The organism is Paenibacillus sp. WC2504, assembly GCF_052682475.1.
In genome coordinates, this window is the sequence record NZ_JBQZFH010000001.1 from 7,447,501 (window position 1) to 7,505,171 (window position 57,671).

The following is a 57,671-nucleotide window of genomic DNA, read 5'->3' on the forward strand; positions in this document are numbered from 1 at the left end:
GCAATACAATCTATCATTTTGAAGTTCATACCGACCACAAAGCCACATAACCTTTGGAGGGTTATGGGCTTTTTTTGTTGATTTTTATAATAATAATTTCTTTACTTCTCAAAAACTACCAATCCCCTTTATACTAATAGACGGGTTAATTAACCTATGTTCTATTATTATGAAGGAGGTCTTTCTATCACATGAAAAAAACATTACAAACTCGCCTTACAGCCCTCGCTCTTGTAACCGCTCTTACAAGCACTTTTACCGGCAGTATAGCTTTTGCCGACAATGCAGTACCCGCATCTACTACTACGATGAAGTCAGATATGCGTCTTGCCATTGATAACGGCGCAATCGAAGGCTACGGAGATACCGACTACCGCGGTGCAAACCCGGCGACACGTGCTGAAGTTGCAACAATGATCAACCGTGCAGCGAAATTGAAAAGCGCAGATCCCGCTTCTGTCACTTTTACTGACCTCGCAAATTGGCAGAAACAAGCTGTTGCCAATGCGGTCGCAGCGAAGCTGATCAGCGGATTTGCTGACGGAACGTTCCACCCGGATGCGCAAGTCACTCGCCAAGAGCTTGCCGAGTTGATCGTGAAAGTGGTAACGGGCGGTAAGCTGCCAAACGTAAATGAGAACGTTTTGAACTACTTCAAAGACTCCGATTCTATTGCAAAAGAGTCCCGCCCTTATGTCGCGTATGCCGTCATCAGCGGTATTTTCAGCCCGACACTGGATGGAAACTTCAATCCGACGGCAGCCGTTACGCGTGATGAAGTCGCTAAGGCGCTTAAGCCGATTTTATTTAAGGTCGTTGATATTTTAACTACAAATGATATTCACGGTAAAATTGAAGTTGGTTTCGATAAAAAACGCAACCAAGGTCAAGGTGGTATTGAAACCGTAGGCGGAATCGTCACCGATTTCCGTACGGTGAATCCGGAAGGCACTGTTGTGGTAGACGGCGGAGACGCTTGGCAGGGCACGCTTATTTCGAATACAACCAATGGTCAGTCCGTCATGGATACCATGGCTCAAGTGAAATACGATGCGGCAGCTATCGGAAACCATGAGTTCGATTTTGGCCGTGACGTTTTAATTAATAACATTAAGAATGCGAAGTTCCCTATTCTAGGCGCTAATATTATCGACACGAAAACAGGCAAGCGTGTGGATTGGACACAACCTTACGTCATCATTGAAAAAGATGGCCTAAAAATCGGTATCATCGGCTTCGCGACTCCGCAAACAACGTCAACGACCAAATCAACGAACATCGAAGGACTTTCCTTCGTGGATCCAGTTCCTTTGGCCAAAGAATTGTCGGCTGAACTGCGCGCCAAAGGCGTTGACATCATTATGGTCACTTCCCACCTGCCTGGTGAGCAAAACCAAAAATCCGCTGAAATCATCAGCGAGCTTGCAGATTTGGCCAAAGACACAGGCAACGGCACACTGGATGCAATCGTCGGTGGACACTCCCATATGCGCGTTTCCGGAATTGTGAACGGCATCCCTGTTGTAGAAGCGCAAAGCTGGTTGTATGCGGTTGGTCATATTCAATTATTTGTAGATAAAACGACTAAACAGGTCGTTTCTTCGAACGCCAGCTTACTGGAAACCTACACGAACCTGACAACGGCTGACGAGAAAATTCACCAAACGGTAGAGGACTATAAGGCGAAAATTTCAACGAAATCCAGTGAAGTTGAAGTCGTTGTCGCTGAGCCGCTTGGACGTAAATCATTCCGTTTCGATAAAAATGGCGGCGTAGATCGCGATGGCGCTTCGCAGCTGGGCAACAGCATCACGGACGCTATGCGCGCTGCTGAGAAATCCGACATCGCCTTCACGAATATTGGCGGTATCCGTGCCGATGTAGATAAAGGCGATCTAACTTATGGCGAAATGTTTGAAGTATTCCCTTTCGGCAACTACAATGTGACAGGCACAATGACGGCTGAGCAAATCAAAAAAGCCTTGGAAGTAACGGACAAGTATACGAATCTTCCGGCTATTCAATTCTCCGGTCTGAAAGTCGAGTGGGACAGCACAAAACCTCTTGGCGAGAAATATTCCAAGATTACGCTAGTAGATGGTACGCCGATCTATGTGGACGGTAAGTTCAACACAGACCGCACATTTAAAGTAACGACGAATGATTTCATGGCAACAGGCAGCGGCGATGGCTTTACGGTTTTCGGTGAAGTGAAGGATTGGAAAGATGGCGCCATCATGCTCGATGCTTGGGTCAGTTACGCGAACTCCTTGAAAGCAGCGGGTAAAGAGCTATCCGTTCAGGATGACGGGCGCGACATACGTCTGGATCTTAAATAATAAGCACTTATCCATTTATTAATCCCATTAACGAATAAAAGAAAGGTCTTTGATCCCTCACTGGAGAAATCAAAGACCTTTTTATTATGCCAGCCAAACTCGCATAAGAGACAGCAGCTGGTTTAAATTCAGCGGTTTGCTGATGTAGTCGGAGGCGCCTGCTTGCAGGCAAATATCACGGTCCTGCTTCATCGCCTTCGCCGTTATTGCAATAATAGGCAGATGCTCGTTACGCTCGTCTTTTCTAATCGTACGCATGGCCTCATAGCCATCCATCACGGGCATCATCATATCCATTAGGATGATATCAATCTGCGGCTCCTTCTGCAAAATAGCCAAGCATTCCTGCCCATCGTGCGCAATGATGACGGTCATCCCTTCGTTTTCAAAAGCGTTGCTTAGCACGAACACATTTCGCACGTCATCGTCAACGACAAGCACAACCTTCCCTCGTAGAAAGTTGGGTTCAGCCAAAGGGAGAGAAGGCTCTTCCAGTTTCGCCGGAGTGGCGTCATAAGTTGCTGCGGCTTCCTCCCATGCCGGTTGAAACTCACTGATCCCCGGCTCCAAGGATGGAAGGTAGACCGTGAAAGTGCTTCCAACCCCCTCTTCGCTGCACATGCCGATGTCCCCGCCAAGCAGTCCCGCCAGTTCGCGAGAAATGGAGAGGCCAAGGCCCGTTCCCCCGTATTTCCGATTGGTCGTGCCGTCAGCTTGCCGGAAGGGTTCGAAAATAAGTGACTGCTTGTCAAGAGGAATGCCGATCCCCGTATCCTTAACCGAAATGGCCAGGACTTGATTAGGGTCAGCAGAAGGCAGCACTTGGGTGACTTGATCTGCAGCACACCGCTTGATGTTCACATGAACACCGCCCTCATGCGTAAACTTAAATGCGTTCGACAGCAGGTTTTTCAAAATTTGACTAAGACGCTGCTCGTCCGTATAAAAGTGCTCCGGCACCGGGAGTTCCAACTCAATGTTCAAAGTCAGATTCCTCTGTTCAGCCACCTTGGCAAATTGACTTCGAATGAGCTTAGGAAGCTCTGTCACATTTAACGCCCCGATATGGATATCCAACTTGCCGGCTTCCACTTTGGATAAATCGAGAATATCGTCAATAAGCAGCAGTAGATCGGTCCCAGAGGAATGGATCACTCGGGCATATTCCTGCTCATCGCTACTTAAGTTCCCCATCTTATTTTCTTGCAGCATTTGGGATAAAATAAGCACGCTGTTAAGCGGTGTACGAAACTCATGCGACATATTGGCCAGAAACTCCGATTTGTATCGAGAGCTTAGCTGCAGCTGAACCGCATGTTCTTCGAGAGCCACCTTGATGCGTTCAAGTTCCTTGGACCTTTCATCCGCACATCGGTTATGCTCCTCTAACTGTTCATTCGTCATGTGCAGCTCTTCCTGCTGACTTTGGAGCTCTTCCGTTTGAATCTGCAGCTCTTCCGTCATAAGTTGATATTCCCGAAGCAGCCGCTCCACTTCAACACGCGATTGCACACTGTGCACGATGGTTCCGAGAACGTCGAGAATATCTTCGAGAAGCTCCATCTGTTGATGGGTAAACTTATTTAAACTGGCTAATTCCATAACGGCAATAACTTCATGATGATGTAAAATCGGCACAATCAGTACGCTTTGGGCTTTTACAGCGCCAAGTCCGGACGTTATTTTGAGATAATGATCGGGTACATTCATAAAATGAAACATCCGCTTCTCCAGTGCACATTGACCAACGAGCCCTTCCCCCAGATGGAACCGCTGAATCCCTACGTCATCCTCGTTATCCATCATCATGGCATAGGCCGCTATTTTCTCCATCGTAACCTTGCCCTTGTGGGTGGATCGGAGGTAAAACAGTCCGAATGACGCACCAAAAAGCTCAGCAGCTTTACTAATAAAGGAAGAACCTAGCGTTTCCATGTCCGATATGCCTTGAAGCATATGAACTACTTCCGCAAGCTTGCGCTGCTGCCATTCGATCTCCTCTTGATTCTCTAGAAGCATATTCGTTGCATCAGCGAGATCCTTTACCTCATCATTCATTGTGACATGGATGCGCTGTGAATAGTCTCTCTTGAATGAGCTTAATTTCAAAATACTTTTGGTAACTTGCTTGATCGTCCCAACAATCGACTGCGATATCAAAAGTGCGGCTGTTAACGAGAAAATAAGCAGCAGGGTCAGCATAACAAACAAGGATCTCGTGAACATCCTGTTCTGATTGTCCAACAGCTTGGCCCTATCTTTCGTAAGCGCTATCTCAATATTCCGGAAACGATCAAGCTGAGCGCGGATATCCTCCACATTTTGCTTGCCCAAATAAAAATCATAAGGGTTGATGGAATATGTACCTGCACCTTGATCCCTTTTCATGATTGGACCCGGTGTCCCATCAAGCTGCATGATCCAGTGTTCTATGGCCTTTTTGATCGATTGTAAACTTTGTTCCTGGACCTCATTTTCACGTGTAAGCTGACTTAGCTTCATGTAGGATTGCCGCCAGTTATTCTCTGCGTTGTGGTAGGGTTCCAGGTAGGTAGAATCTCCGGTTATCAGATATCCCCGCTGCCCGCTTTCCATGTCCATCACATATTTTTCGATGTTGTTGATTTCACTATGGACGGCAAAATCATGCTCAATGATATAATTTCTATCCGTTTGCATCGAGGTCACTTGATTAATCACTAGCGTAAATACAACACTTATACAAGCGAAAATGAATATGTAGCCAAGCATGATTTTGGATCGGATACCAAACCTCTTCTTTTTCCCCATCCGCGCAGTGTCCTCTCCTTAAACGTCGAATTACGCATCTTTACGTATTATACTACTCTCCTAAAAGTTGGGATATGGGTTTTTTTATACTTTACTACTTTACCAAGTTAATGTATTATTTAACTAAAGTAAATTTGAATCAAGGAGTGATACTTTTGAGCAATCGTACAACTGACCATATCCGTCCACGCGGCGTCCTTTCTCGCATGAAACCCTATTCTCCCGGCAAACCCATTTGGGAAGTCCAGCGGGAATTAGGTATCGACAAGGTGACCAAGCTTGCTTCCAATGAAAATCCGATTGGTCCATCACCTCTCGCCGTCCAAGCCATTCAATCCTATCTGACTGATATTCATCGCTATCCCGATGCGGACACGATTGATCTCTGCAGCGCTATTGCCGGCAAATTGGAGGTTCTGCCCGAGCAAGTGCTTGTCACCAATGGCGCCGACGAGCTCATTACACTCCTATCCGAAACGTTCTTGGAGGAAGGCGACGAGGTCATCGTGCCCTCTCCAACCTTCAGCGAGTATGAATTCGGCGCAAATCTGATGGGCGCATCCGTCGTACAGGTGCCGCTCCGTGAGGATTACCGTTATGAAATCTCGGATCTTTTGGCTGCGGTAACCGAGAAAACGAAGCTGTTATATATTTGCTCTCCAAATAATCCAACTGGCACCTATATGAAAAAACAGGACTTGCATGCGCTAATGGATAAGCTCCCTCCTCATGTGCTGGTTATTTTCGATGGGGCTTACAGTCACTTTGTAACCGCAGATGATTATTGTGACGGGCTTGAGCTGGTGCGTCAGGGATATCCCATCATCGTCACACAAACCTTTTCCAAAATTTATGGCTTAGCCGGTATCCGTGTCGGGTATGGTATCGCTTCAGCAAGCATCCTGCGCAATATTCGTCAGGTTAAAGAGCCTTTTAACGTAAACGCCTTAGCACAAGTCGGTGCTGCCGCCGCCATTCAGGATGATGCTCATCTTGAAGCGACGCGGGAAATGAATAAACTTGGCAGAGAGCAGCTTTATGCCAGCCTGCAGGAGTTGGGATTCAATTTCACGCGCAGCATGAGTAATTTCGTACTTGTAGAACTTGGCCCTGACGCGAAATCCATCTATGATCAATTGATGCGAAAAGGCGTTATCCTCCGCTATGCAGGCGCGTGGAATCTGCCTAATCATGTGAGGATTTCAATAGGAACTCCTGAAGATCATGAAACGTTCATCAGCGCCCTGCGCGAGGTGTTGCAGGAGTCCAGGGAACAGCCACTCTTAGCTGCTCAAAAGGATTAAACGATTACACGAACATCCAACTCATTGTTTGACAACGACAAAATATGCTACAATGCAAAAAATGCAGTTTGTTGGAGGTTCACTATGCTAAAGGAATTTAAAGATTTTGCTTTTAAAGGAAATATGGTCGATCTAGCGGTGGGGGTTATTATCGGGGGAGCATTCGGGAAAGTCATTACATCCATCGTCAACGATGTGATCATGCCGCCTATCGGGTTACTGCTGGGCAGAGTGAACTTTAATGAACTTTTCATATCTTTGAATGGCAAACACTACAATAACCTTGCCGATTCTGCTGCTGATAAAGCACCAGTTCTGAAATACGGAGCATTTATTTCTACGTTCTTAGACTTTTTAATTGTTGCTGCCGTCATATTTATCGTTGTTAAACAATTGTCCAAGTTCCGCAAGAAAGAAGAGCCGAAAGAAAAAGCTCCTGCGACAAAATCTTGCCCGCATTGCTTATCGGATATTCCAGCGCAAGCAACCCGCTGCAAATATTGCACCTCTGAGCTGTCATCCGGGCCATCTGTGTCAGGAAGCATTCAGTAGGCATTAGGCATTCGTGCATAAATAATAAAAGGAGTTAAGCGCTTCTCAGCTGCTTAACTCCTTTTTTGTGCGCAGATCGGCGATCTCGCCCTGCGTGAAAGCATCTCGCTGCAGCAGCTCCAGAAGCTGCGCCGCCGTTGCTTCAGGCGATTGCAGCTCGCCGTCCGCATGCAGCTTCACGAATCGCCTTAGCTGCGGGAAGTCCTCTTCAGATGCAGCGCGAATCTCCCGCTGCATACCCGTATCCACCACCCCCGGTGCGACGGAGATCACCTCCACCGGGTAGGGCTGTTCCATCTGCTCGACGCCAATGCAGCGCGTCAGCATATCGAGCCCGGCCTTGGCGGTGCAATAAGCCCCCCAGCCGGGGTAGGGCTTCTTCCCCGCGCCCGAGGAGATGTGGACGACCCGCTTCTTAATCGGCAGCGCCTGCGTCTGCCGAATGAAGCTGTTCGTCAGCAGCGTGGGCGCGACGAGATTGACCTGCAGGCTCATCTGCAGGTCACCTTGGTCAGCTCGGCCGATGAACGTCATTGGATCGAGCTGGCCCGCGTTGTTGATGAGCGTGATAGCATCCGCTCGATCAACCAGGCCAAGGATTCGCTCCATCAGCGAATCCAGGCCGTCTGTTTGCGCCAAGTCGTAAGCATGAAAGGTGTAGTCACCTTTCATGCTTAGCGCCTCTTGGCGGAGGCTTGGGCTTTCGCCGCGCGACACACAGTGGACCGCGGCGCCTTGGTGCAGGAGCTGCCTCGCAAGCTCAGCTCCGAGGCCTTTGGAACCTCCCGTGATGATATAGGCAGGCATGGTGACCGGCTCCTTTTTTATATAAATATAGAGGGTAAGTTAAGGGACTTTAACAACAAATGGGACCGTGAACACCTTGCCACCACGTTGAAATTCTCCCCATACTTTGTAAACGCCGCTTTTGGGGAATGTCGTCATAAACTGGGCTTCCGGACCTGTTGATTTCTCATCCGTCGGATGAACATGCAGGTATTGATCCGCATTCGCATCCAGAATAACAACGTGACCCACAGCCCCTAGGTACGGCTGCAAATCCTTAATAGGTGCTTTGGAAGCTGCATCCTTAAAGGTATAGGTTAGATTAAGCTCCATTCCTGCCATAAGATGATCGATTTTTAGAGTAACTTCATTGCCATCTATGGTCTTCGTCCATGCATTCTCCGGTTCAATGGCCACTGGTGGTGCGGGCTCCCCTAGTACAGTCAAGGTGTAGCTTTTGACGGTTTTCTCTTTGCCGGTAGGCAGAAAATCAGCAAAAAGCCTATAATCACCGCCCGAGGGGAACTGCGTCGATACCGTAAAAAGACCCTTTCCTTTGTACTCCGGATGCAGATGCTTGTAATAAGAAAGATCCTTGCTCACCGCGATAAGATGCATCTTTTTCTCATGATTCAGATCAAAATCATTTATCGGGTTACCGCCACTATCTTGAATCTCAATCGTCAACGTAGTATCTTCTTTCGCTTTCGCCTTCGTCTGCGGAGAAACTGCTTGAAATATTGCCTGAATCTGCTCCGCTGAACTCCCTGCTTCATGACCGCCGCTGTGTACCGAATGATCCGTAGTCTGCGACTTCCCGCACCCGCTTAGAACAAGGGCTAATGACAACACGATTAGACTCATTATTCTCATTGCACTACATCATAACCTTGCTCTTCAATTGCTTCTTTGATCGCTTCCACAGTCAGCTTGCTCTCGTCGTATACCACTTCCACTAATTTACCCGCCAAGTTTACTTTGCCTTCAGCCCCAAGCTCTTTCATGGCTTTCTCAACGGTATTCACACAGTGATTACAAGACATACCTTCTACTTTTAAAATAATGCTGGACATCGCATTCACTCCTTCATTGGGTTTAATTTTCATGATTATTTCATGAGGGTATTCATGGTTTTGAGCAGCTCATCGACAACATCCATGTCACCTTCTTGAATACGCTCGACGACACAACTTTTGAGGTGGCCGGCTAGCAGCAGCTTCCCTACACCATTAAGCGCCGATTGAATCGCGGCAATTTGATGCAGAACGTCATCGCAATACGTATCTTTCTCGATCAAACCTTTGACCCCACGAACTTGACCTTCAATGCGGTTCAAGCGTTTCGTTAAATCCGCTTTGAGTTTATCGGAATGATGACTCTTCCGCTCGTGTCCGTCCAAGCCGCAGTGTTCTACTTCCGTGTCCATTTCTTTGTTCATTGGGCCCACTCCTTTGAAGGTTGTTTACTACATATCATACCCCCATCCCGTATATTGTCAATCCTTTTGGAACGTCCCTCGTTCGCTTAAAGTTTGACTCTCTGCAGGCGAAGAGCATTCAGCACAACAGAAACAGAACTTAACGCCATAGCTGCCCCTGCCACCCAAGGCTCTAGCAAGCCAAAAGCGGCGATTGGGATACCAATCGTGTTGTAACCGAGGGCCCAGAACAGATTTTGCTTAATATTGCGCATCGTCCGCCTGCTCATTTCAATGGCATCTGCAATGGAGTTCAAATCGCCGCGCATTAAGGTGACATCCGCCGCTTCCATAGCTACATCACTTCCCGTACCCATCGCCATGCCGATATCGGCCATTGCTAAGGCTGGCGCATCGTTGATGCCATCGCCGACCATCGCGACGCGGAAACCCTGATCTTGCAGCTTTTTCACTTCCGCTGCTTTCCCTTCCGGCAAAATCTCAGCTAGAACCTGCTTGATGCCGGCTTGCTCGGCTATGGCTTTTGCGGTACGCGCATTGTCGCCTGTGATCATGATGACCCTAATGCCCATCGCTTCCAAACGGGATACGGCTTCCTGCGATGTTTCCTTTATTGTATCCGCCACAGCAACGAATCCGGCGTACACGCCGTCAAACGCTGCCAGCATAACGGTTTTGCCATCTTGCTCTAAACGTTCCATTTCCTTGAGCAGCGCTTCGCCAATATCAACACCCTTCTCGGTTAGCAGTCTTCTTGTACCGATGAGGACCTGGCTGCCTTCCACTTGAGCTTCCAGTCCAAAACCGGGGATGGCTTTAAAGCTTGTGGCTTCCGGCAAGGATGGCATGGAAGGTAGTATGCCTTGGACAATCGCCTCAGCTAACGGATGTTCCGAGCTGCGCTCCGCCGCTCCGACGAAACGGAGGAAGGTGGTTTGGTCCACATGCGTTTGAATATCTGTAAGTTGTGGTTTCCCTTTGGTTACTGTACCCGTCTTATCCAAAACTACAACATCCAGGTGATGAGCCGCTTCCAAATGCTCTCCGCCTTTGAACAAGATGCCTAATTCCGCTGCGCGTCCAGACCCCGCCATAATCGAAGTCGGCGTTGCCAAACCTAATGCGCAAGGGCAAGCGATGACGAGGATCGCGATCGTTTTTTCGAGTGCGCCTGCGAAGTTAGTCGGATCCAACCAGAAGTACCATAGAACAAAAGCGATAAGCGCAATCCCCACGACAATCGGGACAAAAATCCCCGAAATAACGTCCGCCACACGCTGAATCGGAGCTTTCGATCCCTGCGCTTCTTCGACGACTTTGATGATTTGAGACAGCACCGTGTCACGGCCAACCTTAGTCGCCTGCACCCGGAGAACGCCATTCTTATTCAGCGTTGCACCGATCACTGTATCGCCTACGCGCTTCTCAACCGGCAGGCTTTCACCTGTCAGCATCGACTCATCAATCGAGGAATGGCCTTGCATAACGGTACCATCCACCGGAATCTTCTCACCCGGTTTCACGATGACGACATCCCCTGTAACTACCTCTTCCAGCGGGATGCTGATTTCCTGCCCGTCACGGATGACCCAGGCTCTCTTAGCCTGCAAACCCATCAGGGATTTAATGGCCTCCGAGGTGCGCCCTTTGGCGAGAACTTCGAACCATTTTCCAAGAATAACGAGTGTGATGAGGATGGCGCTAGTCTCGTAATACAGCTCAGGCGCATGGTGATGCTCGCTTTGCCCTGCCCACTGGAACGTCAGATACAAGCTGTAAAAATACGCAGCTGATGTTCCCAGCGAGACGAGCACATCCATGTTCGCACTCTTGTTGCTGAGCGCTTTGTAGGCGCCAATGTAGAATTGGCGTCCGATGAGAAACTGGACCGGTGTTGCGAGAACCAGCTGCACCCACGGATTCATGAACAGCTCCGGCACCCAAATCCACGAAGTGAAGGAGAAATGACCAACCATCGCCCATAACAAAGGGAAAGATAGTATGGCTGAAATCCACAGCTTACGCTTATGCTTCTGTATCTCTTTGGCGCGATGTTCGCCGGTTTCAGCCTGTTCTGTTTTGCGCGCTGCTTCGTATCCTAACTTGGCTACTCGCGCTTGCATATCCTCCGGTGTTACCTCCGAAGGCTGATAGGAAATCCGGGCTGTTTCCATAGCCAGGTTGACGGATGCTTGTGCGACACCGGGCATCTTGCTCAGCCCTTTTTCAATTCTGGTTGCGCACGCAGCGCAGGTCATTCCTGTAATATCGAAATCAACCGTTGCAGTTGCTCCGGTAGGTTGCTGCTGCCCTGCAGATTCGGTGCTCATAGGATTGTCACCTCACAATGATTGGTATTTGTTTATATTTGTATAGTATACCCCCCTACCCTATATTGTCAAGTAATTTGAATAAATTGGGTAGCTTCCTATGGCAGGTTTCAAAAATTCATCGATAAAAAGCCTGACGGTCAGTGCCGTCAGGCTTTCGTGTTGGGCTACTCTCCAATATTCCATCACTCTACTCGCATACTGCCAACTTTCACTGCTAAATATTCCCCAATTGCTTTACGAATAGGAACTAGAGTCCTCTATTTACAGGAAAATCAATCTTCTTTCTGAGGGGAACTAGTGGCTCTTATTCAGCATCAAATCCACGTTGTTCGCGTAAAATTTGCAAAATAACGGATCATAGTTCCCCTCCAGATGAAAAAAACGTAATTTCAGGGAAATAGAGTACTATAGTTCCCTCTGAATGAGCCATAGCAAGATAAAAACATGAGGAACCGCATCAGCTCAGCAAACCCATCCCTAAACTGTGAATCTCAGCTTCCATCTCCCGCCGCAGCAACAATTTATCGCTTTCGTCCATAAACGCGGCTTCCACCCCATTCATCACAAGCCTGACGAGTTCAGGCTCCGTAAAGCCAAAACGATCGGACAACACGCGGTATTCATTCGTAATGTCCGTTCCGGAGACACTCGGATTATCCGTATTTATGGTAACCAGGAGACCTTGCTCCAAATATTCACGGATCGGGTAATTTTCCCAGCCGGAAACAGCCTTTGTTTGGATGTTGCTGATCGGGCACATTTCGAGCGGGATGCGGCGCTCTTTGACCAGTTCGAGAATATCGCTATTCTCTTTCAGTCTGACACCGTGCCCAATGCGCACCGCACCGAGATTCGTTACTGCTTCATAAACATTCACCGCACCTGCCGCTTCCCCGGCATGGATCGTGACCGGAATGCCGAGTCGGCCTGACTCCGCAAAAACCTCCCGGAACCATTCCGGCGGATAGGATGCCTCATCACCAGCTAAGTCGACGGCGACTACGCCTTTACCCACAAACTTGGCTGCCGCTCGAATCACTTCCAAGTTGCTTTCGGAGGAATGATTTCTCATGCAGATGGCAATGACGCCGGCTCTCACGCCAAAATCGCGTTGTCCGCGCTTCATCCCCTCAACTACATAATGAATCGTTTCTTCCACGGTCAAACCGTTATTGCGATGCAATTGCGGTGCAAAACGTACCTCCACGTATTTGCAGTTATGCTCTGCCGATTGCCCAGCAACCTCGTAGGCAATTCGCTCCAAAGCTTCACCGGATTGCATGAAACGAGTAGTAAAATCAAATTTACTCAAATATTCAATGAGGCTGCCGCATTCGTCGCCAACACGCATATGTGGAATTAAGCCTTCTTTATTGTACACGGGAAGATCAATGCCTTGATCCAGGGCGAGCTCCAGAATTGTTTCCGGCTTCACACTCCCATCCAAGTGCAAATGAAGATCAACTTTGGGCAGTCGCGTTAACCAATCATGCGTCCGATTGTATGCCATCTTCCATCATTCCCTTCTTAATTACGAGTTAGAGCAAGTACTCACGGCTGTATGCCGTTACAAAGAATTTTACTAACTTTAAAACAATGTAACTTATATGTCAACATATATAACAATTTTTTATAAATATAGTATACGTGTCATATTTTATAACGCAACTGTGACTTGGCATCATTTTTCTAAAAAGCAGTATTGTATAGAAAGTTAGCCATTGTCTGCATTAAAATCCTGATCCTCTACAAGGTATAATTTATAATGTAAGCGCAACCACATTTGGAAAGGAGGATACCAACGAAGTCTCCCACATCACAGATCCGCACATGGCAATAACATTCGACGGACGATCCAAGGAGGTTGTAGAAATGTTTAAAAATGTGAAGCGTCTAATACAAACAGCCTGTTACGTCACACTAGGCTCTTTTCTTATATCATCCTTCGGCATCCAAACGCCTACAGCACACGCAGCAGCAGCCCGACAAATGGAGAAACTTGACCGGGGACTGGTAGCCGTTAAGGTATCGACCGGTGTACTTGTGAGCTGGAGACTTCTCGGTACCGAGGCAGCCAGTACCTCTTTTAACGTATATCGCAACGGTGTGAAGCTCAACGCCTCCCCCATTTCAACTAGTACAAACTATCAAGACAACACAGGTACAACAAGTTCAAGCTATACGATTCGCGCGGTCGTAGGCGGCGTCGAGCAAGCGGCATCCGCGGCTGCAACCCCGTGGGCGAATAATTATTTGGATGTCCCTCTTCAAAGACCGGCAGGCGGCACAACCCCAGACGGTGTTAATTATACCTACAATGCCAATGATGCGAGTGTCGGCGATTTGGATGGCGATGGACAATATGAAATTGTTTTAAAATGGGACCCCTCTAACTCCAAAGACAACTCACAGGACGGATATACGGGTGAAGTGTTTGTCGATGCTTATAAGCTGGATGGCACTCGACATCAGTTGGATTCCTCCAATTCCTAGTTATCAACTAGTATATCGCACTTTCTCTGCCTTCTGCTGAATGACCTTCAATGCTTCCCGCACGCTAAGCGGCGAAAGCTCGGTCTCATCGACAAAAGCCTGCACAGCCGTAGCGTCCGTCTTCGAGTACTCACGCAGCGCCCAGCCGATGGCCTTCCGGATAAAAAACTCCTTCGAATCCGCCATACGCCGAATACAATTGAAAAGAAGCTGTACGTCCGTGCGCTGCTTATACTTGAGCTGGAACAATATCGCTGTCCGCTGCAGCCACATATTGCCTGACGAGAGCCATTTCTCGACATAGGCCGGGATAAGTTCCGGATATTTCTGCAAGTGGACACCAATTAAATGGTCAGCAATCGGGTCGACGGTGTCCCACCAGGAATTCGTTACAACCAAGTGTTCGAGCAAATCAATATGCTCTTTAGCCGCATTTTTGCGAAGCTGAGTGAGCAGCTGCAGTGCCGTGTAATGGAATTCCCGCTCCGGCAATACCCAAAGCTCCTCCGCCACTTTCACGCCCTCTGCCCCTTTGGGATAGCCTTGCTCCTTCCAAAATACTTTCGTCAAAGCCACGCGCTGCGGGTTGCGAATACCGAGGAAAGGAAATTGGTCGCGCATATAAGCGGACATTGCAGCTGCATCAACCTTGCTGCTGTGTGCTCTCAGCAAGGCTTCCAGCTTGTCCGTGTAAAGTGATGCCATCGTTGATGCGCCTCCTTTTAAACTGCAAAGCTCTCGCTTTATTCTAGCAATTCCGCTTTGATTCGGGTATGCTTAAAGCAGAATTTTTATATAGACTACCTATCGGAACGGAGAGGAACACATGACTTACAAGTTAGTAGCATCGGATTTGGACGATACGCTTTTGCGTGATGATTTGACGATTTCGGAGGAAACGATTAAAGCGATGCATCAAGCCGTCGCTCAAGGTGTGACCGTAACGATTGCGACTGGCAGAAGCTTCCCATCTGCAGCCAAAATCGCTAACCAAATCGGGCTCAATGTACCGATCATTACGTATCAAGGCGCTTCGATCAAAAATCTCCTCGACGAGGAAGTCCTCTATGAGCGTATGGTCCCGGTGGAGAGCGCCCGCTACCTGCTCGATTATTGCGAAAAGAGAAATCTCCATCTTCAGCTTTACCATGGCGATCAGCTATATGCGGCTGAGGATAACGATAAAATTAAAAATTATGTACGCCTGTCCAAAACGCCTTATATCATCGGTGACCTGCGCCAATGGATCGACATTCCGCAGCCTAAGCTGCTGATTGTGGACAAACCGGAGGTTTGCGACCAAATTCGCGAGGAGCTGCTTCCTCTGCTCGGCAACCAGATGCACATTACGAAATCCAAGCCGCACTACTTGGAATTCATGCACAAAGAAGGTACCAAAGGCCACGCCATCGCTTTCCTTGCTAACCATATCGGCTGTACGCTGGATGAGGTCATTGCCCTCGGTGATGCGTGGAACGATCGCGAAATGCTTGAAGTTGCGGGTCTTGGCGTCGCAATGGACAATGCGTTGCCGGAGCTTAAGGAGCTTGCGAATTATGTGACGAAAAGCAATAACGAAGACGGCGTCAGACACGTTATTGAGAAGTTTATTTTGAATGCGTAGACGTAAAACCGATTCCCTGCATGTACAACATGTGGCGGTGTCGGTTTTTTTATTTGCGTAGGGTTTACTTTCGGACATATCCTGTCCCTCCTCCCTATATATTTACTATAGAAATAGCCAATCCCCGGAGGTGTTCCATTTGGACAATTACCCATTAACGCTGCGCTCACTCTTCGAACGCTCCCAAAGTTTATTCCCAAAAAAAGAGGTTGTTTCACGAACAAGTACCGGCATTCACCGATATACATATGCTGATTTTGGCAGACGTTCGAAGAGATTGTCCAGTGCGCTGCAAGCGTTAGGGGTAAAGCCCGGGGATCGCATTGCTACTTTTGCCTGGAATCATCATTGGCATTTGGAGGCCTATTTCGCCATCCCTTGCATGGAAGCGGTTCTCCATACGGTTAATATTCGCCTCCCCGCCGATCATATCGCCTACATTCTCAATCATGCGGAAGATCGTTTCCTCCTCGTAGATGAGACCTTGCTGCCCATTATAGAGAAAATTCAGGATCAACTGACAACCATCGAGGGCTATATCATCATGACGGATAAAAAGGAACTGCCACCTACTTCTTTACAGCCCGTCTATGGGTATGAGAACATGATAGAGAGCGGAGATCCTCTTTATACATATCCTGAATATATAAATGAAAGCGCTCCCGCAGGGTTGTGCTATACGTCGGCCACAACGGGAAATCCCAAAGGTGTCTTGTACTCTCATCGCGGGATCTACCTGCACTCGTTGTCCATTGGGTTGGCGGATACGCTAGCTCTTTCGGAACGCGATGCGGTGCTGCCTATCGTCCCGATGTTTCACGTTAACGCCTGGGGGCTCCCCTTCGCCTCCGTCTGGTTCGGCAGCAAGCAGGTGCTTCCCGGACCGGCCCCTACGCCGGATATTCTGCTCCGCTTGATAGCGGACGAAAAGGTCACTATCGCAGCGGGCGTGCCTACGGTTTGGACAGCTGCCCTTCAAGCGCAAGAGGCGCTGCAGCTGGATTTATCATCTTTGCGCGCCGTAGTCTGCGGCGGATCTGCTGCCCCGCGCAGCCTCATTGAGAGCTACGAACAGCGGCTGAAAGTCCCGTTCTATCATGCTTACGGCATGACGGAAACTTGTCCGGTCGTTACCGTCGCCCGCCTAAAGAGCTATCAAGAAGAAGCTTCGCTTGATGAACAGTACGCCACGCGGGCCACGCAAGGACTGCTGGTACCTGGACTTGATATGAAAATCGTTGGAATGCGCGGCGAGGTAGCTTGGGACGGCAAAGAGATGGGTGAAATTTGGCTGCGAGGGCCATGGGTAGCGACCGAATACTACAAAGATGCCCGAACTGCTGAGGGCTTCCAAGATGGCTGGTTTCATAGCGGAGATATCGCGGTCATTGATCCTGAAGGTTTCGTGAAGTTGGTCGATCGGGCCAAGGATTTGGTCAAAAGCGGCGGAGAATGGATTTCCTCTCTCGACTTGGAAAATGCGTTGATGGAGCACCCGAATGTGTATGAAGCCTGTGTGATCGGCGTGCCACATCCTAAGTGGGATGAGCGGCCGCTCGCTTGCGTCGTCCTCAAAGATGCTGCTTTGCAAGCGGGGGATAAAAAGGGGCTGCTCACGTTCATCGAAGACAAGTTTGCCAAGTGGTGGATTCCGGATGATGTGGTTTTCCTACACGAAATCCCCCGTTCCTCGGTTGGAAAATTCATGAAACGCGAGCTTCGTGAACAGTATCAAACCTATTTTACAGGAGACTGAATTCTTTTGGCGGAACTGGCGAGCCAGATCGAGCATTTCGAAGCTGCTTCTGCTCATTAGCGATGCGGCAATTTCAAGATGAAGGGCAGGATGGATATGTTCGATGCATCTTTATTGAAGGATAAAGTCATTCTCATCACAGGCGGGGGTACCGGTCTTGGCCGTGCTATGGGGGAGCGTTTCCTGGAGCTGGGGGCGCGGCTTGCCATTACTAGCCGACGTGAGGAAGTATTGGCGAAGGCCGCTTCCGAGATGGATGGTGATGTGTTCTATAAAAGCTGTGATGTGCGCGATCCGCAGCAAATCGCGGAGATGGTCTATGCCGTGGAACAGCATTATGGCCGGATCGATGTTCTCATCAACAATGCGGCTGGTAATTTTGCCAGCCCGACTGAAAATTTATCTCCGCGCGCGGTGGATGCGGTGCTGAATATTGTCCTTCACGGCACGTTTTACACGACGCTGGAAGTGGGTAAACGATGGATCGAGCAAGGCACCGGCGGGACGATGCTGAACATCGTCACCTCCTATGCCTCCACAGGCTCGGCCTTCGTTGTGCCGTCGGCGGCCGCCAAAGCCGGCGTGCTCGCTTTGACGCGATCGCTTGCCGTCGAGTGGGCGCGCCACGGCATCCGGCAAGTCGCGATCGCGCCGGGGCTGTTCCCCACCGACGGCGCGTGGAGCCGGCTGGCTCCGACGCCCGAGCTGTCGGAAAAGCTGCTGAACCGCGTGCCGCTGCGGCGGGTCGGGGAAAAGGATGAGCTTGCGAACCTCGCAGCTTATCTGATTTCGGACTACGCCGGGTACATCAACGGCGAAGTCGTCACGATCGACGGCGGCGAATGGCTGCAGGGCGCCGGGCAGTTCAATGACCTGCTCGAGGTGACCGAGGAGGAGTGGATTAACCTTGCGGATATTACGCGCAAGGGGAAATCGTAGCGGACATTTGCTGCAAATAGTGCAGCAAATTCCAGGATTATCGAGATTTTCGGAGATAATCATGCATTTTGTGCAGTTAATTTCATCAATACCAGCGAAAATGGAGCAGATTCACTGAGTTTGATGTACTTTTTACATCATTCCGCTACTATAGCTGGTTCAGATGCGGATTTACTGTACTTTTTGCATGTACTGCCTCCAAGCGTACTGAAAAGCCCCTAACCTGTAAGGTCTGGGGCTTGAAAGTTATCCACAATGAACCTGATATCCGGGAACTGACATGCTCAGCCGAACTGAATTTCAATCCCCTTTTCGCTTGACTCATAAATTGCGCACAATATTTTGGTCAATTCCACACCGTCTCCGACAGGTGAAATCACCTCCTGGCGCCCCAAACAAGCTTGCACGAAATGGTCAATTTCGTTGCGGAAGCCGTCCATGAACTCGAACGAAGGATGATCGATCTGCGGCGTCACGTTGATGATCGTGTCATGCTTCTCGCTCACGATGCAGAAGTCCGGCTCGATCTCGGCACCGCCCCGATCGCCAAATATTTTCACAGCGAACTCATTCTTCATCTTTGCATGCAAGGTGAATGAAACGTCGACCATGAGCGACGCACCGTTCTCAAACCGGATAAGCGCGTTCGCCATGTCTTCCACGGTATTCTGAGAGGCATCATAATCCGCTGCCTTATAGAAGGTCAAGTTCTTAATGTGCGAGCGATTGCCCAGCTTCTTGTAGGTGTTCCCACTGACCGATTTCACCTTCGGCCGTCCCATCAAGTACCAGCACAAGTCGATGACATGAATGCCGATGTCAAAAAGCGGACCCCCGCCGGCGCGTTCCTTGTCGGCGAACCAACCGCCGGGATTGCCTAACCGGCGCAAGTAGGAAGCCTTGGCGTAGTACACCTCGCCAAGATCGCCCGCATCAATGAAGCGGCGCAGCACCTGCGCATTCGTGCCAAAGCGGCGGACGAAGCCGACCATCAGCAGCTTGCCGCTGCGGCGAACCGCTTCCTCGACGCGCAAAGCTTCTTCGACAGTCGTGCAGAGCGGTTTCTCGCATAACACGTGCTTGCCTGCCTCCAACGCGGCGATGCTCAAAGCGCCATGCGTGTTGTTCCATGTGCAGATGCTCACTGCCTCCACCTGCGGGTCGGTCAACATTTCGCGGTAGTCGGTAAAAGCAACCTTCGCACCATATTTCTGGACAGCCGCGCGCGCCCGCTCCTCGTTCATATCAACGATGCCGTAAAGCTCTACTTCAGGATGTTCCATATATGAGGTCAAATGTGCATCGGAGATGGAGCCGGCACCGATCACCGCTACTTTTAATTTCGTCATGATGTCCTCCCTAAGATGATGAATGGCATTAACCTTTTACAGCACCAGCCGTCATACCCTTCATAATTTGCTCTTGGAACAGCAGGAACACGACAATTGTCGGCAGTACAGCAATGGCAAGCGCGGCCATCGTCAGCTCGTAATCGGTCATATAACCTGTAGCAAAAGCGGACAAGCTCAGCGGAACCGTCTTCAACGCAGGCTTGCTAATAAACACCAGAGCAAACGCAAAGTCATTCCAAAACCGCAAAAAACCTAAGATCGCAACCGTCGAGAGCGCCGGTAAGCTAAGCGGCAGCATCATGCGGAAGAAAATTCCCCAATAGCCTGTGCCGTCGATCAAAGCGGCTTCCTCAATTTCTTTGGGAATGGTGACTAAATAAGCCGCAACAACGAAAATCGCAAGCGGCAGCTCAAAAGCTGCATAAGGCAGGATAAGTGCGCCGTACGTATTCAAAAGGCCTACTTTTTTCATAATAATAAATAGTGGAACTAGTGTACTATGAATCGGAATGAGCATCCCGAGCAGGAATAACCCCATGAAAAACGGCTTTAATTTGAACTCAAACCGCGATAATACAAAGGCTGCCAGAGCCCCCAGCACTAACGTCAGCACGAGAGAAGCAATCGTGACGACACTAGAATTCCAAAGCGACAGCCCCATCCCGGAAACTTTCCAGGCCCGGACAATGTTGTCCCATTTCCAAGTTAGTGGCAGCAAAAAGGGCCGCGAATAAAACTCTTCATTGGACTTCAACGCACTCATAAACAACCAAATGAGCGGGTACAACGTGACTAGCGCGTACAAACTAAGCAAAATATTAACGACGCCTCGCGTCCAAACTTTCCGTCGCTTACCTCCAGCGGGAAAACCCGTCTGCATTGATACAACCTGCTCCATAGATGTCCCTCCTGAGAGAACTCTCTTTCTAATTTCCTAATTCTAACGATAATCCCGCTTCATCAAGCGTTGGCTGCCTACAATCAAAATCAAACTAAGAATAATAATGGCTGTGGAAATCGCGCTTCCGAAGCCGAAACGATACACATTGAAGGTGCTGTTATACATATAAGAAGCCAGTAGTTCTGTTGAATGCGCCGGCCCCCCGCCTGTCATGACGTAGATAAGGTCGAAAGCCTTCAAACTTCCCGAGATACATAGGACGACAGCAACTTTGACGGTATCCCAGATCATTGGCAGCGTGACGGCAAACAATTTGCGAACCGGTCCCACGCCATCAAGCTGCGCAGCATCTTCGATTTCTGGTGAAATATTTTGTAAAGCGGCAATAAACATAATCATATAAGGTCCAATATAATTCCAGATGATCGGCACCATGAGTGCGTACATCGATACTTTCGGATCGGAAAGCCAAGCTTTCTTCCAGCCGTCCAGGCCGACGCCATCGAGCAAGAAGTTCAAGATACCGATTTGCGGATGATAAATGTAACCCCAGATGATCCCGACAACAACCGAGGAGAGCACCATAGGCATAAAAACGGAAGCACGAATGACACGTTGGAAGAACGTACTCTTCATAAGCAAAAGCGCTAAAATTAAAGCAATCGGCACTTGACCGAACACGGACGCTGCAACGATAAGCATATTGTTTTTGAACGACTTCCAGAAAATTGGATCTTGGAACACTTCTACATAGTTGTCTAATCCGATAAATTTGGCCGCTCCGATCCCTTTCCAGTCGAAAAAGCCATAGTAAGCTGACCAGAAAATCGGTACGATGACAAAAAACAGATAGAGCACTAAGGCTGGAAGAAGCCCTATAGTAATGAATCCTCTGATTCTTGCGGATACGGTCATGACTTAACTTCCCCCCTTGCTAACTTTTTTGAAAAAAGGGCTCCAGCCGAACCTGGCTGGAGTCCTATGGCCATACGTTATTTGCCGACGGCTTTCGCTTGCGCGTCTTGAATTTTCTTGGCGATATCCTCCGGCTTGCCGCCCATGAGGAGCTCTTGAAGACCATTGTTCACGACATCAGCGCTAGCGGAGCTAAGCTTGCCATCGTATACAGGAGTTTTCTTAACCGTATTCATCATTTTGTATACTTCTGCGAACAAGGAAGATACTTTTGTTGTATCCAGATCTACTTTGTAGGACACAAGCTGATTGCTTTCCAAGATAGCTTTCTGTGCTTCCGGACCAGACAACGCGTAGATCAACTCATAAGCTGCTGCTTTTTGTGCGCCAGTAACTTTTTTGCTCATTCCAAGACCTGTACCTACTACACCGGAAAGTGAGTTTGGATCCCCTTTGCCGTTAGGAACAGATGGCAGAACCGTTACAGCCATGTTAGCCAAAGCTTCTTTGGACGTATTCGCTGCCAGGTTCGGAAGCGCCCAACCGCCGTCGATCATCATAGCGGCTTTACCTTGTGCAAACATTTGTTCCATTTGAGTATTATCGATGGAGTTGAAACCATCTTGGAACGCGCCTGCTTTACCAAGCTGCTGGAGATACGTTAGCGATTGCACGAATTCTGGATCCGTGAATTTCGCTCCATTCTGATCTACAGCTTTCAAGAACCATTCCGTTCCTGTCACGCGGTCAGCCAGCGAGCTAAGAATACTGGATTGTGCTACCCATGCCGCTTTGTTACCGAGTGCGATTGGCGTTACGTTGTTCTTTTTGAACGTGTCCACCAGCTTCATCAGATCATCCCAAGTTTTTGGCGGCTGAACATTATATTTATTAAAGATTTCTTTGTTGTAGTAAAGGATCGACGTTGGGGACAAGGCCATTGGCGCAGCATACGTTTTGCCGCTGATTGTGAAATCATCGAATGATCCTGGCATGAAGCCGTTTTTCCACTCGGTTTTGCTATCAAGCAGCTCGTTGATCGGCTGAATCAAGTCACCACCGACAAATTCTTTCGTCATAACACCAGGCCACATAACGAATAGATCCGGCATTTCATTTGCTGCAGCAACCGTTTTAAGACGCGGACGGTAGCCATCGGGTGGAATCCCCTGAATATCCAGCTCCACGTTCGGGTGGTCTTTCTTGAACTTTTCCATATATTCACGCATCAATTTGGCGCGAAGATCTTCACCTGTATAGTTGTGCCAAATCGATAGTTTAACTTTCTCACCAGGTTTAGCTGCTGCTTCTGTCGACTTAGGTGCTGTGCTATCTTTGGCTACATCCGTTGTGCCACTCGCACCGCAACCAGCTAACAGCGCTAATGACATTGTGGCCGCCAATGTAACGATAAATGACTTCTTCATTCGTTGGACCCCCTAAAAGTTTCGTAAAAACTTAATCTGTAGCTCTCTTGTTACAACTTTAGTATAGGGGACATCTGTAGGAGACGGTACGGGAGAGACTTCGGCGCAAGGGGGGACATTTTTCAGTCTTTATATTTTGTCGACTACAGTCGAACCCTGTCGATATTCGGACGGTGTTTGCCCGGTATGCTTTTTAAACTGCTGCGTAAAGTACTTGATATCCTCGTATCCCACTCTTCTGGCAATATCACTGACTTTGGTTTGTGTACTTTGCAGCAGATCTACCGCGCGCTTCATCCTCTCCTGTGTGACGAATTCAATATAGGTGCATCCGGTCTCCCGTTTAAATACTTCGCTGAAATGATTCGGATTGATATGAACAAAACCCGCAACCTGCTGCAATGAAATCGGCTGATGCAAATTGTCGCGAATATAAGCGATTGACTTGTACACATATGCATACTTATTCTGATCCAATCCTTGGTGGAAAAGGTTCATAACCGCCGAGAGGATCTTAAAAATCTCCTCCTCCGGACGCCCCTCCCCTTCATAGGAAGGGAGTTTGCTAAGCGAAACTTCCGATGAATTCGCCCGCTCCAGCCAGCGGTGGCCTGCGATAATCATCGATTGCAGATAACCCTGCACCGTCATCGGCGTTGCAAAGGCATCTTCCATCAGCGCGCGTACCCGCTGGTTCACCCAATGCCGCAGGTCAGTCGCATTGCCGCTCATCAGAATGGCCGCAAGTTCAACTTCCTCCTTCTCGGTAAGTACGGTACGGCCCCCGCTTCGCTCCTGAATATCCGCCAGCGTATAAAGGCCCTGCGAGCCAAGCAGCCCTTGGTAGGCAAAAACCTCTTTAGCAGCCAGGTAGGAATCCCTCAGGCTTTCGTAATCCCGAGCAACGGTTCCAAGCGCTGCAAATGCCGTGCATTTCAACGTTTCGGTTACCCGCTTCAGCGCACTCTTCAGCCCTGCTTGATCCGTGCCGCCTTCTTCATATCGGACAACAAGCAGCAAATGCTCCTTGTTCATCAGCGTCACACACGGAAGCAGCTCGAAGAGGATATTCTGCGCTGCGCCTTGCAGCAGCTCCGTAAGCCCCGCTTCCCATCCCGATACGGAAACGAGCATCACTTGCATCGCCGAGGCCGCCCCGGATTCCGGATGAACGTCTACGCCGTTTCTGTGGAACCAGACACGCAGCTGTTCTCTTGCTTCCGCATCATCGTGCAAGCCCCGCTTTAACGCTCGGTCTAACAACTGGTTGCGCAGCGCCGCTTGCTGGAGATTCTCCTGCTTCATCGTTTCCCATTTATCCATCACGTTCTGCTTCGCTTTCAGCGCAGCTTTAATAATCTCTTCCGGGCGGCTTGTCTTCAGCAAATAATCGGTCACCCCTTCACGGAGCGCTTGTTGGGCATAGGAGAAATCATCATACCCCGTCAGGATGACGATCTCCGTGTCCGGAAGCAGCGCTTTCACTTCACGGGCAAGCTCGATCCCATCGATCCCCGGCATACGGATATCCGTCAGCACGATGTGAGGCTTTTCTTCCGCAATCCGCTCTAACGCTTCTTCCCCCGAAGATGCTGCGGGCAGCAACTCAAGCCCGAGCTCTTTCCAATCGATCACGGTACAAAGACCGGTTCTTATTATCACTTCATCGTCTACAATCAAAATTCTCATGTCGCCAGCTCCCCCGTCCCAAGCGGAATTGAAAATGATATCCGAGTTCCCATACCTAACGTACTTTCCACAACAAGGCCTGACCCAAGGCCATAATGCAGCAGCAATCGTCTGTGCACATTAATAAGTCCATAAGAGGTCACCGGCAGCTTCGCTTCTTTCGCAACTTCGGTTAGCATTCCCAATTGTTGGTTAGCCGCAACCAGCTGTCCGTGAATGTCGCGCAGCTTCGCTTCGTCCATGCCGATTCCCGTATCTTCCACGACAAATTTCATCTGATTATCGCGCAGTTCCCCATGGACGTAGACATGGCCTTTGGCTTTCTTTTTCTGAATACCATGAATGAGACTGTTCTCAATCAACGGCTGCAGCAGCAGCTTCAGCATCGTCTTTTGCAGCATTTCCGGAACAATAAAAAACTCTATCTCGAACTGATCCGGAAACCGCATGGCCTGGATATAGGCATAATTCTGGGCATGTGAAATTTCCTGCTGAACCGAGCAGAACTCTTCGCCTTTATTTAGGCTAAAACGCAAGAAATCACTAAGCGCTCCAATCATCTCTGCAATTTGACGATCCTTGTTCATAAGGGCAATCCAGTGGATCGAAGAGAGGGTATTGTACAAAAAATGCGGATTAATCTGCGCCTGAAGGGCCATAATGTCCGCTTCCTTCTTCTTCGCTTCATTTTGCTGCACTTGATCCTTCAGTCTGCCGATCCGCTCGCTCAGCTTATTGTAGCTGTGGACCAGCAGCCCGACTTCGTCGGCGCTTTTCACCTCATAGGTCGGGATCGCCTCATCGGGGTTCAAATCTTTCAACGATTTGGTCAACTTGGTTAGCGGCTTAGTCACCCATTGCAAGAAATAAAGCACTAATCCCATTGCAAGCATGAGCGCAATAACAATCGTCACCGCGGTAACGGTAAGCACGTAACCATTTTGTTTTTGGTAGATTTCTGTCGGAATGAACCCGACTAGTTTCCAGCCTAAACGAGGCATTGAGTTATACAAAACCGTGTGCGGCAATTCCCCTCTCGGCACGTTAAGCACACCATTGGTTTCCCCCAGCTTGTCTAAGTTCGGAAACACATCTCCGACCTTCCGAGCCAACCAGCCTGGTTCGCCTCCAGCAATAATTTGATTGTATTGGTCTGTCAGCATGACAAAACCGCTGCTTTCCCAACCGGCATCCGTCAAATAATGCTCAATCTCCGCTTGATCGAGCGAAAAAGCGAGCGTTCCGATCGTCCGGAACGTGCTGACATCCCGAATCGGTCTGACGAGGGTAATCACCCTCTTGGGGCCGTCCGTTGTTTGGTTCACATAAAGCGGCGACCACCATTTGGAAGTGGATTTGTAAACGGATTCATACTGTTGTAAAAGCGGATTGAGTCCCGAATTCGTAATCGTCGTTGTATATAGTACCGGATTGCCGTTTTTCGGGGTGATCGTAATGTTGGAAATGTATTTTTTGGAATAGGATAAGTTCCATAAGGTTCCGACGATTAGCGAATAACTGTTTACATCCCCTTCTGTGTTGCTTAAGTAGGTTTGAATATCTTTTTGGCCAATAAGAAAAATCGACATATTCTCTACGTCTTGAATAACGAAATCCAGCTTGTCCGTTATTTGTTTCAGGGTGTTCATGCCGGCCTGCTTCGCTTTATCTTCCGTCACTGAAGTCGCAATGCGATAGGAAACGATCCCCATAGAAAGCAGCGGTAATACGACTGCAAGTAAAATGATTAATGACAGTTTGCGTTTCAGGGACTTGGCAAACCAGCGTCTCATGGGCGATCCCCCTTCCTTTTTACTTTTACATAGTAGCATGTGCAGTGTTTGGAAATCATACTTTTCTTTAGGTAACCAAACTTTTTGTTTGATATTAGAAAAATTTATGTTACCATTTTGCTCAAGACGAGAAAGCAAAACGAACGAATTGGCACAAACCTGGCTCGACGTAGACCAAAAAGGTTGCGAAACGATTTGCGCCTATCTGAATATTTCAAAGTATACCCTCTACAGCTACTTGGATGAAAGTAAAAGTGCAGCGAAAGGGCGTGATGTTTGATGGAATCATTGGAAACAATGAAGGCATTGGAAGCGTTGGAAAAAATAGAAGGTTTTGAAACATTAGAGACCCCGAGTCTCCTCATCGATGCTGTTCGGATGGATCGCAACATTGAGGCCATGGCTGATATGGCCCGCATCCATCAAGTGAACCTGCGTCCTCATGCGAAGACGCATAAGATCCCCGCTATCGCGCTGAAGCAGATTGAAGCAGGCGCTGTCGGCATCACGGTGGCGAAAATAGCGGAAGCAGAAGTCATGGCTGCGCATGGCATTCGCAGTATTTTTGTCGCCTACCCGCTTGTGACCGCCAGCAAGATCGAACGCGCCATTCGTCTGAGCGAGCAGATCGAGCTCATTGTTGGTGTGGATAGCTTGGCAGGCGCTCAGCAATTGGAGCACATCGCCAGCCGCCATGGGCACTCCTTGCAAGTTCGGCTGGAAATCGACACAGGCCTGCGCCGCACTGGCGTCATGTACGAACAAGCAGCTGCTCTAGCGGCTGAAATTACCGGCATGCCGCACTTGCGGCTGAGCGGCATCTACACCTTCCGCGGCTCCCTGCTTGCCGGCAAGCCGACGCTTGACGTTGCCGCAGCCGGCAAGGAAGAAGGCACGTTGATGGCGCAGCTCGCCGAGCACCTCAGAACACAGGGCATCGCGATCACGGATGTCAGCGTGGGCTCAACGCCAACCGCTGCCTACGCCGCGGCAGTTGAAGGCGTGACCGAGGTGCGCCCGGGCACCTACGTGTTCCACGACAGGATGCAGGCACGGCTAGGTGTCTGCAGCTTGGAAGACTGCGCGGGCAGCGTGCTCGTCACCGTCGTCAGCCGTCCCTCGGCTGACCTCGCGATCGTCGACGGCGGCAGCAAAACCTTCGCCACCGACATTCAGCCGGGCACTGAGCCCCTGCAGCTGAAGGGCTTCGGGCACATCCTGGGGCTTGCGGATGCGACGCTTGCCCGCTTAACAGAGGAACATGGCATGATTGAGCTAGGGCCGCTAGCCCAAGCAGCCAACCTGCAAATAGGCGATAAGCTGCGCATTATTCCAAATCATATTTGCAGCACCGTCAACTTGCACAATCATGTGGTGATGCAGCGTGGGAATACTTACACACGTACACTTGTACTTGCTCGAGGAATGCTGGAATAAGTTCTGCCTCGCGTCAAGTTAAACCACCGACCCGTAAAACAGAAACACATAGAAACAGGAGGTCAATCGCATGTCGAACATTGAACAACGCCTGCAAGAACTAGGGATTACGCTCCCTCCATCCCCTGAACCGCGGTTTACATACATTCCTTGCAATCAAACTGGGAATCTCATCTATTTGTCCGGTCAAGACTGCCGAATTAACGGAGAATTGATGTATGAGGGCAAGCTTGGCCGTGAAGTGACGATTGAGCAAGGACAAGCGGCAGCACGCCAAACCATCATTAACTGCCTAGCGGTAATGAAGGGATATCTCGGTGATTTGGACCGAGTCGTTAAAATCGTGAAGATGCTCGCTTTCGTCAACAGCGCACCGGGTTTTGGAGAACAGCCTTATGTCATCAACGGCGCGTCCGATTTATTAGTCGCTGTGTTCGGCGAAAAGGGCAAGCATGCCCGCTCCGCCATCGGCACAAGCGATCTGCCGTTTCACACACCGGTGGAGATCGAGCTGATCGTTGAAGTGCGGGATTAAACAGATAGACCAGCCAGGTGAGCGCAAATAGGCGACTAGAAAATCCGCCGTTAAGGTTAATGCCGAATGCTCCATCTATTTTCCGCGTTTGGCCCACTTTTTTCCACTCAAGTGGAATTTCTGGCGCTAATTTTGCCATATCTAACAGTCTCTACACTGCACCCAGTGATTTAGATGGAATTTGCCCAGCTATTTCCCCCACCCGGCAGAAACGGTACAGATTAACGGCATTAATTCCATCTATTCCACTCTACACGCCGTGTAACAAACACAAAAACAAAAACAGGCCTGAGGAAATACCCTCAGGCCTATTCCGCTGCTCTCATACACGGAATCGAGCAATCAAGCCCTGCAAGTCCCCGGCCATGCTGCTCAGCACGGAGGCCGAGGAGACAATCTCCTCCATACTCGCATACTGTCCCTCGATATTGGAGGAGACGTTGCGCGCACCGGAAGCGGTCTGTCCCGCGACTTCGTCAATACCGCGAATCACGTCAACGGCTGCGCTCGTTTTCGTGGAGATAGCGGCCGAGCTGGCGGCCACTTCCGCAATCTGGCGAGCGACATCGTCCATCGCATCGCTGATGCGCAGGAACGTTGCCTGTGCTACGCCGACAACCTCAAGACCCGTCTCCACCTCTTGGCTTCCCGCCTGGGTGGAGTTCATAACCACGCTTGTTTCTTCTTGTATACTCGAAACAAGCTGAGTAACTTCTTCAGCCGCCGCTCCCGTCTGAAGAGCCAGTTTGCGGACTTCGTCGGCGACGACCGCAAAGCCTTTGCCAGCTGCCCCTGCTCGCGCAGCTTCAATGGAAGCATTCAGTGCGAGCATGTTGGTTTGTCTCGCAATACCGGCAATAATCGCGTTCGCCTGCACGATTTGCTCAGAACGCTCCCCAAGTCGCTGAACAGATTCAACAAGCACCTTCATCTTCTGAGAGATAGCTTGCATTTGGGTAATCGCCGTCTCAACGGCTGTGTTACCTGCGCCAGCGGCCTCCAATGCTAGTAAAGACTGCTGGTTGGCCGATTGTGTGACGCCCACGATTTGAATAACCGCTGCCGACATTTCTTCCATGATGGAAACGCCTTGCTGCACACTTCGTACCTGCGCATCCGTCCCCGTCGAAATCTCTTGAATCGTATAAGTAATCCGCTCCGAAGACTCACTAACCTGCTCCGCATTATTGCTCAGCGCATCAGAAGCAGCGGCTACATGCTGAGCACTGCTCCCCACCTGACTGATTAAACTGTGAAGATTAGCTTTCATCCCATTAAAGGCCATAGCCAAATCCCTTAATTCGTCTCTATTGCTCACGTAGATGCTGCCGGTCGATAAATCGCAGTCCGCAATCCTTTCTGCAGCTCTCACCATAGAACGTATTGGATTCACAATCGTCCGCGATAATAAGAGGCCAATCGCCAGCGCAAATAAGAATGCAGCTACACTAACCCAAATCAACGTTCGCACAGTCGATTGCACGACGTCATGATTGCGTGCCGTGTCCACTTCCTGAACGGCTTTTTCCAACTCTTCGATCTTCGCTGCAGACTGCGTTAACGTTTCTGTCGTGGGAATCGCCCACTGCATCGCTTCAGCTTTGGCCAAATCGACATTCCCTTTATCCGCATATTCCGCCACTTTATTAACTAGACGCATAAACGTTTGGTTAGAATCCGCCATGGACTGGATCGCGCCCTGCTCGTCCTCATTTTTGGCAAACTCATTCATTTGTCCAATAATATCAGATAGCCCTGCATTCGTGTCCGTTAAAAACTTCTCTTTCTCTTTCGTCGGATTAAGCACATAACCTAGCAGCAGGCTGTTCTGTAGTTGCGTCTTCTCTTTAATCTCTGCAACATGCTGAAGAATCGTTACATGATCGTTCAAAAGCTTAGAATAAGAACGATCCACTTTATTCAAATAGGTGTAGGACAAGCTGCTAGTCACGGCAACAAGTAATGAAACAATAACGAAGGTCCCTACAATTTTGCCTCTCAAAGAAATTGAAAACCTCTTTTTTTCCTGCATACATGGGCCCCCTTTTTATGTAGCAACCGCTTTCAATTGTCTTCGTAAAATAACAGGCTGCCCCTTTACGCGACAGCCTGCTATCCTTTTGCTTTCTTATTTAGAGTTCATGTATTTGCGCATATCGAACGCTACCGCAGCCACGATGATAACACCTTTAATGATTAGCTGCCAGTAAGGGCTGATTCCGATAAACGTCAAACCGTAGTTGATTACGCTGAAAATCAATACCCCTGCAAGTACGCCGGGAACCGTTCCGATACCACCGGATGTCGATACGCCGCCGACTACGCAAGCTGCAATCGCATCAAGCTCGTACATGTTTCCGTAGTTGTTCGTTGCACCGCCGGTTCTTGCCGCTTCCAGCACCCCAGCCAATCCGTACAAAGCACCCGCGATGGAGTAAATGTAAATCAGGTAACGGTTAACGTTAATCCCCGAAACAACTGCAGCATGAATGTTGCCGCCGATTGCGTACATGTATTTACCCAGCTTGGTTTTGTTGAACACGATCCAAACGATAATCGCTACAGCGATAGCAATAATAACAATATAAGGTAATGAGTACGTGGCATCAGAGCCAATAGAACCTGTTCCTAGTTTACTAAAATCGGGTCTCAAGCCACCGATAGGCTGGGACTGATTCGGTTTCATATCGAAGTATAAGGAGTTGGCACCGTATACGGCAACCATCGTTCCTAGTGTTGCGATGAAAGGTGGAACCTTCAATTTAGCGACGATAATTCCATTAATAAGACCAACCAAAAGACCAGCTACAATCGCAATGATAATTGGAACAAGCAGTGGCAAGTGCGGTAGATCCGGGAAAAATCTGCGGCCATAATCCTGCGTTTGCAGCATGGATGCCGAGATAACGGCCGTCAAACCGACAATCCGTCCAGTCGATAAGTCGGTGCCTCCCGTGATCAAGATGAACGCAGCACCCAAAGCAATAATGACACGTGTGGATGACTGCAGCAAAATGTCACGTAGAATACTAACGGATAAAAAGCGCGGATCATAAATTGCGATCCCAATAACGAGCACGACCAATACGATGTAGATTGCGTATTTGGTCACGAACCCACTAATGTCTCTAGATTTTAATGTTTCTGTTTTTGTACTCATGGTTTCTTGGCCCCCCATTTATGCCATATGCTGTGCAGCAAGGCGCATGATCTCTTCTTCTGTTGCTTTATTTCCTTCTACGATCCCCGTAAGGCGTCCTTCACACATGACCATGATTCGGTCTGACATCCCCAGCAGCTCGGGCATTTCAGAAGAGATCATGATAATACTTTTCCCCTGCTTCGCAAGGTCAGCAATGATGGAATAAATCTCAAACTTCGCTCCTACGTCAATTCCGCGTGTCGGCTCATCCAGCAGGAGCACGTCCGGCTCTGTAAGCAGCCATCTGGCCAAGAGCACCTTTTGCTGGTTACCACCAGAAAGGTTTTTGATCAACGCATGCATGTTCGGCGTTTTCACCCGAAGCATCTCAATGCTTTTCTCTACTTCGACTTTCCGTTTCGCCTCTTGAATGAATCCGAGTGGGTTCATGTATCGGCCTAAATTCGCAATGACCGTATTCTCAAGCACGGACAACACCGGGAAAATCCCTGTCACGCGGCGCTCTTCCGTAAGCAGCGCGATTTTGTGCTTAATGGCATCGATCGGCGATTTCAGCTTTACTTGCTTGCCATGAATCGAAATTTGGCCGGATGCAACACCGCGTAGTCCAAACAAAGCTTCCATCAGTTCCGTCCGCTGTGCGCCAACCAAACCGCCCACGCCAAGAATTTCTCCCTTTCGAAGGTCGAAAGAAACATTTTTAAAAGATCTTGGAATGACCGAAGTCAGTCCCTCAACACTCATTAATACACCATTCGGTACATTGCTTCGTTCAGGGAAACGCTCTTTGAGATCACGTCCAACCATTTTCGAGATGATCATATCGGTTGTCAGCTCTGAAGATGGCCACGTCCCAATCTTAGTTCCGTCACGCATAATCGTTACTTCATCCGAGATTTCAAGAATTTCTTCCATTTTATGTGAAATATAGATGATCGAGACGCCACGACTTTTCAGGTCGCGAATGATGCGAAATAGCTGTTCAACTTCATTTCCTGTTAATGACGAAGTCGGCTCATCCATAACAATGACTTTCGAATTGAAAGAAACGGCTTTGGCAATTTCAATGGACTGCACTTTTGAAACCGACAAGGTGCCAACGAGTGTGTCCGGTTTAATATCCATTTGGAGCTGTTCAAACAACTTTTCTGTATCTCTGCGCATCTTCTTGTGATCCACTAATTTCAATGGCCCGATCCCTTTTTCCGGGAAGCGGCCCAACCAAATGTTCTCCATCACGTTGCGATGAGGAACCGGGTGCAGCTCTTGATGAATCATGGAAATGCCGTTTGCTAACGCATCCTTGGAATTAAGGATGGACACGGTCTCGCCGTTCAGTTTGATCTCTCCGCCATCCGGCTTGTAGATGCCGAATAAGCATTTCATCAACGTCGATTTACCAGCCCCGTTTTCTCCCATCAAAGCATGCACGCTTCCTGGGCGAACTTTCAGGGTAACGTTATCCAGCGCCTTGACGCCGGGGAACTCTTTGGAGATTTGATTCATTTCCAGTAAATACTCATGTAATGTCATGGTAACTCCCCCTACCAGCTCACGATAATCCCCACAAAGTGAAGCCATTGTTCTAATCCTGTTTCTCTGTCTCTTTGCACGGGTTTCCAAATAAGAAGGCAAGAGCGGATAACTGCTCTTGCCCGCTTCTATTCGGATTACTTCGCTTCGTTCATGTTCGCTTTAGTAATCTTTTTGTAGGAAATCCAAACATATTTACCGTCTGTTACATCGTAGCCAGTCGTTTCCTTGCTTGGTGTTTGACCGTTAGCAAGAGCAGTTGCTACGTTCGTTGTTGCAGCACCTTGGTTTTTCGCATCGTTCAGAACAGTTCCGAGCAATGTGCCATCGCTAAGTGCTTGAAGCGCAGGAGCCGTAGCGTCAACGCCTACAACCGGCAAGAATTTATTGTCTTTGAAGTAACCTTTTGCTTTCAAAGCTTCGATAGCCCCAAGAGCCATATCGTCGTTGTTCGCAAGAACAGCTTCAATTTTGTTTTCACTGGAAGCTAGGAAAGCTGCCATTTTTTCTTGACCTTTTACACGATCCCACATCGCTGTATCTTCTGCTACTTTCTCTACGCCAAGACCAGCATCTGTGATCGCTTGGATGGAGAACTTCGTGCGAAGCTCAGCATCTTGGTGTCCTGGTTCGCCTTTCAGCATAACGTATTGAATTTTGCCGTCTTTGTTTTTGTCCGCTTCCGGGTGAGCTTTGAAGTAGTCAACAAGCAATTGGCCTTCCATTGTTCCGGATTGCTCAGCTTTCGCGCCTACGTAGTAAACTTTATCCCATTTCTTCATATCGTCAGCCAGGGGCTCACGGTTCAAGAAGACAACCGGTACGTTAGCTGTTTTTGCTTTATCGATGATAACGCCTGCTGCTGTACGGTCAACCGCGTTGATCGCAAGAGCGTTTACTTTTTTCGTGATGAAAAGGTCAACTTTATCATTTTGTGTTGGTTGTGAGTTTTGGCTGTCTACGATATCCACAGTTGCTTTGTCTTTCGCTGCATCAGCGATCGCCGCGCGAACACCGGACATGAATGTATCGTCAAATTTATAAATAGCTACACCGATTGTTGGTTTTTTGCCGTCTGTTTTAGCAGGAGCTGCTGTTGCCGCTGCGCCAGCGCTTGCTGCCGGAGCTTGAGATGCTGCAGGTTTTTCTGTTTTAGCGCCACATCCTGTTACGGTTGCAACCAAAGCACTCGCTACTGCAAGGGTAATCAATTTTTTCAAGGTAAGACCCTCCCTAAAAGGTTGTTTTGTTTGTTTATTTACATTTCTAAATATACGGCATGCGGACTACGAAACAAATGCAATATCCTCATATCTTCTATCGAAATTCTCATCACTTTATAAACGGAAATAGCAATTTTTGATTATCCGACCAAAACATATTGTTAAGGTCGATGGCCTTAATCCCTGTATCTACACGGCTCGGAATCTTCTTCCCACGCGAGGCTTCAACCGCATTTTTGACGCCTAAATAGCCGATGCTGAACGGATTTTGAATGATCGTCGCTTGGATGACGCCTTCCTGCAATAGCTCCAACTCTTCCGATGTGCTGTCAAATGTGATGATTTTCACTTTATCTTGCAGATTCATTCGCTGAATCGCGTCGGCAACGCCAATGGAGGAGATTTCATTCAGGGCAACAATCCCGTCCAAATGCGGATACTTCTCAATGATGCCTTGTGTAAGCTGATCCGCCGTCCCCCGGTCGGTCATACTGTATACCTTGGCGATGACCTTTATGGTCGGATATTTCGATATTTCATCCAAGAGCCCTTGCTCCCGAAGCTCCGTATTGCGCTCTCCTTGTTTAAAGCTGACAATCGCGATATTTCCTTTGGGTCCGGCAAGCTTGACTAATTGCTGGCCTGCCATTTGCCCGGCTTCGTAATTGTTGGCGCCTATGAAGCTTCTTGCTTTGCGGGACTCCACTTCCGAGTCGATCGCGACAACAGGAATGCCTCGCCCCTCGGCATCGTCTACAACTCCCGACAATTCCTTATAGTCGTTAGCTGCGAGCACAATGGCGTCAGGACCGCTATTAACGGATTGCTCCATTAAGGCGATCTGCCCCTTAACATCCCCTTCATCGTCCGGCGCCCTGAAATCCAAAGTCACATTAAATTCCTTCGCGGCGACTTCCGCTCCCATTTTAACCGTTTTCCAATAATCCCCGTTCTGGCTTCTAAGCACTACTTCCAAATGCTTCTTCTTCTCGGTGGGTGCAGTTTCCGTCTCCGTATTGCGCATACAGGAGGACATGGAGAACGCAGCGGCCAATATGGCGAATACGAGGGGGCCAAGTTTCATTGTTTTATCCATCGCTGATCCTCCCTATTCATCTTCCAATATGGCTGGAATCCAGATTTTCACGACTGTTCCTTCTTCAAGCTCGCTTTCCACCTTAACGCCATAATCCACGCCAAAATACAGCTGAATCCGCTCATGCACATTACGCAGACCAACACCTGAGCCCTTATCGCTTTTCACCGAACCAATCATAATGTTCTTAAGTGTTTCTTCCGACATCCCTACACCGTTGTCCTGAACCTGGAGCTGTATTTTATCTCCAATTTTTCTGGCTGATATGTGAATATGACCTTCGTCCACCATATACTCGATGCCATGATAAAGCGAATTTTCTACAAACGGCTGCAAAATTAACTTTAGCGTTTTATAAGGCAGCACTTCTTCATCCACTTCAATGTCATAATCGAACTTGTCCTTATACCTCATCTTTTGGATGATTAAATAGTTCCGAATATGCTCGATCTCATCTGCAATCGTAATGATATTCTTCCCTTTGCTGAGCGAAATCCGAAAAAACTTGGACAAGGAGGTAATCGTCGTGACAACCTCTTCGTTTTTCCCGTTCCCGACCATCCGAACCACGGAATTGAGCGTATTATACAAAAAATGCGGATTAATCTGCGACTGCAGCACCTCAAGCTCGTTCTTTCTCTTGATCTCTTGCTCATGAATATTTTGATCCATCAGCTCGCGCACCCTGGAAACCATGAGATTGAACCTTCGTGAAAGCTGCTCCACTTCATCTGCGCCACGAACATGTATGTACGTGTCAAAATGCCCCTTCTCAACCATTTCCATTGATTTCTTAAGCCGTTTGATCGGCTTGGAAATGCGCGCTGACATGAAGGAGGAGATGAGCAAAATAAAAATAAGAACAATGACCAACAGCCAAATCATAAACGTGCTGATTTCCTTGCGAGTCGTGATCATTTCATCCATATACGAGACCCCGATAATTTTCCAACCGATATTATTAACGGTCCTAACGACATTAAGCCGGGGCTCCCCCTCGCTGACATCCATATACTTGCCGTAGGAGAACTTAAGCGCCTGCTCTACATTCTCATACTTTAAGCCAATATAAATAAGCTGCTGCTGAGGATGGTACACAATGTTGCCGGCCGAATCGTCAATGATGTACACGTAACCTTTTTTGCCTAAGGAAACCGTACGGAACACGTCATCCAGCGTTTTAAAATTCACGTCCACCAGAAGCACCGCATCCTCCCACTTCCCGCCATGTTCAATGGAGACTCCTTTACTCATCGAAACAACCCACCGGTATGGTTCTTTGAATAGGTTCTGAATATGCGGCAGCGAAAAGGAAAGATGGTTCGGATTGTCCAAAGCGGACTTAAACCAGGACTGTTCAATCAGTCTCGTATTTTTGCGCATGCCAGCATTCTGGAGCCCCGTAATCAGCTCGCCATCCGCAGCAAATAAATTAATGGAGACAATATCCTCGCGGGTGCTTGCGATCGTTTCCAACTGTTCCGTCAGCTTGTCGGAGGGGATGCCGCGGCTTTTGGCAATCTTGGCATCGACCACCTCGAACGTGTCCGCCATGCCTTTTATATAATTTTCCAAGTTAAACTGGACCTGTTCTACAATCTGCTGTGTATTTAAAAAGGCACTTTCCTCCGCGGTCTTGGAGAACTTATTGTATAGCACCAGTGAAATGATCAGCATAACGGTCACTGTGATGAAAATAAAAGACATCGTAATCGCAAACTGGATGCTTTTCACCCGAATCGTATCGAGCAGCACCCCATACAAAGCCTTGAATAAAGCTTGTATTTTTCGTATCAAAACTAACCCCCCGCTCTTTGGCCCCTACTGCCCTTTGGTGCTGTTATTGCGATATTCTTTTGGGGAAACGCCGACATTTTTACGGAACGAAAAGCTGAAATAGTTCGCATCAGCATAGCCGACCTTCTCAGCGATTTCCAGAGCTTTCATATCTGTGGAGCGCAGCATCTCCTTCGCCGCCTCCATGCGGATATGGTTTAAATAGTTGACGAAGGTCATTTTCGTTTCTTTTTTGAAAATGCTGCTGAAATACCCCGCGCTAATATGCAAATGGCTGCACACTTTATTAATCGTAATGTCGCCTTCGTGATAATGATTTTTGGTATAATCTTTGGCCATCTCAACCAGGTTCTTGTAGGTATATTGGCGGTCCGTAGCGATATGGTTCATCATCGAGGCGCATAGCTCGGCAAGCCAGTGCTTAGCTTCTTCCAACGACGTAAACTTATTGATCTCTGTAAAAGGAATGAAGTTGTCGCCGAAAACTTCGTCCACGTTCAAATTCGAATCCTTGGCCGCCTTCAGGATGCAAGTCAGAATTTCTAGCAAATAAATCTGATAGTCCTTAACGGAAACAGCTCCTTCAATTCCCTGAAAAAGCTCGTCCATCGTCTCCCGGATCTCTTGATTTGTCCCAACCTTGATACAACGCGTCAAAGCGTGCTCTTTCACATCGTCAAAGCGAACTTTCTCCACGGAGCGCATCTCCACATCATCAATGGAAATAATCCGGTTATTGCCAAGAATAAGTCGATAGTCCAGCGCCAATACAGCGTCTTCATAGGAATAGCTGATTTTGGTCACATCCTTCATGACAGTACCAATACCGACCGTTAAGGTGAACTTCAAATATTTTTCCACATTCTGCCGAACTTCTTCCAGCACCTTCATAGTCTCTTGCAGCGCGACTTCCCTGTTCTCACTCTCCCTCACGGATAACACAACCACCTGATCGTCATGCATGAAAACAAGGCCAAGCCGGTGTTTATCAACAATCTCTTCCGTGATATTTAATAAGGCGAAATATTTCAGCGCCTGATCTGGCGAATATTTTAAGGAAACGGACTTGGAGAGCTCTTCCCGATTCTCCAGCTCCTCCTCAGGAATCAGTACCCCATCTATACTCATGACAGCAGCGACAAAGCTTTGACCGCTTAGTTCAATTCCGTAGTTTGCCGCTTTCTCATAGACTTCTTCGCGCGGAAGCTTCCGGTTCATGAGCGTTGCCAGAAAGTTCTCTTTCAGCACAGGCATGCTCTTCCGGTAATGCTCCATGAGCAGTTGCACATTTTCCCGGTGTGCCACTTCCTCCTGAATTTGTCCTTTCACCTTCAGTAAAGCATTGATAAGCTCTTGCGCGGAAAAAGGCTTCAGCACATACTCGTCGATATGCAGCTTAATCGCCCTTTGGGCATACTCAAACTCATCATGCCCCGTGAGAATGATCAGCTTAATGGTCGGAAATCGCTCCCGAATCGCTTCGGCCAGCTGCAGCCCATTCATAAACGGCATTTGAATATCGGTTACCACGACATCCGGCTGTAATCGCTCTACCATTTCCAGCGCTTCTCTGCCGTTCTCCGCTTTCTCAATGACCTCGAAGCCAATGGCTTCCCAGTCCACCTCGCGAACGACGCCTTCACGGACATCCTCTTCATCATCCACTAAAATTAGCTTGTACATCAGGGTCCCCCTAAACATTTACATATAAAGTGCTTATTTGTCAGTAATTAGTAATTAGGCTATTTAACCATATTGTACTCACTGCCTATCGAATACACAACAGAATTAGCAAGCGATCAGGAAGTAATGGTAAAAATCACCTAGTGTCTGTTAAACTTAAGAAGACAATTCTTATGTCCCGATTTACATATTGTTCACCACATTAATGATTTGGGAGGAACAGCCGTTGGACTTCGCACGAATAGGACAAATCGCTACGCTCATCAAGGAAAATGTAGGTAGAGTCATTGTAGGAAAAGACGAGACGGTCGAGCTGATGGTTATCGCCCTCATCGCTTCCGGGCATGTGCTGCTTGAGGATGTGCCAGGTACCGGGAAAACGCAGCTCGCTAAAGCGCTGGCCCGCTCCTTGGACGGCACGATGAAGCGCATTCAGTTCACACCGGATCTCCTGCCTTCGGATGTTAGCGGCATTAACTTTTACAATCAAAAACTCGGCGAATTCGAATTCCGCCCAGGGCCGCTATTCGCTCACATCGTGCTCGCCGATGAAATTAACCGCGCGACGCCGCGCACCCAATCCGCCTTGCTGGAAAGCATGGAGGAGCGCCAAGTAAGCATCGACGGGGAAACGCGCGCGCTCGAAGCGCCTTTCCTCGTAATCGCCACGCAGAACCCCGTCGAGAATCAGGGGACGTTCCCGCTGCCGGAAGCGCAGCTCGATCGCTTCCTGATGAAGCTCTCGCTTGGTTATCCGTCTGCGGCGGAGCAGGTACAGATTTTAAAGCGCTACCAACAGCAGGACCCGCTTGATCAGCTGCTGCCGGTTGTAGGGCGCGCTGAGCTGCTTGAAGCGCAGCGCTTGTTCGTGCAAGTGCGCTTCAGTGACGAGCTGCTACAGTACCTCGTGCAGCTCGCGGAAGCAACGCGCACGCATGCGGATGCCGCGCTTGGCGTCTCGCCGCGCGGCGTGCGCGCCTTGATGAAGGCGGCGCAGGTGTACGCGGCGCTGCGCGGCCGCGACTACGTGCTGCCGGACGACATCAAGGCATTAGCCGGGCCCGTCTGGGCGCACCGCATCCTGCTGCGGACACGGTCGCGCCAGCAGGACCAGCAGGTGCAGACGCTGCTGGCGGGCATTCTTGCAGCAACGCCCGTGCCGACGGAAGTCAAGCTGAGGTAGCGGATGGGTATCTCCTGGATCCTGATCATCGCCGGCCTTGTCTATCTTGTCCAACACGCCATATTCAACCGTTGGGGCTTTCGCGGTCTTACGATTAAACGAACATTCAATACAGCACACTGCCATGCAGGTGATCGCATCGAAATGATCGAAACGATTCAGAACCGCAAGCTCGCTCCGGTTCCTTGGCTGCGCTTGGAGTCCACAATTCATGCCGGGCTTCATTTTGCCAAGCAAAGCAATCTGGCCGTAAGCAGCGGCGCGATGTTCCAGAATCATCGCAGTCTTTTCAGTCTGATGCCGTATACCCGGATCGTCAGACGCCATCAGGTATACTGCGCACAGCGTGGCTGGTATAAGCTTGAAACCGTATCCGCATCCATCGGGGATCTTGTCGGCATGCATGCGGCAACGAAAAGCCAGCGCACAGATTTGGAACTCCTTGTGTATCCGCGCTTGGTGAGCAGGGACGACATCCCGCTTCTATCCAGCCGCTGGCAAGGAGAAGTTACGGTGAAGCGCTGGATTATGCCCGATCCGTTCCTCGTCTCAGGTGTGCGCGAGTATCGTTACGGGGATACGATGAACAGCATTCATTGGAAAGCCACGGCCCGCAGCCAGAGACTGCAGGTCTACAATCGGGAGTTCACGGCAGACCCGAGGCTGCTCATCATCGTCAATACCCAAATAACCGCAACCATGTGGGACGCTGTTAGCGATCCGGAGCTGGTTGAGAAAGGCTTATCGTACGCCGCCACGTTGGCCGAATATGCGATTAGCCAAGGAATTCCTGTTGGCTTCGGCTATAACGGTTCTCTCACCCAGCAGCCTGGTGTCCCGGTGCATATCTCTCCGGCCGGCGGTCACCCGCATTTGGAATACTTGTTCGAAACGATGGCGAAGCTGTCCATTTCCTACACCCGCTCCTGCAGTGATTTTCTGGATGAGAGCACTTTGCAGGAAGGGAGCGCCCTGGATATTATTCTGCTGACTGCTTTCGTATCCGATGCCATTGAAGATAGCATTCAGCGACTTGAAGCGCAGGGGCATACCGTCTTTATCGTTCCCTTGCAGCATGGGCTATTAACCCTTCATGAAAAGGAGGCGAGTCCATCCGATGTCAACACCGCTTCAGGGGCAAGCTCAGCAAGTTAATCCGACTAGGAGTACTTATCTTCGAGTCTTCGGAAATTCTCTTTTGTTCGCGGGGGCTGAACTCATCCTATTCTCACCCCTTGTCGTGACTACGAACCTTTATGTATCAGAGATATCACTCTGGCCGTTGATCGTGCAGTTCATGCTTGTTTTCGTGGCAGGCAGCTTATTGGGGCGCATAACATGGTTATCTCGCACGCTATATGAGCTTCTGGGATGTGCACTAGTCGGTTTTGCAGCAGCCTTCCTATTCCAAGGGAACAACTGGCACAGTTGGATTTGTGCCGCTATCGGCATGCTGCTCTCCTATAGAGGTATTCGCTGCACGAAAGACGGCTGGCCTGCCATCTTCCCGGGAGCCTCGTTTGCAGTTGCAGGCGCCGTGTACTTCATCGGTGTTCCAATCATGGGACATCAAGCCTCCTTTCAACCTTACATGGGCTGGTTGAATGGACTAGGATTCGTCTCGCTCATCATCTTTTTCTTTGCTATGCAGCGAACAGGCTTGCTAACAGCGACACTCGCCAGCGATGAGCGGGCCGCCTCCTCCTCCTTGTCGGAGACCGTGAAGCGCTCGAGTCGGATTTGGTTAACGGTCTTAATTGCCGTTATCTTCGCCGTTGCCTATTTCCAGCAGCTTCGGCAAGGCATCGTTGCCGGTTTACGCGCTGCGATCGCATGGCTGATACGTCTCCTGCAGTCCGATCCTCCGCCGGAAGCGCCGCCGGAGCCCAGCGCGTCCGCACCGCCGCCGCTCCTGCCTCCGGCTGAAGCCAGAGAACCGAGCTGGCTGGACGCTTTGTTTCACTACATCCAGATCGTCTTCGGATATCTGATCGTTATCGCACTAATCGTTTTTGCCGTTTATTTGATTGTAACCAAGCTCCTGCCAGTGGTGAATGCCTTCTTAAAGCGTTTAATGAACCGTTCTCTCAGCAGCAAGCAAGATGGGGAATCCGAGGGCTTCATTGACGAAAAAGAAGCGCTTGTCGATTGGAAAGGACTTCCACGCCTATGGTGGAAGCAAGTGAGAAAAGGAAGAAACAAGGAGAGAAGCCAGGCGAGGAAATGGTCGCTTTTACCGAACAATCGAGAGCGCGTCCGCTATCTTTACCGCCTCTTGATCGAGCAGGCCGCTCAGGGCGGGTATACGTATAAGGAAGCTCTGACTCCTAATGAAACGGAAAAAGACTTAAGCTTAGGCAAGCAGCTGTCTCCAGAAACAGTACATGCCATTACAACGGCCTATAATCAAGTTCGGTACGGTGAAAACGACATCTCCGACGCTAAGCTGGGTCAAGTGCTGCAATCGGTCGAGCCTAGCCTTCGCAATCACTTAAAATAGCCAAATCCACCTCATTTGTAAACCAAAAAGAGGCTGTGCAGCATTCAACGGCATGGCCTCTTTTACTTTTTTATGGAAAATCGTCACATTCCGTCTCTCCGCCGCATATGCATAATTGTTTGAATACAATTGATGAGGTGGTTTTGAGATGTTAGCATTAAAAACGAGCTGTGAAAGAGAAGAAGTCGTTCAAACTTTGTGTGACATGGGCTTGGATCAAATCGCAAGATGGATCATGGTATTGCCTGAAGACCGGTGGGAAGGTATGTTTCTCTCGACATGGCCTACGCTTGCGAAAAAATGCGGCTACAACAGGTAAGCTGCTTTTACATAAACATACGAAACGACCGACATGGCCTACGCTCTGTGCGCTTCTTGCATGGGGCGTCTTTTTTCGCTATTTGTTCGAGGACCATCTACGCAGCTTAGGGATATTCCGTGTAAAAAGTCCGGCTAGGAAACGGGGAAATCCGAACTCCACCATCTTTTGCTTCACGATCTCCTTCATCTGGTCTACCGTTAAATCAGGCTGCGTGAACTTGCCGTTTTGATAACAATGACTGCAATAAACCTTACTCTTCGCTCCCGATTTCTCTGTTCCACCGCCTTGTTCATCACGTGCCAGCGGCATCCCGCAGCTTTGGCAGTTTTTATAAGCCTCCATTTGACTTACCTCCATATTCGCTTTTTGCTTCTATCCTACCAATGCTGTTCCCGAAAGCAACGCATAATTTGACACATTTTGTACGAAAATGCCACATTCAAGCGCTTTCATAGCAGGAATATTGCAGGAAGTAAGCGAATGATAGGGGATTAGCATGAATTTATAAAGGAGGGACAGATTGTGAAGCCCGTCACAGTCAAAGATTTAGTCGAGCGCTTCTCGCTCGAAGTACTTGCCGGACACTCGGAACTGCACCGTCCGATTACCAAAACGAAGGCGCATCGCCCCGGCCTTGAGTTTGTCGGCTATTTCGAGTACTTCCCGCAAGAGCACGTACAGCTCTTAGGCCGGAAAGAAATTACTTACCTGCACAAACTCACCGAAACAGAAAGAAATCTGCATATCGGTAATATTGTCAAATATCATCCCCCTTGTTTTGTCGTCACGAGAAATCAGGAAGGCTTGAAATATTTAACGAAATATTGCGAAGAAGAACGTATTCCCCTTCTCCGTACAGCCGCAGCGACAAGTAAATTCCAGGATCTCGTTGATTTATATCTCAGCAAATCCTTGGCGCAGGAGATGGCGATTCACGGCGTCTGCGTCAACGTATCGGGGATCGGCATCTTGCTTCGTGGCAAATCCGGTGTTGGCAAAAGCGAAACTGCCCACACCTTGATTCGCCGAGGACACCGCCTCGTGGCCGATGATATCGTTGTGCTGAAGAAAATTAGCCCGGAGACTTTGCTGGGCACACACAACGGTAAAACGAAGGAATTCCTTGCGCTGCGCAGCATCGGGCTTATTAACGTGTCGCGTCTCTACGGCCGCAAGGCGTTTCAAGATGAAACACGGATCGTACTCGACATCGAGCTGACCAAGTGGCAGGAGCATGCGCTCAATAACGATTTGGAGCTTGAGCCTGCTTTCACGGAATATATGGACATCCGAATTCCGCATATTGAAATCCAGCTGCAGCCTGGACGCGACGTTGCCGGACTTGTTGAGGCTGCGGCGAACAGCTGGTATTTGCGTCAGCAGGGATACAGTGCAGCTGAAGAATTCATGCAGCGTCTGCAAAGCGACTAATAGCCCTAAGACCGTCCCAAAACACCACCCTATGCCGAAAGGTGTTAGTGGAGGTGTTTTCTTATGCGCAAAAGATTACCATTTATTATTATTTCTATTACGCTGGTGGCTTTGTTGGTTTGCGGGTGGACAGCCTATGCATCAACTTCACCTAACTCAGCCATTTCTACTTCAGTCAACGGCACATTCAAATCTGCTAGTTCGGAGGCCGTCACTGTCACTACAGCTACTGGGGACCAAACGGTACCCTTAGCGAAATCTGTGTGGGTTTTCAAAAATGATCAAAAAGCTCAGCTTGCCGACTTACACACAGGGGATCAGATCGAGTTAATCCTCAATAGCAAGCAGCAGGCTGCCTATGTCAAAGCATCATCTTCCGTTACAAATGAGCCCACGCCGTCCCCGGCTGCTTCTGCTGCTCCGGTTGTTCCGACACAGAGTCCTGCTGCAACGGTTGTTCCGACGCAGACACCGACACCTACGTCGGCTGCTCCAACACCGGAGTCCAGCACGAAGCCAGCCACGGCGGATAAAGTTAATTATCCAGACCTGCAAGGCTTTGATCTGAATGTTGACGGCAAGCATTTTAAGCTGCATATCGGGCAATCCAAGGATGATAAAGGAACGACGTATGATCTAAGCGTTAAGCCTGAAGATTCCGGTATGATTCACCTCAAAGGGGAGGAAGCTGCCCAGTGGATTCAGAATCTGCTTGCTTCGATCGATCTCAAATCATCCGATGCTGAGCAGAAAATTGCAGGGCTGCTTGCCCAGCACTATAACTTGGACGCAAACAAATTGAATGTCCATATGAAAACTAAATGGCAGCAGCCTCAACAGCCGCAGCAGGTTCAGAAGAAACCTGGCGATGATCATGACGACAAGCGCAAAGATGAGCCTAATGGCGGGCCAAAAGCTAAAGACGATCACAAAGATGAGCGTAAAAATAAGGATAAGCCACGTGGCAACAGCCAGCACGACGAATAATTAAGAAAGCCGCCAGTCTCTATGAGAACTGGCGGCTTTTTTGCTATGAAACTTCGTAGCGCTTAGCTGAAGCGTTCGAGCGCTGTGCCTCGAATCGAGTAGATGGAAAAACTACCACTAATCTTCGCTGCTCAGTGGCAGGAGAAGAAATAGCGGTAGTTGCTCCATCTAATCGCCAGCAGCTAGGCCTATTCTGCTAGATCTGGCGGAATTAGCGGTAGAAACTGCAGTTACTTCGCCGCCAAAAATGGATGAATCGCGAAAAATAGCGGGAGGAACCGGCGTTACCGTCGATACTAATACGAAGCAGCGAGCATCTCTGCTAATCCTTCCCTTTTCCATGCCCGTGCTCTTTACCCGGCCCTTTGCCGGACTCCTTCTCCGGATTATCTGCCGGTTCCTCCGCCCCCACAACAGGCATATCAAACAGAACAACAGGAGCTTGAGCCAGCGCCCGCCCCATCATCTCACGAAATAAAACAGCAGGCACAGCCCCGCCGGAAGTCGTTAAATAATGGGTTTTATCCGTACGATCATAACCGACCCAAATGGCCGCCGTCAGCTCTGGTGTGTACCCCACGAACCAGGCGTCCTTAGCGCTGCCGCTGCTTATCCCCTCGAACTCCTTCGTCTGCGGCAGCTGCGTGGTACCCGATTTCCCGGCAACAGGGCGGTTCATCGCGGCATTTTTCCCTGTCCCTTCCCTTACAGCGACTTGGAGCATCGATGTCATGGCATAAGCTGTCTCAGGCTTCATGACCTGTACACTCTGTGGTGCAGCTTGTATGAGCAAATGACCTGAGCTAGTCTCTATTTTCGTAATGGTGTGCGCTTCGTGATAATTCCCTTTAGCGGCGAACGCACTGAAGCCCTGTGCCATTTGGAGCGGTGAGACCCCCTCCGACAGTCCGCCCAACGCGATGCTGAGCTGACGGTCTTGAGCGGGCAGCGTGATGCCCAGCGACTTGGCAAATTGCAGTCCGTGATCAATGCCGATTTCATGCAACAGCCACACGGCCGGCACGTTCCAGGAAGACACGACCGCCTCCTGCATCGTCACCTGCCCTCGCGATTGATGATCCCAGTCTTGAGGCTGATACCCATCAATGTTGAGTGGCCCATCAAATAGCGTGGAATATGGCTGATACCCTTGCTCCAGCGCAGGACCGTAAACGACAATTGGCTTAAAAGTCGATCCCGGCTGCCGCTTCAGCTGCGTAGCATGACTGAAACCTCGGAAGACGCTTTCTCCCCGTCCCCCTGCCAAAGCGCGGATACCGCCAGTCCGCTGGTCTACTATGACCGCGCCGCTCTGGATAAGCTGATCCGGCTTGCTTTCGGGAAAGAGACTGTCGTCCTTATAAACTTCTGTTACAGCGTTTTGCACGGTAGGATCCAGCTCTGTTGTAATGCGTAAGCCGCCGGTTAGCAGCTGCTCTTCTGTGAAACCGTATAGGCGAACGGCTTCACTAATGACCGCATCGACATAAGCGGGATATTTGCCTTTCAGATCATTGCTTTTATCCGACTTCATAACACCGATCGGTGCCGCCTTTGCACTTTCGTACGCCTGAGGCGTAATCTTGCCTTCATCGCGCATTAATACCAACACCGTGTTCCTGCGTTCAAGTGCGTGTGCTTCATCCTGAAAAGGCGAGTACAGGCTCGGCGCCTTCGGCAGCGCGGCAAGCACCGCTGCTTCCGGCAGCGTTAAGTCTTGTACATTTTTATTAAAATAGGTTCTAGACGCCCCTTGAACGCCCCAACTGCCTTCCCCAAAATAAATACTGTTCAAATACATCTCCAGAATTTCGTCTTTGCTGTAGGTCGTATCAATTTTGATTGCGTACGCTGCCTCGCGTAATTTTCTACCCAGGGTTTTGTCGGCATTGAGAAAAAGATTCCGCGCCAGCTGCTGAGTAATCGTACTTGCACCCTCCGAATAGCTGCCTCGCACCACATCGCGGGCTACTGCGCGGAAAATAGACTGAAGATCAATGCCGGTATGCTCATAAAATCTCCGATCCTCCACAGCCACAACGGCATCCGTGAGTACCTTGGGCATCTGCGCTATCGGTACCGGGTCGATCTTTGAAGCAGACAGCTGCGCCGCCGGTTTGCCGTTTTTATCAAGCACGAGCGTAGCCTCGGGCAGCGGCTGATTTAATTTCGAAACATCGAGCCCGCGAATGTATGAATAACAAGCTGCGAATACGGCTACGCCGCCAACCATCAGCGTAGCTAGGCTTATTAGCCAGAACCTTTTGCTTGTCCACAATCGTTTAATCATCTTACCTTCCCCCTTATGTTCGCTATAGATATTCGTCCTCTGTCCAGAGTTAGCGACGCATAAGTGAGTCCAATTCATGTCAATTTTGAGTAACAAAAAAACGCGCCCTCCCCTTACGGAGAAAACGCGTTTATTTACTCATGCGATCGAGGTCGGCGCTCCAAAAACAGAGGTATACCCGCTAATCCCGCTCAGGATCCGCTCAGCCTCTTCATCCTTCATGGCACCGTAACGTTCGACGGCGTCCACGATTTTCGGGAACAAATGAACGTCCCCTGCGCTAGCGAACCCGCAAATGCCAGGGAACGATAGCACAAAATGCACACATGCATCAATCACCTGCTGCTGATCAAACGGCTCGTACCACGTCGCATAAGGACGCTCCTGCCCTTCAGCCCACGGCGCCTTCGCGATGGCTTTAATGACCCGCACCGCCACCTGCTGCTTGCCCGCCTCTTCCATCAATGCATCGAAAGCCTCGCGGTACTCCGGCAAGCTGTACATATAATAATTCAGCGGAAGCAGCACCGTAGCGAAGGGGAATCTATGTAACGCTTCCAAATGAACTTTAGGCGCATCATGCCCATGTCCCGTAATGCCAATTTCCTTCACGATGCCCTCGGCCTTCGCTTCCAAAGCCGCTTCCAAGGCACCGCCCTTTTCTGTGCAGCGGTCCAGCTCTTCCATCGAGCCCACGGCATGCAGCTGAAGCAAGTCAACGGAATCCACTTTCATTCGTTCCAAAGAACGATAAATCTCTTCCTTCGCTTCCTTTTTCGATCTTTGCCCTGTTTTCGTAGCTAGAAAAATATCTCCGCGCACTTGGCTGATGGTAGGCCCCATGCGTAACTCAGCATCGCCATAACTGGCGGCTGTATCGAAATGGTTCACCCCATGCTGCAGGGCATAAGCAATTGACGCATCCGCTTCCTCCTGCTTGACATTGCCGAGACTTGCGGCTCCAAACATAACGACTGAGCTTTCGTAATTCAAACGACCTATGGTACGTTTCAACATGGATGAAGCGCCCCTTCCTTAGTGTTCTTGCTCCCTATAACCATATCATTTCCAGAACCAAGAATACAATCTCCTTCCTCACATAGGCAAAAAAGCTCTCGGATGCAAGCAACCAAGAGCTTCAATCAGCAATGCCAATTAATATGTGGCTCCTTGCAGAAACTTCACTCTCTCTCCCATAGGAGGAATTTCGTTCCCGTCCACGATCACTTCTACAACAACCGGCTCCCCATTGGATAACCACTCATTTATATGTTCACTCTGCAATTGATCTAGTGATGTAATCTCAGCATGGCGCAGTCCAAGGGATCTCGCAATTCCTGCGATACTTACGCGCTCTTGTGAGAAATCATCAAGGCACCGTTTGTACTGCAGCATGTGTCCATGATAGACCATTCCCAAGCGGGCATTATTGATGACGACAAAAAGAATCGGAAGCTGATACTCTTTCGCAGTCAGCACCTCTAAACCATGCATGAAGAAGCAGCCGTCACCTGTTATGCAAATCGTTGGCCTGCTCGGCTCGGCTAGCTGAGCACCGATAACTCCGCCCAGTCCGGAGCCCATGCCTCCGAAATTAATGTCGATATCGAACGCTTGGCCGCTTTCGATCAACACATTTTGAATCGAGTATGTCATGAATTCCCCGATATCCAGAAAGAACCGGGCATGCTTCGGTGCTGCAGCACTTAGTCCGCGGATGGCAGACCGTGTATTCCACTTCTCCTCGCCAGGTTCGGCTGCCGCTGCAGCCTCTGCCAAACCAGCGAAAGCATCGCTGACAGCTGCTTCATCCTTCTGTCCATCTGCGGACAGCTGTTCAAGCAGCTCCGCGATAACCAACTTGATTTCGCCATGCACCGGGTAATGAGTCTCATAGACTTTTCCAAGCTCATTAGCGTCATAATCGATGTGAATCAGCTCACGGCCTGCAACCAAACGCGGCTCCCAGTTGCTTGTCGCCAGCTCGCCAAGGCTTGACCCAATGATCAGCAGCACTTCGTGGTTGCCGCCATTCAAATACTCGCTTGCCTTCCAGTTAGCCGAAAGGCCATATCCCCCTAGGGACAGCGGGTGATTCTCAGGGAACGCTCCCTTACCGCGAGGTGTGGTCGCAACGCCCCAACCCAACGTTTCAGCAAATTGCACGATGCTGTCCGATGCTGTTTTTGCTCCATTTCCGAGCAAAATAGCTCCCTTGGAGCCTGCAGCCTTTATTCGCTGTGCAGCAGCTTGGGCAGCCGCCAAATCTATAACGGGCTGCTCCACGGGAGGCAGCACCGGAAGTTCTCTTTCCCCGATATCCTTCATCTGGATATCGATCGGAATCGCAAGATGAACTGGACCCGGCACACCGCTAATCGCTGTATGATAAGCTTCTGCTAGAATCTCCGGCAGTTCGTGTGGATCGAGCACCGTGCGGCTCATCTTCGTGATCGAAGCAAAGATCGGCTCCGCATACAACTCTTGCGCGCCTCCCTTGCCCAGCTTGGTCGATGGAACCGAGCCCGTTATGAAAATAACGGGCAGTTTCTGTTTCCAAGCATTCGCAGCCGGCGTTACCAGATTCGTCGCTCCTGGACCGCTGGAAGCTACGCATAGTGACGGAATACCGGTAATTCTCGTATAAGAACCTGCCATATAACCGGAGCTGTTCTCATGCTTGGCTACAATCGGCTTCAACTCCGGGATATCCAGAAGGGCGTCATAAATAGCATTGATTGAACCCGCCGGAATACCGAATACATACTTCACTCCTTGCTGCACAAGAAATCTCAACCCTACTTCAATCGCCCGCATCTTCGTTACTCCTTTCCAATAGGTAATGTAAATTTAAATGCCGATCCTTGGCCCTCACTGCTTTCGAACCAAATGCGGCCGCCGTGTAGCTCAATCAGTTGCTTCGAAATCGCAAGACCGAGGCCTGTCCCATTGATTTGATTATTCGCCTGATAGAACTTGGTAAAGATATTTTTCTGCTTTTCAAAAGGAATCCCGATCCCGTTATCCTGCACCTCAACCGTGAGCAAGCTATCCTCGAATTTCGTTTTTATCGTAATTACACCCAGTGGAGGCGTAAATTTGATCGCATTGGAAAGTAAATTAAGCAGAATTTGCAGAATGCGTTGCTTATCAACTCGGACGACGGTATCCTTATCCACTTCGGTTTCAACAACCAGAATCAATTTCTTTTTATTAATAAGCGATTGTACGATATGGACCGATTCCTTAACAATTTCATTGAAATCCGCTTCGGTATAGAGGAGCTCAAACTTTCCATTTTCCATTTTGGCAAAATCGAGCAGTTCATTCACTTGATCAAGCAATCGGTCGATGGATTTAGCTGCAATATCCAGCAAATCCTTCTGGGAATCGTTGAGATCGCCAAGAATACCTTTTCCAAGAATATCAACGGATCCTTTAACCGCTGTAATCGGCGTACGCAGCTCATGAGAGAGTGTCGCGATGAAATCGCTTTTGAGCTCGTTCAAATGCTCCAATTCCCGCACAAGACCCTCTAACTTGAAGTTAGCTTGCTGCAGCTCTATGGAGCGCTCGTGCACGGAATGATCCAGTGTTTCGGTATGCTGCGCATTGGATAACGCCGTTGCCGTCGCATCCGAAATGGATTGGCAGAACTCCAGAATGCTAGCTTCATACTTGCGCTGCTTTCCGATAGACGGTATCGCCACGACACCGTACACAGAGCCTTTGGCAACAAGCGGGAATACCATGATACTTTTGATGTCAAAAGAAACGAACGCTTTATGATTAGGCCGTGGATCTGCATAAACATCCTCGATGGCTGCCGCTTTTTTCTCCGTGATGACTTCATACAACAGCCGGTCGTTTTCGATCGTTAATTTGACCTCGCGATGTTTCACCTTCCATTCATCCATCGTCACGTTCTCTGAGGACAACTGATAAGGCTCAATCGTATGTTCTTTTTCATTGTATAAATGAATTCCGATATCTTTCGATCCGCTTGCTTTGCGCATATAGTAGAAAAACGTGTTCAGTACATCTTTGACGGATAACGATTCGGACAATGCTTTCGTCGCATCAAGAAGAAGCTGCTGCTTCTCCATAAGCAGTTGACGCTGCTCAAACATCCGGATATTGCGAATGGCGACACTGGCCATGTTAACAAAGGCTTCTGTGACTTCCATCTGCTCTGGAGTAATATTCATTGGTTTACCGAAATCATGAACGAAGACTAAACCAAATACCTCATTATCGACGATGACCGGAATACCGAGGATGGATTTAATTTTCAGCAATTGTCTTTTGGACTGATCCAAACGCAGATCTATACTGGTATCAGAAATGTAGTCACTGGATTGATTTCGTAAAATATCTCTTACAAATTCATCCTCTTTCGGATCAATTAACAATTCCGTGATATCAACAGGTAATTTATTGCCTTTATATCCTTTGAACGTACCATCGGGCTGCTTCAGGAAAAAACCAACCAAATCTGCTTGCGTAATCTCGCCGGCGATCGCATCTACGAAAACCTGCAAAATTTCCGACAGCTCAAACTGTGAATTTATAACTTTTGTCATTTGAAACAATTTCTGAAAACTCATAAGCTCCATGACCATGCTTTCCTCATTCTCCTTTGTCTAACGAATCTTTATTTGATGTCTTCCACTGTTTTTGGCTCCGAGTAGTGCGGCATCCGCTTGTGTAATAATTTGCTCAAAACAGGTCGGATCGAAATTATTGGTTAATCCAATACTTACGGAAAACTCTTTCATCTTATTAGGTGCCAAGCTAACTTTTAAACTATCTACATCCTTAATAATGCTATTGGCTATTTCAACACAATTCGCTTCATTATGGAGCAGAACTAAATATTCATCTCCGCCATAACGAAACGCTAAATCGTGATCGCTTGAAACCTTAGACTGTATGATTGCAGCAACTTCCCTCAATACTTGATCGCCAACCAAATGGCCGAAATTATCGTTTATATCTTTAAAATAGTCCATATCCACCATCATAGCAGCCTGGAATTTCTTAGTTCCCTCACTGATCATCCGGATCGTAATATCTAAATAAGCTCGATTATATAGGCCGGTTAATGCGTCTACGTAGACCAACTTGGCCAGTTGTTTATTGTCTTTCTTCAAGTTCTTAATCTTGGCTTTTTGATGGAGGGCGATCTCAACTTTCCGTTCCAGCACATCCAGATCAAAAGGCTTTGTTAAATAATCAACCGCTCCTAGGCGCAATCCTTGTAAAATGTCTTCTTTCTGCGCATTGGCCGATAAGAAAATAATGGGTGTATCAAATTCAGGTTCCGAAATCAAACTTTTACATATTTCAAACCCTGTAATTTCCGGCATCATCACATCGAGCAAAATTAGATCAGGCATCACTTCTTTGACCATCGCCTGCGCTTCTGTACCATCTTCAACAGTAAAAATTTCATAATGTAACGAATTCAAAAATATACGCAGTATATTTAAGTTATGAGGTTCATCATCGATGATAAGAATACGACCGCTCATTCATTTATCCCATCTTTCATTACGATAATAGTTTTGAGTCCACTAACCATTCATTTGCATTTGCTCATCGATGATGCTTAAGAAAATCCGTACTAATTTCTCGTCAAATTGTTTGCCCGCATGAGTAAGCAGCTGTTCTCTTACCTCATGAACGTGGAGCGAGTTCCGGTAAACTCTCGTGGATGTCATCGCATCGAACGCATCGGCGATACTTACAATCCGTACCAGATAAGGGATGTCCGATCCGCTCAATTGATCTGGGTAGCCCCGTCCATCCATCCGCTCGTGATGCCACCTTACCATCGGTAATAGATGTTCTACATCCTGCAGTTCCTTCAGCAATTCAAACCCAATCACAGGATGTTGGCGTATGACATTAAACTCTTCGTCCGTTAAACGGCCGGGCTTCATGAGAATATGATCGGGAATAGCTAATTTCCCTACATCGTGAAGCAAAGCGCCCAGCTTCAAAGTTTCCAACTCGGTTTCGCTGACGCCGGCCTTCGCACCAAGCAGCGTAGAATAGAAAGCAACATTATAGCAATGATCAACTGTAAAACTGTCTTTAACTCTTAATGTATTAAAGAGGCTTTCGTAAGCCTGCTGCTTTAGCACTTGCTTGCGGAATTGAATCTTTTTAATCAACTGCTCCATATGTAATTTAATGAGATTGCATAACTGCAATTGATCGTCTTTCAGCTGAGTATCCGAAGGAAATGAGAATAGTAGGGCACCGTACGAAGGGCCGTGCTTTATGTGGAATCCATAAATACATTCGTATCTGGATTTTAGAAGGTGATCTCGAAGCATCCCATCTGCCTCATAAACCGACAAACGTGAACCTTCTGGCATTTGGGAAAAAAATTGTGTTTGAAGGACTATGTACTTTAGCTGCTCCATGACTGCTGTACTAATATTTACGGAATAAGAAGCTGGGGTAATCTGATGTTTCTCATCCATTAGAAAAAGAGAGATATGTTCACAGCCTATTGATTTTTTGGCGATATCATTCAATTGGCCGATCGATTCGAAGATGGAATCAGAATTTATCACATTCTTGAAAAACAATGAATTCTGCATAGATGTTACCTCTTATTCTTCTCAAGTAGACTGCCCCGACATTTTAATTAGTACTAGTTCTTCTTGTTAAGGAGAATCTCCTCTATTATAAATAATTTTTTCCATAATTTTAATATTTTTTTACTTGAATAGTTATAATTTCACACATGATGAGTGTTTGTACGAGAGACATTCGTCGATTTGTGTCAAAGTAAATAGGGGGCCTTTTCGCAAACCGGACGGGGCTTTCGACACATGATGACACTCCCCTCCATGATCTAGTGTGTAACAGCACTTTTTTATGGTAAAGTATGGATATAAAGGAAATGGCGCTAACGTCTAATATGATGTATATTTCATGTATATTAAAAGAGAGAAGTGAATGGGATGGCGATCTATATCGCGTTATTGCGTGGCATTAACGTAGGTGGAAAAAATATTATCAAAATGGCTGAACTTCGAAAAACCTTGGAGCAAATAGGGCTGCTTCGTGTTCAGACCTATATTCAGAGCGGAAATGTTTTGTTCGAAGCGGATGCGGATGAAGAATCGCTGCGCAAGCGGATCGAGAGTGAGATTGACAGCGTCTTTCATATCTCTTTAGCCGTGATTTTGAGAACTGCGGAGGAACTGAATCTCACAGCCGCAAATTGCCCGTACACTGCGGACGAAATCTCCGAAGCGGAGTCTATGTCCGATGCCGAAAGCCTTTACGTAGCCTTCCTGCCTAAGGAACCGTCCAAAGAAAGCTTAGCTCGTCTTGAAGTGTTCCAAACAGAGAATGATCAGCTGCGAGCAAAAGGAAGAGAACTCTATCTGCTGTACCGACACAGCGTTCTAAAATCCAAGCTGGCCAATAACCTGCCGAAGCTCGATGTTCCTGCTACCGTGCGCAATTGGAAAACGCTAAGTAAGCTTGTTGCCTTAGCCAATGAGATGGCTGCTTCCTCGCAACGATAACTTAGAAAACATAAAAAGAAGCATAATCTCCCAGTCTATCTACTGATCGATTATACTTCTTTTGTTTGATCGGGACGACACGATTTGAACATGCGACCCCCTGCTCCCAAAGCAGGTGCTCTACCAAGCTGAGCTACGTCCCGATACTGCTATGTATGTTAGATGAAAAATGGCGCGCCCTGAGAGATTCGAACTCCCGACCTTTTGATTCGTAGTCAAATACTCTATCCAGCTGAGCTAAGGGCGCTTAAAATATGGAGCGGAAGACGGGGATCGAACCCGCGACCCTCGCCTTGGCAAGGCGATGCTCTACCGCTGAGCCACTTCCGCAAGTAGGTGTTTCATGCCGCTTCTTTGAAAGCGACAAGTAGTAATATAACAGGATTCTTTACAAAAAGCAAATAATTTGTTTAATTATTTATCGCCAGTTTTTACCTGTCTCTTTTAATGCCGAAAGGAGGGAAGATATGGCTGCATCGTTTTTTGATCAGAACGTCAAAGTCGCACAAGGTATCGTCTTTGAAGAAAAGCTGGCTGTATACACGGAGCATGAATTTCATATGCATACCGCGCTGGAAGTCAGTATAGCACTTGATAGTACAATGAAATATCCGATTGGCGACGAGTGGTATTATGCCGATCCTGGCGATATCCTTTTGCTGCGTCCGTTCGAACCGCACTGGAACTTAACTCGGGAGGAAGGGAAACCTAGCCGTTGGATCATGCTTCTCTTCTCACCCGATTACGTTGCTTTCATTCCAGACGGATACAGCTTGCTAGTCCCTTTTTATACGATGAATACGTCCCAGGTAATCCCCGCAGCATCGCCTTATGCACAGTCGATCATGCGGCTTGCTTTGGAAGCCCTGGAGGAGCAGAAACAAGATCAGCCAGGCTGGGAGCTCCAGCAGATGACGTTATTCATTCAAATCCTTGTCCAAATTCAGAGATACTACCATTCGTTAGAGCAATCGTTCGCGGCTCCCTCCCTATCTGGCGTCATAGCAGCCATAGAGCATCTCATCACCCACTGGTCTGAAGAAGTGGACGTAGATTTGCTTATCCAAAGGTCAGACCTAAAGAAGACCTGGTTCTATACCAAATTCAGAGAATTGACAGGCTCTTCTCCTAATGAATTTATCATTCGGCTTCGCCTTCAGTATGCAGCTCATATGCTGATGCATACACATGAAACCATCACAGATATTGCCCTCGCCTGCGGCTTCAGCACCCCTAGTTACTTCAACAAAGTGTTCAAAGAACATCGGGGAATGACACCAAGTGTATACCGCAGACAGGCAGCAACATCAAACAGTATCACGGCTAAGGGTGATTAAAAAGTTGAAGTTATCCTTTGGCGTACCCGGACAAAAGGACACGGTCATCTAGCCGTTTGCCCGACTGGGCGTACCGGCAGCTTGCCGCCGCGACTTGGAAGGCATATGCGCGTCTAGGCTTATCCGTGTGATTCTTCTTGCTGTGGTGCAGCGTCTCACGATGGAAGAACACCGCATCGCCAGCGGCTAATGGCGGACAAGGCATACCATTCTCCGGCTCTGCAGCGCGCTTGTGACCAGGCTCTGTATTGATATTGGGCTGTCGCCCGAGTAAATGTGAACCTGGGGCCAGCCATAGGCCTGCGTTCTGCTGACTGATATCATCAAGTGCAATAAAACCATTGAGCATATGCCCCAGAATATGTGTGTATTGATTATCTTGATGCCATTCCAATCCGTTCCCGTGGGGAGCTACGACCGCGTACATCCCCATCCACAGTTTGACTTGATCCCCTAGGATTTGCTCTAAAAAACTTACAATATCCGGACTCGTCAAAAAGCTCGTGGTCTCGGGGTATAATTCCTGCTCCGCGGCGATATCGATGATGGCTTTACTTTTCCATTCGCCTGTCCCTTTTTCGTTAGCAAAGGCAGCATTCTCCTCATTGATCGCATCTACCGTTTCCTTTGCAAGAAAGCCTGGAGCATAAAAGAATCCTTCGCGATAAAATTGCTCGACCATCTCCTGCGTCAATACAAACCTTGTGACTTGTGTCATATGCCTCAACCTCCTTAGTGGATATGACTTTATTGTAAATGAGAAAACTCTTCATTACTTCCAATCGACGAGGCGATTACTAGCAATTTTGTTCACTTATCTACACAAAGAACGTACAAAAAGCAAAGAGGATTAAGTTAGTGATAACTTAATCCTTTTTGCTAGGTATGCGCGTAGAGGGACTTGAACCCCCACGGTCGCCCGCTAGATCCTAAGTCTAGTGCGTCTGCCAATTCCGCCATACGCGCATGCTGTAAATAAGGCAAATGGTGAGTCATGTAGGATTCGAACCTACGACACCCTGATTAAAAGTCAGGTGCTCTACCAACTGAGCTAATGACTCATAATAATTGGTTGCGGGGGCAGGATTTGAACCTGCGGCCTTCGGGTTATGAGCCCGACGAGCTACCGAGCTGCTCCACCCCGCGTCATTGTATTTAAAACACCCCAAG

At 48.7% G+C, this 57,671-nt stretch carries 46 protein-coding genes, 6 tRNA genes and 1 pseudogene (1 of these 53 running past the window's edge); 18 read left to right on the forward strand and 35 right to left on the reverse strand.

Annotated elements, in window-relative coordinates:
• Both ACUN27_RS34005 and ACUN27_RS34010 read left to right on the forward strand, forming a co-directional pair.
• Positions 1 to 50: the final stretch of a hypothetical protein gene (locus ACUN27_RS34005; RefSeq protein WP_315956012.1), read on the forward strand. Its footprint begins 229 nt before the window's first position; 50 of the gene's 279 nt are visible here — the last part of the coding sequence; its start codon lies off the left edge, out of view; the stop codon is at positions 48 to 50.
• A 141-nt stretch (positions 51 to 191) separates the two neighbouring features.
• Positions 192 to 2,339, forward strand: coding sequence for a 5'-nucleotidase C-terminal domain-containing protein (locus ACUN27_RS34010; RefSeq protein WP_445560378.1), 2,148 nt, complete (start codon positions 192 to 194; stop codon positions 2,337 to 2,339).
• A gap of 84 nt (positions 2,340 to 2,423) precedes the next feature.
• Here the strand turns inward: ACUN27_RS34010 and ACUN27_RS34015 are convergent, their stop codons facing one another.
• Positions 2,424 to 5,129 carry a response regulator gene (locus tag ACUN27_RS34015; RefSeq protein WP_315956014.1) on the reverse strand — a complete coding sequence of 902 codons (2,706 nt, stop codon included), beginning with the start codon at positions 5,127 to 5,129 and terminating at the stop codon, positions 2,424 to 2,426.
• A 206-nt stretch (positions 5,130 to 5,335) separates the two neighbouring features.
• Between ACUN27_RS34015 and hisC the strand changes: the two genes are divergently transcribed.
• Positions 5,336 to 6,433: a histidinol-phosphate transaminase gene (hisC, locus tag ACUN27_RS34020; RefSeq protein ID WP_315956052.1), complete on the forward strand. Its 1,098-nt coding sequence runs from the start codon at positions 5,336 to 5,338 to the stop codon at positions 6,431 to 6,433.
• An 84-nt stretch (positions 6,434 to 6,517) separates the two neighbouring features.
• Positions 6,518 to 6,985, forward strand: a complete 468-nt coding sequence (gene mscL, locus ACUN27_RS34025) for a large-conductance mechanosensitive channel protein MscL (protein ID WP_315956015.1) — start codon at positions 6,518 to 6,520, stop codon at positions 6,983 to 6,985.
• Between the two features lie 45 nt (positions 6,986 to 7,030).
• Here the strand turns inward: mscL and ACUN27_RS34030 are convergent, their stop codons facing one another.
• The 6 genes from ACUN27_RS34030 to add all read right to left on the reverse strand — a co-directional run bounded on the left by ACUN27_RS34030 (position 7,031) and on the right by add (position 13,052).
• A complete protein-coding gene (locus tag ACUN27_RS34030) occupies positions 7,031 to 7,792 on the reverse strand; it encodes a (S)-benzoin forming benzil reductase (RefSeq protein ID WP_445560379.1) in 762 nt (253 codons plus the stop codon).
• Positions 7,793 to 7,831: 39 nt separating this feature from the next.
• Positions 7,832 to 8,644, reverse strand: coding sequence for a hypothetical protein (locus ACUN27_RS34035; RefSeq protein ID WP_445560380.1), 813 nt, complete (start codon positions 8,642 to 8,644; stop codon positions 7,832 to 7,834).
• A complete protein-coding gene (locus ACUN27_RS34040; protein WP_315956018.1) occupies positions 8,641 to 8,844 on the reverse strand; it encodes a copper ion binding protein in 204 nt (67 codons plus the stop codon). The genes ACUN27_RS34035 and ACUN27_RS34040 overlap by 4 nt, the downstream gene beginning before the upstream one ends.
• Before the next feature lie 35 nt (positions 8,845 to 8,879).
• Positions 8,880 to 9,209 (reverse strand): metal-sensitive transcriptional regulator, encoded by a 330-nt coding sequence (locus ACUN27_RS34045; RefSeq protein ID WP_315956019.1) that lies wholly within the window; start codon positions 9,207 to 9,209, stop codon positions 8,880 to 8,882.
• A gap of 86 nt (positions 9,210 to 9,295) precedes the next feature.
• Complete coding sequence (locus tag ACUN27_RS34050; protein WP_445560381.1) at positions 9,296 to 11,539, reverse strand: heavy metal translocating P-type ATPase; 2,244 nt, start codon at positions 11,537 to 11,539, stop codon at positions 9,296 to 9,298.
• A 460-nt stretch (positions 11,540 to 11,999) separates the two neighbouring features.
• Positions 12,000 to 13,052, reverse strand: coding sequence for an adenosine deaminase (gene add, locus ACUN27_RS34055; protein WP_445560382.1), 1,053 nt, complete (start codon positions 13,050 to 13,052; stop codon positions 12,000 to 12,002).
• Positions 13,053 to 13,414: 362 nt separating this feature from the next.
• Between add and ACUN27_RS34060 the strand changes: the two are divergent.
• A pseudogene (locus ACUN27_RS34060) lies at positions 13,415 to 14,008 on the forward strand (rhamnogalacturonan endolyase family protein); the annotation flags it as partial.
• A 30-nt stretch (positions 14,009 to 14,038) separates the two neighbouring features.
• Here the strand turns inward: ACUN27_RS34060 and ACUN27_RS34065 are convergent.
• Positions 14,039 to 14,740 (reverse strand): DNA alkylation repair protein, encoded by a 702-nt coding sequence (locus ACUN27_RS34065; protein WP_445560383.1) that lies wholly within the window; start codon positions 14,738 to 14,740, stop codon positions 14,039 to 14,041.
• 121 nt (positions 14,741 to 14,861) lie between these two features.
• On the opposite strand from ACUN27_RS34065, the gene ACUN27_RS34070 reads away from it, so the two are divergent.
• The 3 genes from ACUN27_RS34070 (at position 14,862) to ACUN27_RS34080 (ending at position 18,354) form a co-directional block, all read left to right on the forward strand.
• Complete coding sequence (locus ACUN27_RS34070; protein WP_326061338.1) at positions 14,862 to 15,659, forward strand: Cof-type HAD-IIB family hydrolase; 798 nt, start codon at positions 14,862 to 14,864, stop codon at positions 15,657 to 15,659.
• Between the two features lie 139 nt (positions 15,660 to 15,798).
• Positions 15,799 to 17,415 carry a long-chain fatty acid--CoA ligase gene (locus ACUN27_RS34075; protein ID WP_445560384.1) on the forward strand — a complete coding sequence of 539 codons (1,617 nt, stop codon included), beginning with the start codon at positions 15,799 to 15,801 and terminating at the stop codon, positions 17,413 to 17,415.
• A gap of 96 nt (positions 17,416 to 17,511) precedes the next feature.
• Entirely contained in the window at positions 17,512 to 18,354 is an 843-nt protein-coding gene (locus ACUN27_RS34080; protein WP_315956053.1) for an SDR family oxidoreductase, read from the forward strand.
• Positions 18,355 to 18,638: 284 nt separating this feature from the next.
• Here ACUN27_RS34080 and ACUN27_RS34085 read toward each other — a convergent pair whose 3' ends face one another.
• From ACUN27_RS34085 to ACUN27_RS34110, 6 genes are all read right to left on the reverse strand, one after another.
• Positions 18,639 to 19,703, reverse strand: coding sequence for a Gfo/Idh/MocA family protein (locus tag ACUN27_RS34085; RefSeq protein WP_445560385.1), 1,065 nt, complete (start codon positions 19,701 to 19,703; stop codon positions 18,639 to 18,641).
• 28 nt (positions 19,704 to 19,731) lie between these two features.
• Positions 19,732 to 20,604, reverse strand: coding sequence for a carbohydrate ABC transporter permease (locus ACUN27_RS34090; protein ID WP_445560386.1), 873 nt, complete (start codon positions 20,602 to 20,604; stop codon positions 19,732 to 19,734).
• A gap of 42 nt (positions 20,605 to 20,646) precedes the next feature.
• Positions 20,647 to 21,522: a carbohydrate ABC transporter permease gene (locus tag ACUN27_RS34095; RefSeq protein ID WP_127458203.1), complete on the reverse strand. Its 876-nt coding sequence runs from the start codon at positions 21,520 to 21,522 to the stop codon at positions 20,647 to 20,649.
• A gap of 77 nt (positions 21,523 to 21,599) precedes the next feature.
• Positions 21,600 to 22,949 (reverse strand): extracellular solute-binding protein, encoded by a 1,350-nt coding sequence (locus ACUN27_RS34100; protein ID WP_315956028.1) that lies wholly within the window; start codon positions 22,947 to 22,949, stop codon positions 21,600 to 21,602.
• A gap of 129 nt (positions 22,950 to 23,078) precedes the next feature.
• A complete protein-coding gene (locus ACUN27_RS34105) occupies positions 23,079 to 24,638 on the reverse strand; it encodes a response regulator transcription factor (protein ID WP_445560387.1) in 1,560 nt (519 codons plus the stop codon).
• On the reverse strand, positions 24,635 to 26,431 hold the full coding sequence (locus ACUN27_RS34110) for a cache domain-containing sensor histidine kinase (protein WP_326061332.1): 1,797 nt from the start codon (positions 26,429 to 26,431) through the stop codon (positions 24,635 to 24,637). Before ACUN27_RS34110 ends, ACUN27_RS34105 begins: the two co-directional genes overlap by 4 nt.
• A 279-nt stretch (positions 26,432 to 26,710) precedes the next feature.
• Between ACUN27_RS34110 and ACUN27_RS34115 the strand changes: the two genes are divergently transcribed.
• Together ACUN27_RS34115 and ACUN27_RS34120 are read left to right on the forward strand one after the other, a co-directional pair.
• The gene (locus ACUN27_RS34115) at positions 26,711 to 27,868 is read left to right on the forward strand and encodes an alanine racemase (protein ID WP_445560388.1); all 1,158 of its coding nucleotides are present in this window, start codon (positions 26,711 to 26,713) and stop codon (positions 27,866 to 27,868) included.
• Between the two features lie 70 nt (positions 27,869 to 27,938).
• On the forward strand, positions 27,939 to 28,403 hold the full coding sequence (locus ACUN27_RS34120) for a RidA family protein (protein ID WP_445560389.1): 465 nt from the start codon (positions 27,939 to 27,941) through the stop codon (positions 28,401 to 28,403).
• Positions 28,404 to 28,725: 322 nt separating this feature from the next.
• On the opposite strand, the gene ACUN27_RS34125 is transcribed toward ACUN27_RS34120, so the two are convergent.
• The 7 genes from ACUN27_RS34125 to ACUN27_RS34155 form a co-directional block, all read right to left on the reverse strand.
• Positions 28,726 to 30,435, reverse strand: a complete 1,710-nt coding sequence (locus tag ACUN27_RS34125; RefSeq protein WP_315956032.1) for a methyl-accepting chemotaxis protein — start codon at positions 30,433 to 30,435, stop codon at positions 28,726 to 28,728.
• Positions 30,436 to 30,531: 96 nt separating this feature from the next.
• Positions 30,532 to 31,563 carry a galactose/methyl galactoside ABC transporter permease MglC gene (mglC, locus tag ACUN27_RS34130; RefSeq protein ID WP_315956033.1) on the reverse strand — a complete coding sequence of 344 codons (1,032 nt, stop codon included), beginning with the start codon at positions 31,561 to 31,563 and terminating at the stop codon, positions 30,532 to 30,534.
• 18 nt (positions 31,564 to 31,581) lie between these two features.
• The gene (locus ACUN27_RS34135; protein ID WP_157325961.1) at positions 31,582 to 33,099 is read right to left on the reverse strand and encodes a sugar ABC transporter ATP-binding protein; all 1,518 of its coding nucleotides are present in this window, start codon (positions 33,097 to 33,099) and stop codon (positions 31,582 to 31,584) included.
• Positions 33,100 to 33,236: 137 nt separating this feature from the next.
• Entirely contained in the window at positions 33,237 to 34,319 is a 1,083-nt protein-coding gene (locus tag ACUN27_RS34140) for a galactose ABC transporter substrate-binding protein (protein ID WP_315956034.1), read from the reverse strand.
• A gap of 112 nt (positions 34,320 to 34,431) precedes the next feature.
• Positions 34,432 to 35,418, reverse strand: a complete 987-nt coding sequence (locus tag ACUN27_RS34145; RefSeq protein WP_445560390.1) for a substrate-binding domain-containing protein — start codon at positions 35,416 to 35,418, stop codon at positions 34,432 to 34,434.
• A gap of 12 nt (positions 35,419 to 35,430) precedes the next feature.
• On the reverse strand, positions 35,431 to 37,125 hold the full coding sequence (locus ACUN27_RS34150; protein ID WP_445560697.1) for a cache domain-containing sensor histidine kinase: 1,695 nt from the start codon (positions 37,123 to 37,125) through the stop codon (positions 35,431 to 35,433).
• Positions 37,126 to 37,239: 114 nt separating this feature from the next.
• On the reverse strand, positions 37,240 to 38,898 hold the full coding sequence (locus tag ACUN27_RS34155) for a response regulator (RefSeq protein ID WP_315956036.1): 1,659 nt from the start codon (positions 38,896 to 38,898) through the stop codon (positions 37,240 to 37,242).
• Positions 38,899 to 39,124: 226 nt separating this feature from the next.
• Between ACUN27_RS34155 and ACUN27_RS34160 the strand changes: the two genes are divergently transcribed.
• From ACUN27_RS34160 to ACUN27_RS34175, 4 genes are all read left to right on the forward strand, one after another.
• A complete protein-coding gene (locus tag ACUN27_RS34160; protein WP_315956037.1) occupies positions 39,125 to 40,081 on the forward strand; it encodes an AAA family ATPase in 957 nt (318 codons plus the stop codon).
• Between the two features lie 3 nt (positions 40,082 to 40,084).
• Positions 40,085 to 41,236, forward strand: a complete 1,152-nt coding sequence (locus tag ACUN27_RS34165) for a DUF58 domain-containing protein (protein WP_445560391.1) — start codon at positions 40,085 to 40,087, stop codon at positions 41,234 to 41,236.
• A complete protein-coding gene (locus ACUN27_RS34170) occupies positions 41,199 to 42,581 on the forward strand; it encodes a DUF4129 domain-containing protein (RefSeq protein ID WP_445560392.1) in 1,383 nt (460 codons plus the stop codon). Before ACUN27_RS34165 ends, ACUN27_RS34170 begins: the two co-directional genes overlap by 38 nt.
• A 148-nt stretch (positions 42,582 to 42,729) precedes the next feature.
• The gene (locus ACUN27_RS34175; protein ID WP_315956040.1) at positions 42,730 to 42,900 is read left to right on the forward strand and encodes a hypothetical protein; all 171 of its coding nucleotides are present in this window, start codon (positions 42,730 to 42,732) and stop codon (positions 42,898 to 42,900) included.
• A 78-nt stretch (positions 42,901 to 42,978) separates the two neighbouring features.
• Here ACUN27_RS34175 and ACUN27_RS34180 read toward each other — a convergent pair whose 3' ends face one another.
• Entirely contained in the window at positions 42,979 to 43,245 is a 267-nt protein-coding gene (locus ACUN27_RS34180; RefSeq protein ID WP_326061327.1) for a zinc ribbon domain-containing protein, read from the reverse strand.
• A gap of 180 nt (positions 43,246 to 43,425) precedes the next feature.
• Here ACUN27_RS34180 and hprK point away from each other — a divergent pair, with 180 nt between their 5' ends.
• Both hprK and ACUN27_RS34190 read left to right on the forward strand, forming a co-directional pair.
• The gene (hprK, locus tag ACUN27_RS34185; RefSeq protein WP_181646654.1) at positions 43,426 to 44,334 is read left to right on the forward strand and encodes an HPr(Ser) kinase/phosphatase; all 909 of its coding nucleotides are present in this window, start codon (positions 43,426 to 43,428) and stop codon (positions 44,332 to 44,334) included.
• A gap of 63 nt (positions 44,335 to 44,397) precedes the next feature.
• The gene (locus tag ACUN27_RS34190) at positions 44,398 to 45,321 is read left to right on the forward strand and encodes a hypothetical protein (RefSeq protein ID WP_326061326.1); all 924 of its coding nucleotides are present in this window, start codon (positions 44,398 to 44,400) and stop codon (positions 45,319 to 45,321) included.
• 322 nt (positions 45,322 to 45,643) lie between these two features.
• Here ACUN27_RS34190 and ACUN27_RS34195 read toward each other — a convergent pair whose 3' ends face one another.
• From ACUN27_RS34195 to ACUN27_RS34220, 6 genes are all read right to left on the reverse strand, one after another.
• Positions 45,644 to 47,611: a transglycosylase domain-containing protein gene (locus ACUN27_RS34195; RefSeq protein WP_445560393.1), complete on the reverse strand. Its 1,968-nt coding sequence runs from the start codon at positions 47,609 to 47,611 to the stop codon at positions 45,644 to 45,646.
• A 138-nt stretch (positions 47,612 to 47,749) separates the two neighbouring features.
• The gene (locus ACUN27_RS34200; protein WP_315956044.1) at positions 47,750 to 48,628 is read right to left on the reverse strand and encodes an aldo/keto reductase; all 879 of its coding nucleotides are present in this window, start codon (positions 48,626 to 48,628) and stop codon (positions 47,750 to 47,752) included.
• A 138-nt stretch (positions 48,629 to 48,766) separates the two neighbouring features.
• Positions 48,767 to 50,428, reverse strand: coding sequence for a thiamine pyrophosphate-binding protein (locus ACUN27_RS34205; RefSeq protein WP_326061324.1), 1,662 nt, complete (start codon positions 50,426 to 50,428; stop codon positions 48,767 to 48,769).
• A 5-nt stretch (positions 50,429 to 50,433) separates the two neighbouring features.
• Complete coding sequence (locus ACUN27_RS34210; protein WP_315956046.1) at positions 50,434 to 52,194, reverse strand: sensor histidine kinase; 1,761 nt, start codon at positions 52,192 to 52,194, stop codon at positions 50,434 to 50,436.
• 60 nt (positions 52,195 to 52,254) lie between these two features.
• Positions 52,255 to 53,145, reverse strand: coding sequence for a GGDEF domain-containing response regulator (locus ACUN27_RS34215; RefSeq protein ID WP_315956047.1), 891 nt, complete (start codon positions 53,143 to 53,145; stop codon positions 52,255 to 52,257).
• A 42-nt stretch (positions 53,146 to 53,187) separates the two neighbouring features.
• Positions 53,188 to 54,225 (reverse strand): HD-GYP domain-containing protein, encoded by a 1,038-nt coding sequence (locus ACUN27_RS34220; RefSeq protein ID WP_326063941.1) that lies wholly within the window; start codon positions 54,223 to 54,225, stop codon positions 53,188 to 53,190.
• Between the two features lie 366 nt (positions 54,226 to 54,591).
• Here ACUN27_RS34220 and ACUN27_RS34225 point away from each other — a divergent pair, with 366 nt between their 5' ends.
• A complete protein-coding gene (locus tag ACUN27_RS34225) occupies positions 54,592 to 55,164 on the forward strand; it encodes a DUF1697 domain-containing protein (RefSeq protein ID WP_315956049.1) in 573 nt (190 codons plus the stop codon).
• Between the two features lie 69 nt (positions 55,165 to 55,233).
• On the opposite strand, the gene ACUN27_RS34230 is transcribed toward ACUN27_RS34225, so the two are convergent.
• The 3 genes from ACUN27_RS34230 to ACUN27_RS34240 form a co-directional block, all read right to left on the reverse strand.
• A tRNA-Pro gene (locus tag ACUN27_RS34230) sits at positions 55,234 to 55,307 on the reverse strand.
• Between the two features lie 27 nt (positions 55,308 to 55,334).
• Positions 55,335 to 55,411 (reverse strand) — tRNA-Arg (locus tag ACUN27_RS34235).
• Between the two features lie 8 nt (positions 55,412 to 55,419).
• Positions 55,420 to 55,494: transfer RNA gene (locus ACUN27_RS34240), tRNA-Gly, on the reverse strand.
• Positions 55,495 to 55,631: 137 nt separating this feature from the next.
• Here ACUN27_RS34240 and ACUN27_RS34245 point away from each other — a divergent pair.
• On the forward strand, positions 55,632 to 56,501 hold the full coding sequence (locus ACUN27_RS34245; protein WP_315956050.1) for an AraC family transcriptional regulator: 870 nt from the start codon (positions 55,632 to 55,634) through the stop codon (positions 56,499 to 56,501).
• A gap of 10 nt (positions 56,502 to 56,511) precedes the next feature.
• On the opposite strand, the gene ACUN27_RS34250 is transcribed toward ACUN27_RS34245, so the two are convergent.
• The 4 genes from ACUN27_RS34250 to ACUN27_RS34265 form a co-directional block, all read right to left on the reverse strand.
• Positions 56,512 to 57,219, reverse strand: coding sequence for a phytanoyl-CoA dioxygenase family protein (locus ACUN27_RS34250; RefSeq protein WP_315956051.1), 708 nt, complete (start codon positions 57,217 to 57,219; stop codon positions 56,512 to 56,514).
• A gap of 168 nt (positions 57,220 to 57,387) precedes the next feature.
• Positions 57,388 to 57,467, reverse strand: a tRNA-Leu gene (locus ACUN27_RS34255).
• A 19-nt stretch (positions 57,468 to 57,486) separates the two neighbouring features.
• Positions 57,487 to 57,562, reverse strand: a tRNA-Lys gene (locus ACUN27_RS34260).
• 8 nt (positions 57,563 to 57,570) lie between these two features.
• Positions 57,571 to 57,647: transfer RNA gene (locus tag ACUN27_RS34265), tRNA-Met, on the reverse strand.
• Between the last annotated feature and the right edge of the window lie 24 nt (positions 57,648 to 57,671).

What these genes read in the sequence shown, in the direction of transcription:
- ACUN27_RS34010 (WP_445560378.1), top strand. Translation starts at nt 192, where the DNA reads ATGAAAAAAACATTACAAACTCGCCTTACAGCCCTCGCTCTTGTAACC.
- ACUN27_RS34015 (WP_315956014.1), bottom strand. Translation starts at nt 5,129, where the DNA reads ATGGGGAAAAAGAAGAGGTTTGGTATCCGATCCAAAATCATGCTTGGC.
- hisC (WP_315956052.1), top strand. Translation starts at nt 5,336, where the DNA reads ATGAAACCCTATTCTCCCGGCAAACCCATTTGGGAAGTCCAGCGGGAA.
- mscL (WP_315956015.1), top strand. Translation starts at nt 6,518, where the DNA reads ATGCTAAAGGAATTTAAAGATTTTGCTTTTAAAGGAAATATGGTCGAT.
- ACUN27_RS34030 (WP_445560379.1), bottom strand. Translation starts at nt 7,792, where the DNA reads ATGCCTGCCTATATCATCACGGGAGGTTCCAAAGGCCTCGGAGCTGAG.
- ACUN27_RS34035 (WP_445560380.1), bottom strand. Translation starts at nt 8,644, where the DNA reads ATGAGAATAATGAGTCTAATCGTGTTGTCATTAGCCCTTGTTCTAAGC.
- ACUN27_RS34040 (WP_315956018.1), bottom strand. Translation starts at nt 8,844, where the DNA reads ATGTCCAGCATTATTTTAAAAGTAGAAGGTATGTCTTGTAATCACTGT.
- ACUN27_RS34045 (WP_315956019.1), bottom strand. Translation starts at nt 9,209, where the DNA reads ATGAACAAAGAAATGGACACGGAAGTAGAACACTGCGGCTTGGACGGA.
- ACUN27_RS34050 (WP_445560381.1), bottom strand. Translation starts at nt 11,539, where the DNA reads ATGAGCACCGAATCTGCAGGGCAGCAGCAACCTACCGGAGCAACTGCA.
- add (WP_445560382.1), bottom strand. Translation starts at nt 13,052, where the DNA reads ATGGCATACAATCGGACGCATGATTGGTTAACGCGACTGCCCAAAGTT.
- ACUN27_RS34065 (WP_445560383.1), bottom strand. Translation starts at nt 14,740, where the DNA reads ATGGCATCACTTTACACGGACAAGCTGGAAGCCTTGCTGAGAGCACAC.
- ACUN27_RS34070 (WP_326061338.1), top strand. Translation starts at nt 14,862, where the DNA reads ATGACTTACAAGTTAGTAGCATCGGATTTGGACGATACGCTTTTGCGT.
- ACUN27_RS34080 (WP_315956053.1), top strand. Translation starts at nt 17,512, where the DNA reads ATGTTCGATGCATCTTTATTGAAGGATAAAGTCATTCTCATCACAGGC.
- ACUN27_RS34085 (WP_445560385.1), bottom strand. Translation starts at nt 19,703, where the DNA reads ATGACGAAATTAAAAGTAGCGGTGATCGGTGCCGGCTCCATCTCCGAT.
- ACUN27_RS34090 (WP_445560386.1), bottom strand. Translation starts at nt 20,604, where the DNA reads ATGGAGCAGGTTGTATCAATGCAGACGGGTTTTCCCGCTGGAGGTAAG.
- ACUN27_RS34095 (WP_127458203.1), bottom strand. Translation starts at nt 21,522, where the DNA reads ATGACCGTATCCGCAAGAATCAGAGGATTCATTACTATAGGGCTTCTT.
- ACUN27_RS34100 (WP_315956028.1), bottom strand. Translation starts at nt 22,949, where the DNA reads ATGAAGAAGTCATTTATCGTTACATTGGCGGCCACAATGTCATTAGCG.
- ACUN27_RS34105 (WP_445560387.1), bottom strand. Translation starts at nt 24,638, where the DNA reads ATGAGAATTTTGATTGTAGACGATGAAGTGATAATAAGAACCGGTCTT.
- ACUN27_RS34110 (WP_326061332.1), bottom strand. Translation starts at nt 26,431, where the DNA reads ATGAGACGCTGGTTTGCCAAGTCCCTGAAACGCAAACTGTCATTAATC.
- ACUN27_RS34115 (WP_445560388.1), top strand. Translation starts at nt 26,711, where the DNA reads ATGGAATCATTGGAAACAATGAAGGCATTGGAAGCGTTGGAAAAAATA.
- ACUN27_RS34120 (WP_445560389.1), top strand. Translation starts at nt 27,939, where the DNA reads ATGTCGAACATTGAACAACGCCTGCAAGAACTAGGGATTACGCTCCCT.
- ACUN27_RS34125 (WP_315956032.1), bottom strand. Translation starts at nt 30,435, where the DNA reads ATGCAGGAAAAAAAGAGGTTTTCAATTTCTTTGAGAGGCAAAATTGTA.
- mglC (WP_315956033.1), bottom strand. Translation starts at nt 31,563, where the DNA reads ATGAGTACAAAAACAGAAACATTAAAATCTAGAGACATTAGTGGGTTC.
- ACUN27_RS34135 (WP_157325961.1), bottom strand. Translation starts at nt 33,099, where the DNA reads ATGACATTACATGAGTATTTACTGGAAATGAATCAAATCTCCAAAGAG.
- ACUN27_RS34145 (WP_445560390.1), bottom strand. Translation starts at nt 35,418, where the DNA reads ATGGATAAAACAATGAAACTTGGCCCCCTCGTATTCGCCATATTGGCC.
- ACUN27_RS34150 (WP_445560697.1), bottom strand. Translation starts at nt 37,125, where the DNA reads ATGTCTTTTATTTTCATCACAGTGACCGTTATGCTGATCATTTCACTG.
- ACUN27_RS34155 (WP_315956036.1), bottom strand. Translation starts at nt 38,898, where the DNA reads ATGTACAAGCTAATTTTAGTGGATGATGAAGAGGATGTCCGTGAAGGC.
- ACUN27_RS34165 (WP_445560391.1), top strand. Translation starts at nt 40,085, where the DNA reads ATGGGTATCTCCTGGATCCTGATCATCGCCGGCCTTGTCTATCTTGTC.
- ACUN27_RS34170 (WP_445560392.1), top strand. Translation starts at nt 41,199, where the DNA reads ATGTCAACACCGCTTCAGGGGCAAGCTCAGCAAGTTAATCCGACTAGG.
- ACUN27_RS34175 (WP_315956040.1), top strand. Translation starts at nt 42,730, where the DNA reads ATGTTAGCATTAAAAACGAGCTGTGAAAGAGAAGAAGTCGTTCAAACT.
- ACUN27_RS34180 (WP_326061327.1), bottom strand. Translation starts at nt 43,245, where the DNA reads ATGGAGGCTTATAAAAACTGCCAAAGCTGCGGGATGCCGCTGGCACGT.
- ACUN27_RS34190 (WP_326061326.1), top strand. Translation starts at nt 44,398, where the DNA reads ATGCGCAAAAGATTACCATTTATTATTATTTCTATTACGCTGGTGGCT.
- ACUN27_RS34195 (WP_445560393.1), bottom strand. Translation starts at nt 47,611, where the DNA reads ATGATTAAACGATTGTGGACAAGCAAAAGGTTCTGGCTAATAAGCCTA.
- ACUN27_RS34200 (WP_315956044.1), bottom strand. Translation starts at nt 48,628, where the DNA reads ATGTTGAAACGTACCATAGGTCGTTTGAATTACGAAAGCTCAGTCGTT.
- ACUN27_RS34205 (WP_326061324.1), bottom strand. Translation starts at nt 50,428, where the DNA reads ATGCGGGCGATTGAAGTAGGGTTGAGATTTCTTGTGCAGCAAGGAGTG.
- ACUN27_RS34210 (WP_315956046.1), bottom strand. Translation starts at nt 52,194, where the DNA reads ATGACAAAAGTTATAAATTCACAGTTTGAGCTGTCGGAAATTTTGCAG.
- ACUN27_RS34215 (WP_315956047.1), bottom strand. Translation starts at nt 53,145, where the DNA reads ATGAGCGGTCGTATTCTTATCATCGATGATGAACCTCATAACTTAAAT.
- ACUN27_RS34220 (WP_326063941.1), bottom strand. Translation starts at nt 54,225, where the DNA reads ATGCAGAATTCATTGTTTTTCAAGAATGTGATAAATTCTGATTCCATC.
- ACUN27_RS34225 (WP_315956049.1), top strand. Translation starts at nt 54,592, where the DNA reads ATGGCGATCTATATCGCGTTATTGCGTGGCATTAACGTAGGTGGAAAA.
- ACUN27_RS34245 (WP_315956050.1), top strand. Translation starts at nt 55,632, where the DNA reads ATGGCTGCATCGTTTTTTGATCAGAACGTCAAAGTCGCACAAGGTATC.
- ACUN27_RS34250 (WP_315956051.1), bottom strand. Translation starts at nt 57,219, where the DNA reads ATGACACAAGTCACAAGGTTTGTATTGACGCAGGAGATGGTCGAGCAA.